A 57,671-nucleotide genomic window follows, 5' to 3' on the forward strand; every position below is an offset into this window, starting at 1 on the left:
CGTCAGGGTCCCGGCGTAAACTGAGTTGCCGGGATTAAGTCTTAAATGCTGTCCCAACCGTACCATAGCACCGGGTTTTACTGCCAAGGAAACGTGGTTCACAGGACCTGACGCCTGCAAAGTCTGCCAGTTAGTTCCGGTAAACCTGATGCCGCTGGTAGAGGTATTGACGGTGCTGCTGTTGTTGATCACCGAGGCCGCATCTACCAACAGGTTGCCCTTGAGGTCTACCGTGGAAACCACCGTGGCATTGGAAGTCTGGTTCAAGGTGAGGGCAGCACTTTGCAAAGCTAATTGCCCGGTAATATTCAAGGTACCCGTGCCGCTGCTCTGGTTTTGCATAAAGTAGGTGCCACCCGCCAAGGCAACATCCTGCCCAAACTGCAATGACAAGTTGGGAGCTCCTAAAAGGACCAGCGAAGAAGTTGCCGGGATAGAAGCATTGAAGGACTGGGCTGCCAAAGGAGTGTTTGTATCGGTTAGTTGCCACTGGGTACCGGTTTGGGTTGGGGCCACAGTTAACCGGCCGAACCAAAATCCGTGGGCCTGTGCTGCAAGCTGGCTGCCACTCAATAGCAGCGCATTGGCTGAGGCTGCTTCAATTCTTACCTCAGAGGTGGCATCAATTTCCTCTGTTCCGGCCCAGATAGGCGAAGTAGATTTATAGGCAGAAGACTTGATGGTTAATTTAGAGTTTGCCTTCAGTTGAAGAACTCCCCGGTTTTCTATTTCCCCTTCCTGCACCATTTCTGCCAAAGGTGCAATGGTAAGTCTGTTAGCAGCCACCAATTTAGCCCCAGCAGGCACAGTAAGAATCTTCTGAGTACCCAGGTAAACGTTGGCTAATTGAAGGGTGCCAGATACCTGCGCAGGATGTTCAATATATAAGGTAGCAGTAGAAGGCAAAGGATAAGTGGCAGGTACCCAAAAACCTTGGGCTGTAAACTGTTCCAGTAAACTGGTGCCTGCTGTTTGGCCCAGGCTCCCGGACGAGGCTGTCCGGTAATCTCCAGCCGTATAGGTAACAGAGGTTTGAGCAAAAGCCGGGATGTGCCCAAAGATGGAGAATGCCCAAATCAACATCCAAACTCTAAAACTTTTGTTGTCTTTTCTGGTGACGGAAAGCTCAGCCATTTCAATAAAGGATTAAATGTGTCTTATTTATTGTTTAATTATTTATATTATTGAACAGCCAACCAGAAATTAGGAACAGAAGTTCACCATATCCTGGGCGACGAGTCACTTACAACTACAATAATCCCTTATTTATAGAGGTTAAATACAATTTTTAATAATAATAGGGCTTTCTGTATTTATTTAAATTTAATTCCCACTGTTCATTATACAATTCGGTTATTTTTAAAAATTTTCTAAAACCTACATCATTGTAGTTGACTAAGAACAAATTTCCCTTTAATCAGGAAAAGAGTTGGGTGTGGTTTGAAGATGAAGTAGGGTTAGTACTAAAAGTCTTTAAAGGGAAATCTTTGTTTCCATAACTATGACTAATTAAAGCGGAAGCCGAAAACCATCTCGCTATCTATTTTGGGCATGATTTTACAAAACCCGGCACTAAACAGTTTTTGAACGCAGAAGTTTAAAAACTGAAAATTTAAAGTCTCTGCGCCTGTTTTAATTTGGGAATTAGATACATTTGCTCTGCCGGGAGTGTAAACTTTGCTGTTTTACTGTGGGTACGGGTCAATTTTGAAAGATTGGTTCCTAATCCGCATTGTCTTGCTGAGTTTACCTTTTGCCTTTATAAACCTAACCCCCATGGAAAAAAAGCAAGCCCCTATTCAGATTGCCCTTGAAAAAAATTATGACTCAGAGTTCTGCGGCAGTATCCCCCTGCACCTGGTCAATCTGATTCAGCCCCACGGGGTGCTTTTAACCCTGGATGCCACAGACCTGACACTGGTGCAGGTAAGTGAGAACGTAGAGCAGCTTCTGGGAACCCCGGCCTCAGAACTCCTGAACCAGCCCCTCTCCCGGTTTTTACCGGCCCACCAGTTTGCCGACATCCAGGCCAAAGTGCAGGGGCCTAGTGTTCAAGTTAAAATCCCTTTCAGCGTCACCTTTCTGGCCCCGGAAAAAGAGACCACCTGCACAGCGCTGGTCCATCCCAAGGAAGGGTATGTGTTGATTGAGCTGGAAGACAACCAGGATTCCTCCTCCAAGGATTCCTTCCTGGAGATGTACCAGCAGACCAAGTATTTCACCTCTCGTCTAAAGCAGGCCGGCAGCGTAGGCGAGATTGCCCAGTTAACAGTAGAAGCTATTAAATCGCTTACCGGCTTTGACCGGGTGCTGGCTTATCAGTTTGACCCGCAATGGAACGGGATAGTGATTGGGCAAGCGAAGGAAGAAGACATGGACGATTACCTGGACTTGCGGTTTCCGGCCTCAGATGTGCCCAAACAATCCAGGGATCTGTATTTCAGCAACCCTTACCGGCTTATTCCTACCAGGTCTTACACCCCGGTCCGTTTAACGCCGCTCATCAACCCCATTTCCCAACGGTTCACAGATCTGTCTGACTGTAACCTGAGGAGCGTGGCCACGGTGCATTTAGAGTACCTGGCCAACCTACAGATCACCGCCTCCATGTCTTTGCCGCTCATCATTGACAACAAACTATGGGGGCTCATTTCCTGCCACCACAAAACCGCCAAGAACCCCAGCTATGAACTTAGATCGGCGCTGGAGCTTTTGACCGGCATTGTATCTGCGCAGTTAGCGGCCAGGGAGCGGGAAAAGGCCATAGAATTACGGGCTAAGTTGCGGGGCATGCACGCCCAGCTTCTGGAACAGTTATATACTAAGGCCAACCTAACAGATGGTCTCCTGGCAGAAAACACAGGCATCAGGAACCTGCTGAATCTTTCTGGCGCGGCTGTGCTGTTTGAAGGCGGCGTCTGGACGAGTGGGGCCGTGCCCTCTGCCCAGGAAATGAAAGAACTTATTTACTGGCTCCGCCGGAACCAGACCGATAGACTGTTTGCCACCGATACCCTGCCTAGCCAGTACGTGCGGGCCCGTGACTACAAAGACGTGGCGAGCGGCCTTATTGCGCTGCCCATCAACGCAGACCAGGGGGAATACATTTTAGGGTTCCGGCCAGAGGTGCTGCATACCATCAGTTGGGGCGGAAACCCCAACCAGGCCATCCAGATGGAGCCGGATGGTAAATCCTACCATCCGCGCAATTCTTTTGCCATTTACCAGGAAACGGTGAAGCAGACTGCCTTACCTTGGCAGGCGGAGGAGATTGAGGCGGCGGAGAATTTGAGAAGTGCTGTCTTGGAGAAAATCATCAAAGAAAGATACTGAGGATTTTCCCATCCCAGTAAACTCCTTTAGACAGATAACCTAACTGATTGCCCATGGTAAGTTTGAAACAGCCAGAAATACTCCCCAAAACAGACCACTACCTCATTGGTATAGGGGCCTCTGCGGGCGGGTTGGAGGCTATTCATAAACTGTTTGACCACTTCCCCAATAACTCAAGCTTCTCGTTTGTCATTATCCAGCACCTGTCGCCAGACCACAAGAGCCTGATGGCGGAGCTGTTGTCAAAGCACACCCAAATGCGCGTGCAGGAGGCGGAAGACGACATGGTCACCAGGCCCAACTGCATTTACGTGCTGCCCAGCGGCAAGCAATTGACCCTGAAAAAAGGCCGGCTACACCTGGTGGACCAGATCAGGAACCGGGAACCCAATTTCGCCATTGACGTGTTTTTTGAGTCGCTGGCCAAAGATCGGGGGCGGTACGCCATTGGCCTGGTACTCTCCGGCACGGGTACAGACGGCACCAAAGGCGTAAAAATGATCAAGGCGGCGGGGGGCATGGTGATGGTACAGGACCCAGAAACGGCTAAGTTTGACGGCATGCCCCGCAGCGCCATAGAAACCGGATCGGTGGACTTTGTTTTCCCGCCAGACCGGATGCCCCATGAAATTCTGGAATACACCCGCCAAATCCCGCTGGTGAAGACCCTTATAGAGAAGAACAACGGCGTAGAGGAGGACGATGAGGTTTTGCAGGAAATCCTGGACCTGATCTGCACCCATACCCAGACCAACTTCAAGAGCTACAAACAAGGCACCATCTACCGCCGCATCAAAAAACGGATGGACTTACTCAAGGTGCAGACCTTGCCAAATTACCTCAGCTACATTCATGAGAACCCAGCAGAGATAAAACAGCTTTGCCAGGAGTTCCTCATCGGGGTGACCCGCTTCTTCCGGGACCCCGAGGCCTTTGAGGTACTGGAGCAGGAGATCATCCCGCAAATAATATCCGGCACCCCCGAGGGGGAAACCATCAAGGTATGGGTGACCGCCTGCAGCACCGGCGAGGAGGTGTTCTCCATTGCCATGCTGTTTCAGGAGCGTTTTGAGCGAATGGGCCGCGAACCGCTGGTGAAGCTGTTTGCCACCGATGTGGACCAGCGCGCCATCAGGCAGGCCTCCAAGGGCGTGTACCCCAACTCCATCAGCAAAGACGTGAGTGAGAAACGCCTGAAGCGGTTTTTCCACCATAAGAACAACCGCTACACCGTAAAGGAAGATACCCGCAAGCTGGTGGTCTTCGCACAGCATGACCTGCAGAAAGACCCGCCCTTCAGCCGGATAGACCTTATCACCTGCCGGAACATGCTCATCTACCTGAACCCTGACCTGCAGAAAAAGGTGATGGCGGTGTTCCCATATGCCCTTAAACTGCACGGCTACCTGTTCCTGGGGCCCAGTGAGCACATAGGGGATCTGAAATCACACTTCGCGGAGAAGAACCGCAAATGGAAGATTTTCCAGAAGGTGAAGGAAAGCAAAGGCACCCAGCAGACGTTTGGCGTGTCTCACCACACCCGCATAGCCTCTGAGGACAACCTGCCCACCTACCGCAACGCCCAGGCCCTGCGCTACAATGACGTGTTCATGGATGCCGTGGCCGAGGACCTGAAGCTGGCCGGGTTGTACATAGATGACAATTACCAGCTCCTGCATGGCATCGGGGATTTCAACCGTTTCCTGCGGCTCCCAGAAAAGCGTTTACAGCTCAATTTGTTGAAAATGGTCTCAAAAGAGCTGGCCGTGACCTTGAGCGTAGACATCCGGAAGGTGCTGAAAATCCATAAAACCGTGACCCGGCAAGTGATGGTGCCGCTGGATTCTAAAAACCAGTTAGTGAACCTCACGGTCAAGCCTATCTCAGTTGAGAAGGATATGCCCAAGGTGTTGCTGGTGCTGCTGCAGGAAATTGGCAGAGCAAACCCCACCCTCAAGAACCTGGAGCCCGCCCTGGTGTCTGAAGCTGATACCGAGTATTACCAGCAGTTGTCTGCTTTGGAGGCCGAGTTGAAAGACGCCCGTGAGAGCCTGCACCTGACCGTACAGGACCTGAGCACCTCCAACGAGGAACTGCAGTCCACCAATGAAGAGCTCATGTCTTCCAACGAGGAACTGCAGAGCTCCAATGAGGAGATGCAGTCTTTGAACGAGGAGCTGCACACCGTGAACTCAGAGCACCAGCTCAAGATCAAGGAGCTGCAGGAACTCAACGAAGACCTTGACAACTACATCCGGAGCTCCAACATAGGGCAGCTTTTCCTGGACCATCATTTGATCATCCGTAAGTTCACGCCCACGGTCAAGGACCTGATCAACATCATTGACATTGATTTAGGCCGGCCCATCCACCACCTGTCGCATAACCTAAGGTACTCCCGCTGGCTGGAAGACATCCAGAAAGTGAACAATACCTCTACCGAGGTGGAACAGGAAGTGGAGACCACAGACGGGAGATATTTCCTGATGCGCATCATCCCCTACCTCAAACATGACGGGAACAAAGACGGGGTGGTGCTCAGCTTTGTGGACGTGACCACCTTGAAAACCCTCAGCAACGTAGTGCAGGGCGTGCTCAACAGCTCGCTAAGCAGCATCATGGCCTTCAATGCGGTGCGCAACCAGGCCCAGGTGATCGTTGATTTCAAATGGACGCTCCTGAACAAAAAAGCCGAACAGCTCCTTGGCAAACCCCAGGCCGAGCTGCTTGGCCAGAGCATCATGCCTGAAATGGCTTTCCTGAAGAAAACCGGCTTGCTCAAAAAACTGGAGCAACTGGTGGAAACCGGACAGCCCCTGCACATAGAACAGAACCTGGAAATCAGCGGGCAAAGGAGCTGGTACGAGATTGCCGCCGCCAAAATGGGCGATGGCCTCACCATTACCATGGCCGATATCACGGAGAAACGTTTTGCCGAGGAGAAAACCCTGCTAGCCTACGAAGACCTGAAAATAGCCGAGGAAGGCCTGATCAAACTGAACACCCAGCTAGAGGTACGGGTAGCCGAAAGAACCCAGGAGCTCTCTGATAGCCAGGAGCGTTTCCGGTTGGTTTCCATGGCCACCAATGATGTCATCTGGGACTGGAACCTTATCTCCAATGAAGTATGGTGGAGCGATACCCTTAAACCCATTCTGGGCTATGAGCAGGAAGAAATGAACTATGGCATCCATGCCTGGTTTGACAAGATCCACCCCGAGGACAGGGAACGCATTACCAAAGGAATAAACGACGCCATCAACACCGGCCAGGACCAGTGGGTGGAAGAGTTCAAGTTGGTCCGTCCGGATGGCTCCTACGCCTCGGTGTACAACCGGGCGTACATCCTGCACAATGAATACGGGGTGCCGCACCGCGTGCTGGGTTCCTTCATTGATCTGAGTGACCTTAAAGACACCCAACAAAAGCTGAAAGACACGAATGCGCATCTGCTAAGAGTGATTGATGACCTGGACAATTTCATTTACACCGCCTCGCATGACCTCAAAGCACCTATCCATAACATAGAGGCGCTGTTGCGCGAGTTGCAGGTAGAACTGCTGGAACAGGACGCTGAGATGGTGGACGTAGAGCAGATCATGAGAATGATGCAAGGAGCCGTGGAGCGGTTCAAGAAAACCATTGACAACCTCACGGAAATCACCAAGCTGCAGAACGACCATAGCACTGATGTAACCACCGTTGACCTGACCAGCCTAGTAAAGGACGTGGCCCTGGATCTGGAGCCCATGGTAAAAAAAACAAATGCCCAGTTGCAGATTGACGTAAACCAGTGCCCGCACGTCTCTTTCTCTGAGAAGAACCTGCGCAGCATTGTCTACAACCTGGTCTCCAACGCTATCAAATACAGCTCCCCTGCCCGCCTCCCAAAAATTTATTTAAACTGTACGCAGCAGGATGATTTCATTTTGCTAACCGTACGCGACAACGGCCTTGGCCTTACGCCTGAGCAGCAGGAGAACCTGTTTGCCATGTTCCAGCGCTTCCATGACCACGTAGAAGGATCTGGCGTGGGCTTGTACATGGTGAAGAAAATCCTGAACAACGCCGGCGGTAAAATAGAAGTGGAAAGCCAGGTAGATGAAGGCACCGTTTTCAAAGTGTTTTTGAAAAAATAGCCGCTAAAATCTCCGTACGCTACTCCCCCTCATTCCCTGTTTAGGACCTGTTTTACAAAAACGGCCCCTAAACCGGGAATTCTGCTTTTAAGGTTTTAACACCAAAGCCGCCGGGCTGAGATTGGTTTGGAAATAAAACTGTTCCTCCCTTTTATAAGCAGTATCAGGGGAAAGTTGCAGTTTTAATCTAAGACGCCATCTGAAGAAATGCACATGATTTCTGGTGAAATACCAGTTCAGGAAATGGCGGAGACAAGGCGTGCCTTGTCTCCGCCATTTCAACTCATATTACCTATCTGGTCCTATTTGCCGTTACGGTAGATCCTGACGGGGAAAAGGCGGTAATCATTCAGGTTGATGGCGTACAGGTAACCTTCCCAATGGATCACGGGCACGATGCCGGTGGGCGTGATGCCGTTGTTGTTGGGGATAGTGACCAGGGCATTGCCTACGAAGGACACGTCTTTGAGGCCCAACCGGGCGGTCAGGTGGTTCTGAAAGGCTTCCTTCTGGTCTTTGGAGGAAGTGAAACCAACTTCGCGGGGTACCAGCTCCTCAGACTTGCCATCGGTGTAATAGGTGACCTTTTCTACGGTGTTGATGGAGATATCCGGCAGGTAAAGCCGGGGCACGGCGGCTTTGGCCTCGCCGGCATTGTAAAACTTCACCGGGTTGGAGATGGGTTTCACTTGGTCTGGCAGATTAGCCATTTTCTCCAGCCGCTTCATCCGGTCGGCCCGGCTGTTCTGCACCATTTCCTCTACCTTGTTCCCGGACGCCGAGGCCGCCTGCGAGAGTTGGTCATGTTTCTGGTGCACATCCAGGATGGCGGTGAAGGTATTGATGAAATGGTCGGTGTTCTTGAGGTGGAACATCTCCAGTTCGTGCACTTTTTTGCGAGCCACCAGGTACGTATGAATGTTACGGGTCTTCTCGTACACGGCCTTCATTTTAGCGGCCTGCGGCGTGGCTTTGTAGCGGGAACTGAGTTCCTGCAGCAAGGTGAGCCGCCGGTTAGACTCTTTGATATACGTAATCTCCTCCATCCCGAAATCTGCCGTAGCGCCCGCCACCGCCCTCCGGCCTTCTTCCTTCATCCCGAAAAGGGAGCGCACGAAATCCATCATTCAGTCAGTATCTTTTTAAGGTGCAGGGTTTCAATCTCAACCTGTATTTTCTCGGCGTTTTTCTGATTCTCGAAGAAATTGTCCAGGTTGTTGAGGTACAAGTCAAGAAGGGCATCCTGCTCCTGCGTCAGGACTCCTTCTAAAGACTCGTTGGGGGAATTATTGGTCATTATTCAATCTCAATTTTTTTGGATTTACCCAGCGTACCCAGGATTTTGCTGTTGAGCTCTTCCTGCACCAGGGCGAGCTCTTTTACGGCCTCGGCGCGTTTGCGGCTGCCCTCCTCCGATATCTTGATCACGGCATCCAGGGTCTCCACCATGTCTTTGTTCACCTTCTTAAGGGTATCCACGTCCACAATGCCCCGCTCGTTTTCCGTAGCGGCGGTGACCACGTTGGTTTTGAGCAACTGCGAGTTCTTCAACAGCATCTCGTTGGTGGTATCAGTGACCTTCTTCTGGATTTCCAGGGCTTTGCGCTGTTTCTCCAGGCCCAGGGCAATGGCCACCTGCTGGCGCCACACCGGAATCACGGTTACAATGGAGTTCTGGATTTTCTGGGCCAACACCTCATTGGTGGTCTGGATCATCCGGATCTGCGGCATAGACTGCGTGGCAATGGTATGCGACAAGGTGAAATCATGCACCTTTTTCTCTAAACGGTCTTTAAACGCCACCATGTCCGCCAGGCGCTGCACCACCAGTTCATCCTGGCCGCTGCTCTCCACCTCAGACTGTAACTGCGGAATAAGCGTGGTCTCAATCTCCTCAATCTTCATCTTGCCGGCGGCAATAAGCGAGCGCACCTCATGGATGTACTCCACCACCTGCTTGAACATGACCTCCAAACCAGTAGAATCTTTCAAAACGCTCTGGCGGGTTTTTTCCAGCTTCACCACCACATCATCCACGTTCTCAGACACCGAGTTGTACTGGCTGGCCAGTTTCTGGGTCTTGTCTTTAATCTTGCCCACAAACGGCAGGCGCGAGAAGAAACCGGGTTTCTCGGTCTCGTCTACCTTGATCATGTTGATCTGGGCCAGCAGCTCATTGATGGCCTCCCCGGCCTCGCCTGAGTCCTTGGCTTTCACCTTGGTCAGGAGTTCATTGGAATAGTACCCCAACTTGCGCTGCGTCTCTACCCCAAAGGAGCTGAGGCTTTCGGGTTTGGTGGGATCTATGGTCTTGGAGATTTCCAACGCTTTCTGCTGGATCAGTTCCTTATTCTCAGACAGGGTGATTTCCTTATTTTCCATGGTGTTTATTTTCTAGCGGTATGGGGGTTTTCTATGGTCTCTAACTCTTTGACAAACTCTTTGATGGCGGCATGGCGGCCGTTGACCTCATACCATTCAATCTCCTGTTTGGGCAGATAGTCTCCTAACAGGCCTTGTACCTCCTGCAGCAGCTCAGGGCCTTTGCGGGTCCTGAAAGCCGGGTTCTTGTAATAAGCGCCCAGGTACTGCACCTTCACCTGTCCGGCCTGCGTCACTGCCAGCTCCTTCACCTCCACCACCAGCTCAGAAGACTTCTGGTTCTCCGTCACAATGGTTTTGTACACCCCCTTCTTCTCGTCCTCCAACACGGCGCTGCACTTCTCCTTCAGCTCACGCAAGGTTTTCTGCAGCCGTTTGTTTGGTCTTATGCGGTGGCCGTAAATATATCCTAAAATCGCGGCCAGAATGAATGCGAAAAAAATTGCCATACCTTTTCTGTTTAGTCCAAAAACGCAGCAACTGCTTAATTCTGTACGCAGGTCCGGATTTAAATGCCGGAATTCATCCGGCCAGGTTTCAAAACTTTTCCATTCCTTCCTCCTGACCTGACCTTATGCCCTATAAGTCGGTGGGCCACACCAAATATTACTAATCGCTCTTAGTTTTTGTGGATAAGGTTATGATTTGGTTTAAGCCTATTTTCCGGGAAATGGCTCTGAAACGGTTCCTTACTTGTTGCCTGGCACCCTGACGTAGGATAGCCAGGGTGCGTATTACCTCAGGCTCACCTTTGCCTGAGATATAATTGTCTACCTTTACGGGATAAACCACACCCACCATGCTTCAAAAAATCCTGGATACCCTGAAGATACCCGCCCTGAACCAAATGCAGGAGGAGACTCTGGCCGCGGCGCAGAAAAGCGATGTCATCCTGCTTTCGCCTACCGGATCGGGGAAAACCCTGGGATATCTGCTGTCTGTTCTGCCGCGCCTGAAACCCGAGGTACAGGAGGTGCAGGCGCTTATTTTGGCGCCCTCTCGGGAACTGGCCATGCAGATTGAAGGGGTTTTCAGAAGCATGGCCACCGGCCTGAAGGTAGACAGCCTTTACGGCGGGCACGCCACCAACCCCGAGAAACGCAGCCTGTCTTATCCGCCGGCCCTGCTGATCGGGACACCCGGCCGGATCGCGTACCACCTGCGGGAAGCAAACTTCTCTACAGACGCTATCCAGACGCTGGTGCTGGATGAATTTGACAAATCTCTGGAGTACGGTTTCCAGGAAGACATGGCCTACATCATCGGGCAGCTGAAGAAGGTGAATAAGCGGCTCTTGGTATCGGCCACGGCTATGGACAAAGTGCCTTCCTTTACCGGGCTAAAAAACCCAGTGACGGTTAATTTCCTGCAGGAGGCCAACAATGCCCCAGATCTGCAGGTGAAGACCGTGGAAGTGCAGAAAGGAAACAAACTGCAGGCCTTGCTTGACGTGCTGTGCACCATAGGCACCGCCTCCAGCATTGTGTTCTGCAACCAGCGCGAGACGGTGGAGAGCGTAAGCGATTTCCTGCGAAGCAAAGGTTTACCCCACGGCGTCTTCCACGGCGGCCTGGAGCAACCCGACCGTGAGCGCACCCTCATGAAGTTCCGGAACGGCACCTACCGTACCCTGGTGAGCACCGATCTGGCGGCGCGCGGCCTGGACATCCCCGAGGTGGAGTTTGTGGTGCATTTCCAGGTTCCGGACCAGGATAACTTTACCCACCGCAATGGCCGCACGGCCCGCATGCAAGCCAAAGGCACCAGCTATCTGCTTCTGCAACCAGACGAAAAACCATCTTACCTGTCCCAAATTCCGCCGGTAGAGAAACTGCCGGCCAAACAAGCTCTGCCCCCGGCCTCGCCCTGGGAAACCATTTACATCAGCGCCGGCAAGAAAGACAAGGTGAACAAAGTAGACATTGTAGGCTGGATGTTGCAGAAAGGTGACCTGGACAAAACCGACCTAGGCAGGATTGAGCTCCAGGACAACGCTGCCTACGTAGCTGTGGCCAAAAAGAAGCTGGAAAAAGCCGTAAAGCTCCTGCAGCAGGAAAAACTGAAAGGCAAGAAAGTGAAAATTGAAAAAGCTATGTAGGGATTTAGCTGGGTGGTTTGCTCTGATTCAACTTCTGTAAAAGCAAGCCTCCTCCCTTTTGATCCTGAACCAGGCAAAAGCTACGGAACCTGTTTTAAGCCTTCTTTTGAAAAATCAGCCGGTAAACACCTCGCTTCTCTTTACTTCTTTTTGCTTTAATTGAAGAGCTTTTTGCAAATCACTGGTTCTGGCAAGAAGGCTGATCCAATAACCGGCTAAAAACGGTGCCAGCAGAAAACAGGGATACAGATACCTCACGTGCTGGGCCGGAATGGTGAGGAACACGCCAAATGCCAGGCTCAGGATGGGCAAGGCCAATAATAACACCTCTTTCCAACGAAGATACCTGCTGATCAAAAGTAGCAATAGGATGTTGAGGTACAGGTACGTGGCAGGCCTTAGCAGCAGGGTTCTATAATAATAGTTTCTATTGGCGTTATGGATTTCACGAGTGAGGAAGCTTTGCAAACCCGGCAAAACGGGCTGCAACTGTAGACCCATCTCATTGGTGTCAATCACCGGGTGAACGGCGTAATTATAGCTTCCAGGCTGTAGCCCGATATTCCAGACCAGATCGGTTACCTGCGCCTGGTGCCGCAGCAAAGCGGGAACATTCCTTCTGATGATCCCAAACCAGACCGCTCTGTACTCCCTCCTAGCCCATTCCTGCATTAGGAAAGGATAGTTGAAATGCCCGTTGAATACCAGGCTGTCCACCTCAAACGGATTATAGTGCTGCTGCCAGGTAGATTGCGGCAAAACGGTATGGAGGAATCGCTGTTCATTCTGGGTGAGGGCTGCCCCAGCATTGATGGCCGCAGCAATCTGGTGCGTCATCAACATCTCCACCCCAAAAAAACGGCCCTGTACCTGTATGGCTTTGTAAAGAGGTCCCTTCACCAGAAACACCGTGCTAACCACTAAGACAATGAGTAACGCTGTTCTTCTTTTCAAAGCCCAGTAGCCCGCTAACAGAGTACCAGCAATAGTTACCACGGTCATGATGCCGTTGTGCCTGATCACACAGATAAACCCAAGCGTGAGGGCGAAAGCCAGGATATTTCTTTTGTAGTTAAGCCAAAGGCCTTTTGACTCCACAATTTGCAGCAAATAAATAAAGGCCAGCAGAAAAGCGATACTGAAAGGCACATCCTTGAACAAGGTATTGACATAGAAACCGTTCAACGGAAAAAGGCAGAAAAACAAAGTCAGCAGCCCCAGCCCCCACCACGGCAACCCGAATTTTTCCAGCTGCACCATTCCGTAAGCAAACACCCACGCCAGCGCCAATATCTGCGTAACACACACCACTCCCGGCGAAAGCCAGAGGCGCGACAAAAGCCAATAGAGATAGGATAGAAAGGCCGGGTGCCAGTCATCGAAGTCAAACGTGGAGACTTGCCGCCATTGATCCAGCGAGTCCTGTGACATCATGCCCGGGTGATAAGCCAGAAAGTAAACGCTCCAGCACAGCAAACACGGCAGTGCGTACACCACAAAATGACGGAGAAGCGTACCTGATGCTAAAAAACTTCTAAGCGGTCTGTCCATCATCTCCCAGAGATAGAGGTGTCCTAATTAAAAGTAATTGGCACGTAAGGGAGGTTACTTCTATTAAGTGAAGGGGGAGTAACCACGAACGGAGAGTCCGGACTATGAAAAGGCCTGAACCAGTCTATCAGGCAGGAAAAGGTTTAGTTAAGCTTGGGTTGGTGTGAAGGTACTACCGCTCTGTTTCCCTTTTCCGGCTAGTTTTACCAAAACGAGCGAGAAACCGACAGGCACTTAGAAACAATTCAGGAGAAGAAAACCTACCGCAGCAGCTTCTCTTCTTTGAGCCAGTCAAAGATAATCTGGTCTACCGGCGATACCTTTTCCCTATCGGCGTAGCCTAGCCAGACTACCTCCTCTATCTCGGCGGCGGGTTGGATGGTGCCCGTGTAGGAACCGGTATAGCAGGTCATTTTCACCTGCACGCCCTCGGGGTGGTGATCGGCCTGGGCCTGGAACGTCCCGAAGTAGTTGACCGTTTTCTCAATCAAATCCACGGTGAGTTCTTCCTTTATTTCCCGGGCCAGGGCGGTGAAGTCGTTTTCATCGGCCTCCCGCTTGCCGCCCGGAAAATAGAATTTGGTTCGACCTTTGGTTCTAGTACTCAGGATGAGGCCATCCTTGATTTCAATCCAGGCCAGTTTATCTATTGTTTCCATTTCTATCCGGTTGCGTGAAGCGTAGGTTGAATATACTCAAACATATTCTTCCTGCTTCTCTCCGGCTGTAATTTTTGCTTGAAAATTCGGCATGTAAAGAAAGCGTTACCTGGAGTAGGTTTCCGGCCTGTTTTTACAAAAGCTTGCTCAAAACATGGGCTGGTTTCTCCCGGTTTTCCCTGAGATCAGGCAAAAGGAAGTGATTCCTGATTCTATGCTTTTGTGCCAGCGATTGGATCAACTAACCTTTTGGCAAATGAGCATAAAAAGAGAATGGGTGTCTGGAAATTTTTGCCCTCGTCTGGGAAACGAGGGTTTGAAAGTGGAACCTTATGTAAGCAGAAGAAAAGGCTATTCTTTCTTCTTTTCAGGAGGCGTGGAGGAGAAGTTTCCGTGCTCGTCTACGTACATGATCATGTCCTCTAACTTGCCGCCCACGGAGTTCTCATGACGTTCCTGCTTGCGTTCCTCTTTGTCTTTTTTCTTCTTCAGTTTTTTCTGCTCTAATTGTTTCTTCATGAAACTGTTCTGTGATCTTGCCATAGTCAACGTTTAAATAAAACATAATACCCTGTGCGCCTTGCTCTGCTCCTCTTGCAAAGTTCAAGGCACCTTTAGTATTTATACTCTTTATAGAAAGCCCAGTTGCCTAGCTAGCCTAAAGCCGGCGTATATTTCACCTGTCTCCAGAGAGTACCTGAAAGCAGACCGCCTGGCAGAAACCAGAAATAAGTAAACCTTCACACGTGGTAAAGGAACAAATGAAGCTAAGGGTTGGGAAAACCTGATGGGCAGGCTTCAAGGATTATCAGAGAAACTTAGAGCCAGCCTGAGAAGCGGCGGCGTAAGAGAGGAGATAATGATTGCTTTCCGGGTGTAAAGGTACGAAAACAGGCGGTAAGAACCTATGCCTCCCAGAAACAGAATTGAACCTAATTAAAATAAAATTTACCTTTTTCTAGGAACCCTTGAACTATTGTCTACCTTTGAGAGTAGTAGATGTATAATTAAACATTATTATGAATCAAGGAACAGTAAAATTCTTCAACGACTCTAAAGGGTTCGGTTTTATCAAAGACAACAATTCAAATCAGGAGTACTTCGTACACGTTTCTGGCTTGGTAGATGAAATCAGAGAAAACGACGAGGTAGTCTATGATCTTCAAGAAGGAAGAAAAGGACTAAACGCCATCAACGTTAAACGCGCTTAGTCTTTAGTTATAAAGATATAATACAGAAAAGCCTCTCCGTTTGGGAGAGGCTTTTTTTATGCTGGTACTTTTCGTTTTAAGGCCGATTTTCTAAAATGTGCCACTAAACGGCGCTTGACTTTAAAAGTTCAGGAGGCAGGGTATATGTACTTTTGCAGGAACTCGTTCCTGAATTTTCCCCCAGGATCATGCTGGTGCAGCAGTTGCCTGAAATCCTCCAGCCCCTCATACCTTGCCTGCACCACCTCCGGCGCCATGGTGAACAACTTACCCCAGTGTGGAATCGGGTTGAATGGCGCCAACTGGGCTTCCATCAAAGGCAGCAACTCCATCACCACTTCTATGTCCTGTTTCCAGGTGGTATGAAAGGCCACGGTAGTTTTATTGTACTGCGGGCTCATCCAGAGGTCATCGGCTTTGATGGTCCTGATCTCCGAGATAAAGATGTGCGGCGAGATCTTGTCCTGGATCTGTTCTAATGCCATCATGGCCTCATAAGCGTGTTCCACCGGCACGAAGTACTCGCTTTGCAGCTCTTTCCCGGCGCTGGGCTTGAAACCCATCTTGAAGTGCGGAAGCCGGTCATACCAAGGACCGGGCACTCCCAACTGCTCCGTGGTATTCACCGCAGATTCGCTTTCAATGGGGTGCATGTTCTCCGTAGCCAGCGTTGCCCCGAAGAGTTCCGGTTCAATCGTGGAAACACCATCCTCTACCCTGCTCTTGATCCAAACCTCGTTGATGTTCTGGTTTCGCCAATCGGTGAACAGACTCACGCTGTAGCCTTTTGCCTGTATTTCCAGAAAATGGTCTTTTAACGCCGACATAGGCAAATTGCGGTACACCACCTGCTGCATGTCAAAGGCAGGCTGCAAGTCCAGGGTGATCTTGGTAACCACACCCAAACCGCCTAATCCTACCACTGCCCCCTTGAACGCCTCTCCGTCCTTCTCCCTGGAAAGCGTTACCACCTCGCCTTCGGCATTCACAAATTCAACCGCAGATACCGTTGTGGATAGGTTGCCATTCTGGATGCCTGACCCATGCGTAGCAGTAGCACATGCACCCACCACCGTAATGTGCGGTAAGGAAGCCAGATTAGGCAAGGCGTAGCCGTTCTCCTGCAGAAAAGGAGCCAGTTCCCCGTAGCGCATGCCCCCTTCTACAGTCACGGTATGGACACCCTTTTCCAAAGAAACAACCGAGGCCATCAACTGAAGCGAAATGAGATTCTCCCCGCTATCCGCGATCTGGTTAAATGAGTGCCGCGATCCCAAGGCCCTTACCTTGTGGCAATTTTTAACAATAGCTTGCACCTCTTCCACGGAGGCTGGGTAATGAACCTGGTTTGTGCTATAGGTGAGGTTGCCAGCCCAGTTTTTTAACCCGGCATCTTGTCCCGTAGATTTTGCCTTGCGTTTGGTTCGGAGGATCTTGGACAAAACCACGCCACCGGCCAGTCCCAGCGAGAGGGAGAAAATGACTCTTTTAACCATGTTTTAAGAAAAGTAAAGAGATCAAAAGGGGTTAGCAGCAACTGAATTAAAGTTTATTTACCCTCCGGCCACCTTCAAATTGTAATTATAAACTGAGAACCCAAACTAGTAAAAAACCAGATTAGCAGGTATTTTTAACTCCTTCCTATTGTTTACGCCGCCAACCGTTGCAGGATCACCTTGCAAGGCACTTGGGAAGTAACTTTTACCTGATGCTTTTTGTGCAGCGGGATCCCAAAGAAATCGCCGGGCTTTAAATGGTTGACTTCTCCATCTACGGTGATGTCGCAGGTGCCTTCCACAATCAGGAAGCGCTCCAGTTCATCATGGTGCACTTCTTCCGGGGCAACGTCTGTGAGCCAGGCAATGGCGGTGGTGGCACTGGGCGTATAGCCGATGATCTTCACGTAAATGTCCTCCAGCTGAGCAGGCGTCTGCAGATCCGGGCGGTTAAGCCAGGCGGCGTAGTCTTCCACCTTGGAGGCTGGGGAAAGGTTGGGCGGAGAAGAAACCGGCTCGCCGTTCTTCATGCGCTCCATATAGTCAATGATGGCCAGCACCAGGGGCTTCACCGTGGGGCTGGGCTCCGCAGCGTGGGCCAGGGCGTAAGCTTCTATGCTTTGCCGGATGGTTTCAATCTCTTCGCGGATTTCTGGGTGGGCGGCGGCCATTTGCTCTACTTCCTGGGTTTCATCAGGGGTAGTCAAGTCCATTACGTACAGCTCTAAAATCCCGGATTCTATAAAGTCAGTGATGGGGTTCATGCTGTTTTCTCCGCTCCTAAATGTTTGAAAGCCAGTTTCAGGTGGCTTTTAAGTTGTTCTTGTGAGATTCCCAAAGCTTCGGCGGCTTGTGAGCAGCTGTAGCCTTTGAGGTAAATTAAATCAATGACGGCTTTTTCCTGAGGTTCCAGTTGGCAGAAGGCTTCCTGCGTTCGGGCATCCTCCAACAGGTTAGGGCTTATTTTGGCTTCTTTGTCAGAAACCGGCTCTTGGGGGGAAGTTTGGGTAAGATGAAGGTACTTGCCGGTTTTCTGCGCTTCCAGGGCTATTCCCCGGGCCATAGCCAAGGCCCAGGACAGGAACCCAGACTTGGAGGGATCATAGATATGGATGCGGGACCAGATAGAAAGGAAGGTTTCTTTCAACACCTCTTCGGCTACCTCGGTGTGCTGCACCATCCGGCAGATCATACCCATGAGGGCGGGGGCATACGCATCGTACAGAAGACTAAACGCGTCTTGCCTTCCTTGCCGGATTGCCTCTACCAGGCGCTGTTCCTTTTCTGGTCCTATCCTACTTTCCACCATAGAAGCTCTTTTCTTAGTCCCATCTCCTACCCAAAAACCAATTCAAGGGCAAGCAGCCCCTAAGATACGCCAAGACCGTGGTTATCCCAAATAGAGCTGCCTTGCAACAACTCTTTACCTTTTTAGGCAATAAGTGAGTATTACCGTAGGCATCAAAGGAAATAACTGCCTGCTGATGCGAAACCTGCCGGAATAGCTTACTTAGGGAGTTCCAGCACAAACTCCTTCCCGGGAGGCACGGTCAGTTTGAAGCTCTTGATCCAGGGATTGTAAAGGCGCAGGGTTTTGTAGTTGGTGCCTTGGTCCAGCGCGAATTGGGCCAGGTCCGGGATGGAGGAAGTAACCGTCAAAGAGCGGGTGGGTAGTGCCTCATAGCCCTGCTCTTTGGGCAAGTCAAAACCATATTTTGCAGGGTTGCCCAAAACCTCTTTTAAAGCCAGAATCCGGAACATGTACCTGGACGTTTCATCGTTCAGGTACAAATCATAATAAGAGTCTACTTTCTGTTGTTCCAGGGCGCGGTCAATGCCTCCTACCCCTCGGTTATAGGCAGCGGCGGCATTCGTCCAGGAGCCAAACTTCTTCTTTGCTGATTTCAGGTACCGGCAAGCTGCCAAAGTAGATTTCCTTACGTGGAAACGCTCATCAACCTCGGCGTTCACCAGCAGGCCATAACCCCGGGCAGTATCGGGCATGAGTTGCCAGAACCCCGAGGCCCCGGCGGGCGAGGTCACGTGGCTGAACAGACTCTCGGCCAGAGAAAGATACACGAAATCCTCGGGGATGTCATTCTCGCGGAGCATGCGCTCGATCTCGGGCCGGTAGCGCTGCATCCGCTTCAGGCCCAGCAAAGTAGTGGCCTGCAGGTAGGAATTCACCAGCAGCTCCCGGTCCAGGCGCTCGGCCACATCCGGCACTTCCAGCGGTACGGGTTCTCCAGCAAAGGAAAGCGAAGAAGGCAGGCCTGGGGCTTTGATCACCTCACCCCGGGTAAAACGGACCTCGGCGTCTCCGCCGGCCGGCGAATCTCCCGTGAAAGACTGCTGACTGCATAGGTTAAGGGTTATGGCAATAAACCCTAATCCGCCCAGATATTTCCAAATGTTGTCTGTCATGATCGTGCTCCTTTCCTGCTGAATTCCTATGCTACCATAACCCTGCCAAAGCTGCTTTTAGTTTACCACCAGCAAAATGTTGTTCTTAATTACCGACCTTTTTTACCTAAAAAGTACAAGATACGTTCCAAAAAACAGGAAATTAGTCTTTCCCCGATGGCAGAAAAGAAACTTCTCTTCCCTTAATTGTTTCCTTGCCATAATCAGAAAAATAACCGCAAAACAGCCCAGGGCCTTCCCTGCCATCACAGCCAGCCATTATAACATATTGGTAATGTTGCTTTTACCTTAAAGTAACAGAAAAGGGTCTTCTTTACAACATGGAAAAGCTAATTATTCTTTACTGTCTTTTGATTGTGGCTCTTCTGGGCGTGCTTCTGGTTTTACCCCTTTTCATGACGGTCAAAAAACCAGATGACGCGCATTCCAGGCATGAAAAAGTCCTTTTTGCCTGCGGTGGTATGATCGGGTTGATCATTCTTCACTTGAATTGGCTTCTGTTGCCTTGGAGCAGAGAACAGAAAGGAGACGCGGTAGCATTCAGCACGATCATCCTTTTAACATTTTTGCTTCTGGTACCAATTTTTTTCCTGGTCCTGCAAAGACAAAAAAACACACAACCTCTAACCCCCTGAAAAATCAGCACCTTAGGCACGGGATCCGCAGGAGAAACCACAAAAAGAAAGGTGAAAGGCCATGTATGAATTAATGGAGGAGGAGTTAAATCTTCCAATCTTTTTTAACCCTCTTCTTACCCCCTCGTATAGTTGTTGTAAATACTAACCAACAGAACTTATAACACTATGGCTAAGTTAAAAACCTTGGAAGATTTGTTTGAGCACCAGCTCAAGGACCTATATAGCGCTGAAAAACAAGGCGTTGCTGCGTTGACCAAAATGATCAAAGCCACTGAAGACGAAAAACTGAAGCAGGCGATCACCACCCACCTGGAAGAAACCAAAGCCCAGAAAGACCGCCTGGAGAAAGTGTGCGAACTGGTAGGCACCAGCCCCGGACGCATGAAGTGCAAAGCCATGGAAGGCCTGGTAGAAGAAGGTGAGGAAACCATTGAGGAAGACGCTACCCCAGAGGTAAAAGACGCCGGCCTCATTGCCTCTATCCAGCGCATGGAGCATTATGAAATTGCCGGTTACGGAACTGCCGCTCACTTCGCAGAGCGCCTGGGCCACGCCGAGGCTGCCCAACTCCTGAGACAAACTTTGGAGGAAGAGCAAAAAACAGATACGCTGCTGAACGAGCTGGCGAAAAGCTACATCAACGAGAAAGCCGAATAGCTGCAAGTTGAAGAAAGACAGGAAAGCCTGTTCCTCTAGGGGAGCAGGCTTTCCTGTTTATAGGCCGTTTCTGTAAAACCAAGCTAAAAATATTTACCTACGAAGGCGAGTTTAAAGGATGATTCCCGAAATTTGACCTAACATGTCATCTACTACTTCCCTTTCCTTTTTACCCGATTTACCGGTCAAAGAAGCCTTGCCGCGCCTGCTCACCACCCTGGCAACCAACTCCCGTGCCGTGCTGGAGGCGCCGCCCGGCGCCGGTAAAACCACCCTTGTTCCCCTGGCTTTACTCAACGCCGATTGGCGCGACGATGGCAAAATCCTCATGCTGGAACCCCGTCGGCTCGCCGCCCGCGCCGCCGCCCAACGCATGTCTGACCTGCTGGGCGAGGAAGTGGGCCAGACCGTGGGGTATTGGGTACGGATGGAGCACATAGTGTCACAGCACACCCGCATTGAGGTAGTCACCGAAGGCATTCTCACGCGTCTGCTCCAGAGCGATCCGGCCCTGGAAGGAGTAGCGGCTATCATCTTTGATGAATTCCATGAGCGTAGCCTCCAGGCCGATGTAGGGCTGGCCCTGGCCCTGGATGCCCAGGCCGTGCTCCGGCCCGATCTGCGGATCCTGGTCATGAGTGCCACCCTGGATGCCACCACCGTGGCCAATTGGTTGGAAGCGCCCGTGGTCAAAAGCGAAGGCCGCCAGTTCCCCGTGGAGACGCACTACCTCTCCCCCGCTGAGATGGCTTCTGCCGGACAAAGACCCGCTGAGCGTTTAGCGAACCTTTTACCCAAATCCATCAGAAAAGCCCTGAACCAGGAACCGGAGGGCGATGTGCTGGTTTTCCTGCCCGGTATGGGCGAAATGCGGCGCGTGGCCCAGGCCCTGGAAGGAAAACTGGCCTCCACCATTGACCTGCACCTGCTGCACGGTGACTTGAACCTTACCCAGCAATTGGCCGCTATCCGGCCGGCTCCGGCTGGCAGGAGAAAGATCGTGCTGGCCACCAGCATCGCGGAGACCAGTTTGACCATTGAGGGCGTGAAGGTGGTGATTGACGGCGGATTTGCGCGCGTTCCCAAGTTCGTGCCGCGCATTGGGCTTACCACGCTGGCCACCATTCCGATCTCCCGGGCCGCCGCCGATCAGCGCCGCGGACGGGCCGGCCGTCTGGGGCCGGGCGTCTGCTATCGCATGTGGTCCTCCGCCGACCAGCTCCAACTGGCCGACCGGCAGACTCCCGAAATCTGTGAGGCAGACTTGACGGGTTTGGCCCTGGAACTGTCCATTTGGGGTGCTCAAGAAGCTACCGACCTGAAGTGGCTGGACACCCCACCCGCCGCCGCGCTTTCCCTCGCCCGCGACCTGCTGGTACGCCTGGAAGCCCTGGATAAATCTGGCAAAGCCTCGGCCCACGGGAAAGCCCTGGCGGCCTTGGGACTTTCCCCGCGGTTGGGCCATCTGGTGGTGCGCGGCCAGGCCCTGGGTTTGGGTGCCACCGCCTGTGATCTGGCCGCCCTGCTCTCGGACCGCGACATCCTCAAACCCATGCAGATTTCCTACTCAGATCCGCTGCCGGACCTTACCCTGCGCCTGGAACTGCTAGACGGTCAGTTGCCACCTACGCCGGGTTATACGGTAGATGTCAACACCGTGCGCAAAATACGGGAACAGGCCCAGAACCTCCGGCAGCGCATTAAAACCAAAAGAACGCCGCCTGATTACGGCGCCATTGGGCTTCTGACTGCCCTTGCTTACCCAGACCGTTTGGCCCAGCGGGAAACCTCCGGACGCATCAGGCTCATCTCAGGTCAGCGCGCTTCCTTGCAGACTGAGCTGTTCGGCGAGGCCGAGTTCTACGCCATCGCGCACCTGGAACTGGGCACCCGGCCCCGGGTTTTGTCGGCAGCTACCGTAACAAAAGAAGAGTTGCTCACCCATTTCTCAGGCCAGTTGGAGCGGGTGGAGGAAGTACGCTGGGACGCGGCAACGGAGAAAGTTATTGCCCGGCAGATCACGCGCATGGGCGCCTTGACTCTGGAAGAATCGACAGTTCAGAACCCAAACCAGGAACTGGTGGCGCAGGCGCTGTTGCAGGCCCTGAGAGAAAAAGGGATTGAGCGGATGCCGTGGTCTGAGGAAGCGCAGAAAACCCGCCAGCGGCTGGCATTTCTGCACCAGCTTTTGCCAGACCAGTGGCCGGATGTCTCGGAAGAAGTTCTGGAGGCGACGATGGAGGAATGGCTGTTGCCGCACCTGTTGGGTTTACGCACCCTGGAGCAAGTGGCCAAATTAGATTTCAAGGAGATTCTGCTCGCAGACCTTTCCTGGGACCAGCGCCAGGAGATGGATCGCTTGGCGCCGTCACACCTGGAGGTGCCTAGTGGCTCCCGCATCGGGGTGAATTACGAAAATCCCACTACTCCGGTGCTGGCCGTGCGGCTGCAGGAGGTTTTCGGCATGCTGGACACCCCACTGATTGGCGGCGGCAAGGTGCCGGTACTCATCCACCTGCTTTCGCCGGCCTCGCGCCCGGTGCAGGTCACGCGGGACCTGAGAAGCTTCTGGACTACCGGCTACTTCGATGTCAGGAAAGATCTGAGAGGTCGTTATCCCAAACACTTCTGGCCAGATGACCCACTTTCGGCGGTACCCACCAGGGGCACGAAGAAACGCCCTCATCCTTAATTTTTAAGGCTATAGGAAAGGAGTAGGTTTAAATTAATAGCAGGCATTTTAGTCCTATTTTTATCAAAACAGCCTTAAAAAGAAAAGGGGAAACCGAAGCTTCCCCTTTTCTTTTTTGAAATCTACCGGAAATTAGTGTCCGGCGTTTCTGATCTCGGCGTTAGCACCTGCCGGACGGTTAGGACCGTCTTTCTCGCCGTCAGAGCCTTTTACTTTTACAAGTTTGTTGTAAAGACCCAACAGCAGGAATGGCGCAGGCCATTGACCCACAAACAGTGCTTCGTCATCTTTTTTCATCACTTTGAGGGTAGCCGATACGGCCATAGACCCAAGGGCAGCCCACAAAAACAGATCTGAAGGCAACTTGGCAGTATACTCTTCAATGGTACGAGCTACTGGTCCTTCTTTATGGTCTGGGTTAAAGTTGTCGGCTTTTTCTTTCAAGTTTGATACGTCCATAGTAGTATTTTGATTATAATATGTGGTACATGGATATCAAAACGTAGGAAGTATTTCTAGGGTTGGCAAAAATACGCAAGAAGTGAAATAGCCTACCATGGAATGGTTTACTTTTCGCTTGTAATTCACCCAACCAGAGGCGCAATTATCAGGCGCTAAGTACAACACGGAAGCAGAAATTATGAGAAGGAAGTCTGCTTAAGAGAGCAAGACATAAAGCCTTTTTTCAGGCTGTTCAAACGGGGATGATGTCTGGTTTTGCCGCGCTTCCTGGGCATGATTCAGAAAGACCAACCGCAGCTTTTACCTATCTTTGAATTTACCAGAACAAACGCACCCCCCTTTTACAGGCTGTTTTCCTGAAATCAGCTTAAAAACAGTTTGACAGCCTTTGGCTAAAACAATTCTAGCGACAGTTGCTGGACTTTCTTTTTGGTTTGCATGGGTGATGCCACCGGTGCCGGGCTGTAAACAATAGGGGCGCCATCAATGACATAAACGGGCGTTTCCTCATAGCGCGAGGCCACCACCACCTGGGTGCCATCGGCGTGGGTGGTGAATAGTTCCTTTACCAGGTTGGGGCAGTTGTTGTCTTTGGAAAGGTGGCCCAGCAGCACGTGGCTCATGAACTGAGGTTTGTAGCCGGTGAACAGGTTCAGCGCCTGCCGATTAGAAAGGTGTCCGTGGTTACCCTTGATCCTGGCCTTGAGGTAATACGGGTAACGGCCGCGCTCCAGCATGTCCTCGTCATAATTGGTCTCCAGGAAAGCCGCGTGGCAAACCTGAAATTGCTTAATGACATGGTCACAGGGAGAACCGATGTCAGTGAAGACGCCCACGTTGATGCCGTTGCCGGAGACGATGAAACTATGCGGATCAGCGGCATCGTGGAACTTGGGGAACCCGGTGACGGTAAGGTCCCCTATCTGCACTCCCTCGTAGGCTTGGAAAGACCTCACTAACCGGTAATCCAGCCCGAAGCGCAGGTTCTGCAGGGTGGCCGGCGTAATGTAGACGGGAATCTGATATTTCTTCGCCAGCACCGGCAAACCTTTGATATGGTCTGAATGCTCGTGCGAAATAAAGATGGCTTTTACTTTCTCCATGGACAAACCCAGCCGCCGCATGCGTCCCTCGGTTTCGCGGCAAGAAATGCCCGCATCCACCAATACTGCCTCCTGCTCGTTACCAATGTAATAGCAGTTCCCGTTACTCCCCGATGCCAACGACGTAATGTACAAACCCATAGAGCTACAAAATTACGGTAAGTTTTGCTTAATCTCCACCCTGCCTGCTCAAACTGATAATCTAACCCAAACAGAAGAGGTTTATACTTAACATAAATACTAAGCTAAGAACAAGGCTTCTTACGCCAATCAATCCTTTTCAGAGATTATCACAGTTTAGGAAAGCGCTTCATCTAAGCCTCAGGATGTATGGAGCTGCTTTTATTAAAGTAATCACTACCGTTGAGAACAGGCAAAAGGAACCTGCAAAAGCCATGCGGCTGACCAGCTAAAAACAGGAAATCCGTTTCAAGCCGCTTTTCATAAAAACAGCCAGAAAACAATTGAGAGATTTTGCCGATCTACTCAGGCTGGGAAGAACGGCGGGGAAGCAGAATCGGGTCCAGCACAATGCGTTCTGGGGTGGTGCCGTAGAAATCTTTGTTCCCGATGAGCTTCAGAAACAGATGCGCGGTCTCCTCCCCCATTCTAATGGTCTGCTGGTCTACGGTAGAGAGCGATGGTGTCACAAACGCCCCGAAGGCCTCGTTCGCGAAGCCCATGACGCCCATCTGCTGAGGCACTTTGATGCCTCTTTCCAGCAGCACCTGCAAAGCGCCCATTGCCGTGTAATCCTCGGCGGCGAAAACGGCGTCAAAGTCTTTTTCCTTCTCGAGCAGGCGCGTAACAGATTCTTTTCCGAACTCCAGGGAAAGCCTGCCTTTGCAGATCATCTCCTCATTCATGGACAAGCCATACTTCTCTAAGGCATCGCGGTAGCCCCGGAAACGCTCCTTGAAAATGGTGAGGCTCTGGTCTGAGGTGAAATGCGCAATGTGCTTGTACCCCTCCTTGATGAGGTGCTCGGTTGCCACAAAACCGGCCTGGTAGTCGTTGATGGTCACGGAGGGCACCGGCAGCTCGTTTATGGCGCGGTCAAAAAACAACAGGGGCACCTGGCGCTTGCTGATCTGCTCGTAGAACTCGCGGCCCTCCATTTCCCCGGATACCGAGGAGATGATACCATCTACCCGGGCCTGCAGAAAGGTCTCAATCCCCTTCTGCTCCTGCTTCAATGACTCACCGGTCTGGTACAGCAGCATGCTGTAGCCGTTCTCATTCATGACCTTCTCAATGCCGTGCACCACCGAGCTGAAGAAACTGGTATCCAAACTGGGCACAATGATCCCGATGACGTTGGTGCGCCCCGAGCGCAGGGAAGAAGCGAGTTTGTTCTGCTGGTAGTTCAGGCGTTTGGCAGTTTCCAGCACCGCTGCTTTGGTGGCGGCACTGATGGCCGGATGGTCATTGAGGGCTCGCGCCACCGTGGAGAACGTTACGTCCAGCTCCCGCGCAATGTCATGTATGGTTGTTTTCTTCAATGTTTCAGCTGTGTGAACCCAAAATTACTGAGTTGGCGGTAAAGTCCTTAAAGCTATCCTATTTTCTTTTCATTTTTAGCACGTTTTAGCTTAAACAGGCTCAAAATAGCCAAGCTTAAAAGTCTCTCTTTGTCATAAACCTAATTAGCCTGAAACTAAATAGTTAAAGGTAAGAAGGTTACCAGTTTTCATTTTCTCATTTTACTTGAGCTAAGACAAGGTTTTTTTCACAAAATTTAAAGGTTTCTGCCTCTCATATTTCCTATTCTCAGTTTTTTCGCTTAAAATTATGCCAACGTTGGCATTTATAGACAGAAGAGGAATTCTGAACAGCTTTCCCCCTTGCCCTCGTATAGAACAGATATTATTGAAATAAAGCCCTTTATGCTCCTATTAGGTATAGACGTAGGTACCTCCTCCATTAAAGTATCAGTGGTGGACGCGGCCACCCAGAAGTGTCTGGCTTCGGCGCAGTTTCCAGAAACTGAGTCCAAAATCAACTCCCTGCAACCGGGCTGGGCTGAGCAGGCCCCCGAGATGTGGTGGGAGCATACCCAGGCCGCCATCCAGAAAGCCAACGCCTCCGGCGCCTACAATCCCGAGGACATAGGAGCCATTGGTATTGCTTACCAGATGCACGGTTTGGTGGTAGTGGACGAGAACCAGGAGGTATTGCGCCAGTCCATTATCTGGTGCGACAGCCGCGCGGTTCCCTACGGACAGAAAGCCCTGGAGCACATTGGGCAGGAACAGAGCCTGGCGCACCTGCTTAACTCACCGGGTAACTTCACCGCCGCCAAATTGGCTTGGGTAAAGGAAAACGAGCCCGAAACGTTCAGCAGAATCCACAAGATCATGCTGCCCGGCGACTACATCGCCATGAAGCTGACCGGCGAGATCACTACCAGCGTATCTGCCTTGTCTGAGGGTATTTTCTGGGACTTCCAGAAAGATGAGGTGTCTGCCGATGTCATGAACTTCTTTGGGTTCAGCCCCGAGATCATCCCGGCGGTGAAGCCTTTGTTTTCTTCGCACGGCGAGGTGAAACCCGAGGTTGCTTCTTCCCTGTCTTTGAAAGCCGGTATTCCGGTGGCCTATAAATCTGGTGACCAGCCCAATAACGCGCTTTCTCTGAACGTGCTCAACCCCGGCGAGGTGGCGGCCACGGCTGGCACCTCGGGCGTGATCTACGGCGTGAGCGACCAGTTGGTGTATGACCCGCAGTCCCGCGTGAACACCTTTGCGCACGTGAACTACACGCCGCAATCAAAGCGCGTGGGCGTGCTCATGAACATCAACGGCACCGGCATCATGAACAGCTGGGTAAAGGAAAACATGGGCCACGGCCTCTCCTACCCCCAGATGAACGAAGAAGCCCTGAAAACACCGGTTGGGAGCAACGGCCTGCGTATCTTCCCTTTTGGGAACGGGGCCGAGCGCGTGTTCAACAACCGCATCATAGGCGCGCAGTTCCATAATCTTGATTTAAACCTGCATTCCAAAGGACATGTGTTCCGGGCGGTGCAGGAAGGCATTGCTTTCACGTTCCGCTACGGGCTGGACATCATGCGCGAGAACGGCATGAATCCGCAGGTCATCAGGGCGGGTAACGCTAACATGTTCCTGAGCCCGCTTTTTGCCGAGGCTTTCGTGAACGCCACGCACGTACCGGTGGAGCTTTACCAGAACGACGGCAGCGTAGGTGCGGCCTTAGGCGCCGGCATCGGGGCCCAGGTGTTCTCCTCGGCGGAGGAAGCCTTCAGCCGCTTTGAGCGCCTGAAAGTGATTGAGCCTACCCAGACCGATGCCTATGAAAACGCGTACCAGGACTGGAAAGCTTTATTACAGAAACAATTAAGAGACTAATTTATTTACCCTTATACATTCACAACCATGGCAAATCACACCCTAGTAGACACAGAATACTTTAAAGGAGTAGGACAGATAAAATTTGAAGGTCCTGAGTCTGACAACCCGTTGGCGTACCGCTGGTATGACGAAAACCGTGTAGTGGCAGGCAAAACCCTGAAAGAGCATCTTAAGTTTTCAGTGGCCTATTGGCACTCATTCAACGCGAACGGCTCTGATCCATTCGGGGGCCCAACGTTGAACTTCGCCTGGGACCAGAGTTCAGATGTGATTGAGCGCGCCAAGGCCAAAATGGATGCCGCGTTTGAGTTCATCACTAAATTGGGTATGCCTTACTACTGCTTCCATGATGTAGATGTGGTAGATTTTGGCAATAACGTAGTGGAGAACGAGCGCCGTCTGCAGACCATGGTAGAATACGCAAAGCAGAAACAAGCCGAAACCGGCGTAAAACTGCTGTGGGGAACTGCCAACGTGTTCTCACATGAGCGTTACATGAACGGTGCCTCTACGAACCCAGATTTCCATGTGCTGGCCCATGCAGCGGCGCAGGTGAAAGGTGCTTTGGATGCCACTATTGCCTTAGGTGGTGAAAACTACGTATTCTGGGGAGGCCGTGAAGGTTATATGACCCTTCTGAACACCAACATGAAACGCGAGCAGGAGCACCTGGCCCGATTCCTGCACTCAGCCAAAGACTACGCCCGTGCGCAAGGCTTCAAAGGGACGTTCTTCATTGAGCCTAAGCCGATGGAACCAACCAAGCACCAGTATGACTACGACTGCGCAACCGTGATCGGGTTCCTGCGTCAGCACGATTTATTGGGTGATTTTAAAATCAACATCGAGGTAAACCACGCTACCCTGGCGGGCCATACCTTCCAGCACGAGCTGCAGGTTGCCGCCGATGCTGGTGTACTAGGCTCTGTGGATGCCAACCGCGGTGACTACCAGAACGGCTGGGATACCGACCAATTCCCTAATAACCTAAACGAACTGACCGAGGCCATGCTGATCTTCTTAGAAGCCGGTGGCCTGCAAGGAGGTGGCGTAAACTTCGATGCCAAAATCAGAAGAAACTCCACTGATCCAGCAGACCTGTTCTACGCCCACATTGGTGGTGCCGATACTTTTGCCCGCGCCCTGATCACCGCTGACAACATCCTGCAGAACTCTGACTACCTCAAAATCCGCAAGGAGCGTTACGCTTCTTTTGACAGCGGCAAAGGCAAAGAGTTTGAGCAAGGCAAACTGTCTCTGGAAGACCTGCGCGACTACGCCATTGAGCAAGGAGAGCCAACACTGCAAAGCGGCCGTCAGGAGTACCTGGAGAACCTGATCAACAGATTCATCTAATCTGGTTAGATTTTGATGCTTGCCGCCCACGCGGCAAAGAAACAAGTGCTGTCCCCTGATTAAACTAGAAGGAAAGATAACCCTGCTGCCCAGGTAGTCAGATTTAATCTTCCCGGTTAGAGTTGTCTTGTCAACACTCCTTTGTTTTTTCATGTAATGCATACTAAGAAAGGCTGTCTCCAATGGAGGCAGCCTTTTTTTTTCATTGCAGTTTAGGAGGAAATGCTGATTGGGCAGTATGTGGTAGGCTTTTGTAATTGGATGATAAGGAATTGGCACATTGTTACTGAATCGGCCCAACCCACCCCTACCCCTCCCTGTAGGGGAATTTTCTTTCTGGTAAATCTCTTTGTAGATCTCTTTTTTTTAAGTTCTCTGGTTCAAGTTTTCAACTTGGACCTAAAATGACCTGAAGTTTGCAACTTCAGTGAGGCTGAAAGCCTCAAACCAGCAGTTTCTTAAGAGCCACTGTAAAGAACTAAACCCATCGCTTCCCGCAGCTGGAATTCACATAATACAGCCTGTAGCCATATTATTTTGCCTTCATTAAAATCTCCAAAGGCCTCGCTTAAAGGTTTCCTTTTTCAGCCCTGCTTTTCAAAAAACAAGCGAAAAATGATTTCCCAAAGCACAAAAAAATCGGGCCCTGCTAGAGCCCGATTTCAGTATCATCTAACTAAGATCATTTACCTTTTGTCCTGTGAACTGAAGAAATACTTTCGTTCTGAAACAGGATCATCAGAATAAACTACGCTTGTTCCTGCATGATCTCTTTCATCTTCTCAGCATCGGCCACGAACTTGGCCAAGCCGCTGGCGGTGAGCGGATGGTTCAGAAGACCCAGGATTGGCTCCAACGGACAGGTGCACACGTGCGCGCCGGCCTCGGCACACTTCACAATGTGCAGGGAGCTGCGGATAGAAGCCGCCAGGATCTGTGTTTCATAGCCTTGGATGGCATAGATGTTGGCGATTTGGGTGATCAGTTCCACACCGTCCCAACCGATGTCATCCACGCGACCCAGGAAGGGCGACACGTAAGTAGCACCGGCTTTGGCGGCCAGAATTGCCTGTCCGGCCGAGAACACCAGCGTACAGTTGGTTTTAATGCCTTTGTCAGAGAAATATTTTATGGCTTTCAGGCCGTCTTTTATCATAGGTACTTTCACCACAATGTTGGGGTGAAGCGCCGCCAAGGTCTCGCCCTCCTCTACCATTGAGTCAAAATCAGTGGAAAGTACCTCGGCGCTGATATCACCGTCCACAATCTCGCAGATTGCTTTGTAATGGTCCAGGGTAGCTTGCTCCCCTTTGATGCCTTCTTTGGCCATTAGGGATGGGTTGGTGGTTACTCCGTCCAGGATACCCAAGTCGTGGGCTTCTTTGATGTGGGCCAAATTAGCCGTGTCAATGAAAAACTTCATAGCAAATGGTTTTAGGTTTCTTTCTTTAAATCTGGCTGAAAACAGCAGGTCTGGTACTGTGATGGGGAACTGCCTCTTGCTAAAAAACAGTATAATTGTATTTATGACAATTATACAAGTATTCTGCCACACCTCCAACAAAACAGAGACCTATTTCCCTCTAATACGGCGTTTTACACAAGGAAGGTATTCCAAAGCTGGCATCTTTGCCTTCGGAGCCGGGATGGTAAAAGAAAGCCTTATCTACAGACTGTTCCCTTGACATAATTAGCTCATATGTCCATAGTAAAGCGATAAAACTCGGTGCCTCCTGAATGACTAATTACTTTTCTGTACTGTCTGCCTCTGCTGAGCCACCAAGGGTAAAATGCTTACAAAGCATAGAGACCCTACTAGTGTACTATAGTCTGTTAGAATGAGACGCAACTATGCTTTTTATGCACATCTATTTAACATACTTTTTAATCTGATGACATTCTCCAATCTGGTTCAGACTTGGTTTTAGAAAAGGAGCCTTAAAACAGGAAGTAAAGGCGGTGCGGGCTGAAGTCAGGTACATTGTACCGATGTTGATTTCACAGTTATTGGCCCGGACGCTCGCAGGACCTCTGGATGCTGCGAGGTCTTTTTAGCTAACTGTAACATGGTAGCCAGCAGTAACTCCCCTCCTATCTTCCGAGGGTGCCCGAAGGGCGGGGTGGTATAGGCGGTCCTGAAAACTTCAGCCGATATTGTAGCCAGACTCAACAAACAACAGATTACCATTACCAAAACTGTTTCGGGCCTGTTTTGCAGAAAACAGGCCCGAAACAGTTTTACTTCACTTGCTTGGCTGATAAGTTGGCGCTTTCCGGCGGACCCAGGTAGCTTGGCTTCAGGCCACCGGCATCAATCACCAGTTTCTGTAGCACCACACCTGAATCCACCATCCAGAATTTGAGCACGTGCTCGCCGGATTGTTTCAACTGGTGCTTGGAGATGGTCAGGTTGATGTTGTTGGCCACGTTCCTGTTCCAGTCACGCTCAGACTTATCGGCGTGGATGTTGATGATCTGCGGGGCTTCATCGTCAAAGGAAATGGCGTAACGCAAGCCTTGGGTGTTGTGGAAGTTGAGGGTGGGCGATACCATCACCTGCACGGTCACCTCCCCGCCTTTTTGCAGGTGTACTTTGTACTGCAGGTGCGGACTGTTTCCGGCTGGGGTTTGGCTTGGGGCGGTAACCGGCATGGTGGTCACCGCCGAGGCAGTACGGCCCAGGTCCGGGATCAGCTGCCACTGCACACCGTTGCCGTTCACGGCATGGGTGTAATGTTCTGCGTTTATGGAGATGTAGCCGTTGCTCTCCACAAAGCCTTCTGAGGCGTTGAGGGCGGTCAACGCTGGTTCTACGGTTGCCTGTACCGTCACAGTTTTACCTTTCGGGCCAGTGATGGTCAGGGAGGCACGTTGCGAACCCGCCGGAACATTGGCCCAGTCTACGCTCACCCACAGACGCTGCTCTTTGGCTACGGTTCCTTTCTCCTGCGATACTTTCAGCCACGGGGCACTGGATTTGATGGTGTAATCAAAGGGCTGCAGTCCGCGGTTGAAGATCTCCAGGTAATGGCCCTGTTTCTGATACGGCGAGAAGGCCGGCAGTACGGGAGCTTCTTTCTCCTGCGGCCACCACGCCTTGGAGCCTTCTACGGTCACGCCCATGTCCGCGGCGGTGGGTACCGAGAGTTGCTTTACCTCCGGCATCACGTCTTTTTCGGGTTGTTGCCAGTAGGTATAGCTGATGTGCGTCTGCGACATCATGTGGTTCCACTTCCCGCCTGAAATGTTCTTGTGGTAATACTGCGTAAGCTCGGCATCTTTCTCGAACAGGCGCTTCACTTTGGCTGCGAGGTCATTGGTGGTGTTGCGGCCCTGCGCGGCATACAGGCGGTTAAGACCGGTAGTCACGTGCAACTCGTTCAGATTCGCGCAGGCTTTGATGGGGAATAAGATCAATTGGTAGTAAGCATCGCGGTATTCGGCGGGCAGCAGGCCATTGATGCGCTCGGCCTCCTGGGCCAGACGGTTGTAATCGGCTACCACCCTTTCGGCTTCCTGGTAATTGGTGAGGCTGTAGGTGTCAGGGGCCAATAGCTCGGGTTTGCGGCGGCTGTTGTACTTGGCGTATCTGGAGAGCAGTTGCGCAATGGCCGGGGCATGTTCTGGTCCAAACTGGCGCTCGGTCCAAAGCCGGGTGTATTCCTCCAGGCGCTCAGCGGGCCATTTTTCCGGGTTCCAGGCATAGTCCAGGAAGAACTCGGTGGGGAATTCCATGGGTTTGATGTCGCCCACGTTCACGATCCAGATGCGGTCGGCTTTGTGCTGGTAGGCCAGGTGCATCTGCTCCCAGATCCGGGGAATGGGGTTCGTGTTGAGCCATTTATAGTTTCTAGGGCCTCCTACGTAGTCAAAGTGGTAGTAGATGCCGTAGCCGCCGGAGTGCTGTTTTTCGCCTGGTTTGGGCAATTTGCGGATGTTTCCCCAGTTGTCATCGGCCAACAATAACGTCACGTCATCGGGTACGCGCATGCCTTTGTCATAGTAGTCCTGCACCTCTTTGTACAGCGCCCACAGCTGAGGCGTTTGGGAGGCGTCTTTGCCGGTCACTTCAGAAATGATTTTCCGCTGATCGGCCACAATTTTTTCCAACAACCCGATGTTGCTTTCCTCGCTCATGGGCTCGTCGCCGTCGCCGCGCATGCCCACGGTCACGATGTTCTCAAAGCCGTTCATGCGTTTGATGCCGCCGGTCCAGAACTCGCCCAGTTTCTCGGGGTTGGTGTTGTAGTTCCAGGGACCGCCCCCGTTGCGGCGCCACTCATCGTGGGCGCGGGCGAGCGGCTCGTGGTGCGAGGTGCCCATCACCACGCCGTACAAATCAGCGGTTTGCGGGTTGATCTTGTCGTCGTCGCTGAAGGCGCTGCCCCACATGGCAGGCCACAGGTAATTGCCTTTCATGCGCAGAATCAGCTCAAACACCTTCTCGTAGAATTTGTGATTGAACCCACCGAACTGCTCTTTCGCCCAGTTGGACAGCGCCGGAGCCTCATCGTTGATGAAGATGCCGCGGTACTTCACGGCGGGGGTGCCTTTGGTGTGGCGGCCCTCCTGCACGTACAGGTTCTCCTGTTGCTTCACCGGCACATCGGCCCACCAGTACCAGGGTGTCACGCCAATCTGCTGTGACACGTCGTAGATGCCGTAGATGGTGCCGCGCTTGTCGCTGCCCACAATCACCAGGGCCTCGTCAACGCCTTTCATGGGTTTCTGCACGGTCTGCACCACAAAGGTTTCCCACTTGCCGGCCAGGTCTTTCACGTCAAGCTTCTTGCTTTTCACCAGCTGGTCAATGAGCGGACTTTTACCCAGCGTGCCCACCAAAACCATGGTCTTCGACTTCGGAGCTTTTTTGCCAATGGTCAATGCAGGCTCGGCCTTGGTCACGCGCTGCACATCGGCCTGGAGGTCTTTCAGGGCCCTGATCACCCCCGGAAAATCAGCCTCGCTCACAAAGAAAGGCGCAGGTTTCCCGGCCTGGGCCAGCGGAAAAGCATTGCCCTTCTTCTGCCCCGAGATATACGAGACATCATCCAGGGCGAAGGCTGCCGGCACAAGGCTAAAGGTGATCAGAAACAGGAACAGCATCCGCAGACCGGTCTTCTTCCTAATCCGCGTTTCTGAGGTGTTTTTGGTAAAAGAGAGGTGATTCATGCGGGGATCATTCATTTATGAGGGAAAGTAATTCTTGGCGTTGTAGTAGCAGATGTCTTGCACCATCTTCCCGATCCAGGGAAGGTCATTGGGCAGCAGGCCGCGCTCCATTTCCTCGCCCAGCAGGTTACACAGTAGTCGTCGGAAATACTCATGCCGGGAATAGCTCAGGAAACTGCGCGAGTCGGTGAGCATGCCCACGAAACAGCTAAGGAGACCCATGTTGGAGAGCGCATCCAGCTGCTGGGTCATGCCGTCCAGGTTGTCCAGGAACCACCACGCCGAGCCGAACTGCATCTTTCCTTTAATGCCGCCGCCCTGGAAGTTCCCGATTATGGTGGCGAAGGCCGCGTTATCGGCCGGGTTGAGGTTGTAGATGATGGTTTTGGTGAGGCAGTTCTCCTTTTCCAGCTGGTTGAAAAAGGCAGACATGTTCTGGATCTGCCCATAATCCCCAATGGAGTCATACCCGGTATCGGGACCGTTCACCTGCAGCATGCGGCTGTTGTTGTTCCTGATGGCACCCACGTGGAATTGCTGCACCCAACCTTTGCGGTAGTACATGCGGCAGAGCTCCAGAAGCAGAAAGGCGGTGAACGCCTCCTGATGCTGCGCCGCCTCCCCGTCTTTCCCCGCCAGCACATCCAGAAAAGCATCCTCTAAATAGGCAGTTGACGCCGGAAGGGACGGCAGGCAAACCAGGCCGTGGTCCGAGATGCGGCAGCCGTGCTCATGGAAATACTGCACCCGTTTCTCCAGCACCTCCAGCAGCGTATCCAGGTTGAAAATCTCCGTGCCCGTGACGTTGGCCAGTAACCGGATGTAGTCTCTGAAGGCATCACCGCCCGAGAGGTTGAACACCTTGTCTGGCCGGAAAGATGGCAGCACTTTCGTTTTGAAGCCGTTTTCTGCTAATTGCCGGTGAAACGCCAGGTCATCCGTGGGGTCATCGGTGGTGCCCACCATCTCCACGTTGAAGTGCGTGAGCAGGCCCTGCGGCGTGAACTCCGGCTTCTGGAGCAACGCGTTGCAGTGCGCGTACACCTCGCCCGCGTTCCGCTCAGAAAGTAGCTCGTTCACCCCGAATGGGTTCTTCAGCTCCATTTGCGTCCAGTGGAAGAGCGGGTTGCGCAGCGTGTAAGGTACGGCCTCGGCCCATTTCAGGAACTTCTCCTCGTCTGTGGCATCGCCGGTAATATATCTTTCCTCAATGCCCAGGGTGCGCAGGGCCCGCCACTTGTAGTGGTCCCCGGCCAGCCAGATGCTGGTGAGGTTGGGGTAGTTCTGGTTCAGGGCAATGGCCTCCGGCGAAAGATGGCAATGGTAATCAATGATGGGCAGGCCTTTGGCGTACCCGTGGTACAATTCCCTGGCCGAGCGGGTCTGCAACAGAAAATCCTCCTGCAGGAAAGGTCCGGCAGAAGGTGAAACATTGCGGGAAGAATCTATAGATGACTGGATTGCGCTCTCCTGCATGGTAAGTTAAATTAGGATGCTCCGTAGATGGTTCTCTCAATGCCCATTTCCAGGCCGCGCAGCTCGGCTAACCCGCGCAACCGGCCAATGGCCGAGTAACCGGGGTTGGTGACTTTGTGCAGGTCATCCAGCATCTGGTGCCCGTGGTCCGGGCGGAACGGGATAGGCTCCTGCCGGGTGCGGTTAATGGCTACCAGCTCTTTCATGACGCCGTACATGTCCACGTCTCCGGCCAGGTGGTCAGACTCGTAGAAATTGCCGTCCTGGTCTTTCTTCACGTTGCGCAGGTGCGCGAAGTACACGCGGCTGCCTACGGATTTCAGAATCTCCACCGGGTTGTTGTGCCTGCCTGCGCCCAGGGAACCCGTGCAGAAACAGATGCCGTTGGGCGCCCGGTCTACCCGGTTCAAAATGAACTCCAGGTCCTCTTTGTTCGAGGCGATGCGCGGCAAGCCCAGAATAGGATAAGGCGGATCATCAGGGTGGATGGTCATTTTGAGGCCGTTTTCCTCACAAACGTCCATAATCGACTCCAGGAAATACGCCAGGTTCTCGCGCAGTCCGGCGTGGCCGATGTTCTTGTAAATGCCAATGCTCTCGGTGAGGTGCTCCAGCGAGATGTAGCCTTCCATGGGCACGCCCATCCGGATGATCTCGCTCAGTTCCTCCAGTTTTTCTTTGGAGTAAGTCGCATGTCGGTCCTTGGCTTGCTGCACCACCGCTTCTGAATAGTCCTGCTCAGCTCCTTCGCGTTTTAAGATAAATAGGTCAAAAACGGCTAGGTCGGCCCAGTCAAAGTAGAGGGCTTTCGCGCCGTTCCAGAGTTCCAGCGCCAGGTTGGTTCTGGTCCAGTCCAGCACGGGCATGAAGTTGTAGCAGATGATTTTAAGGCCGGCCGCGGCCAGGTTGCGGAGCGATTGGCGGTAGTTCTCCAGGTACTGCTCATAATCGCCGGTTCTGGTTTTGATGGATTCATGCACCGGCACGCTTTCCACCACAGCCCAGGTCAGGCCGCTTTCCTCAATGATGCGCTTGCGTTCCTGGATTTCCTCCAGCGGCCACACCGCGCCGTGTGGCACATGGTGTAAGGCACTTACAACGCCGGTGGCGCCGGCTTGTTTCACATCCTGCAGGGTCACGGGGTCATTGGGTCCGTACCATCTCCAGCTTTGTAATAGTGACATAAAATGATTCTTTAAATATGACGTATCCTTACCTGTACCTGGTAAGCCTATGGGGTTTGAGCAATTTCTATTTTGCCTGGGTTTTTAGGAAAATAGCCTTAAAACCCAGGCATTCTATTATTTGGCTTTCACTGTAGCCGAGGTTTCGTAGATCGGGTCTTTGCCTTCGTAATGGAACCAATCAAAGGTGGCTTTTCCGGTGGAAGGTTTCCCCTGGGAGGTGGCGTACATGCCCAGCGTTACGCCCACAAAACCACCAGCCGTACGCGTGCTTAGGAAAGTCGCGTCCACGTTGTCTTGCAGCAGCTTCCACTCCCCTTCTTTGGTGCCGTAGTAGAAAGCGTACTTACTGCCTTTGAACTCCACTTTCAGGTAGAGCGGCTTTTTCTGGTCATTTGGGTTCAAAGGAGCCTCGGCCAAAACGGTGGTCTCCGGGGTGCCGGGCTTGGTCGCGTCCTGCGACTTGCGCAGCTGCACTACTTCTTTGCCGTTGGCGATGGTTTTGCCCACTGCGTAATAATGCTTCTCACTTTGCAAAGCCACCACGCCGGCGAACTCATTTGAGGAGGAGGGTTTGAACTCCAATTTGATGCTAGCATTGCCGTGGTTGTGCTGTTGTCTTCTGGCGATGAACGAAGGGTTATCTGCGCCGGAAACCGTCTCCGGTCTCACATCCAGCGTCAAACTCCCGGCAGGTTTGCTCAGGCTGTACCACTGCGTACCCGGTGCCCTAAGCGTCAACCAATACAAAGGCAGTTTACTCTCCTTGAAATCTTCCCGATAGGTGAAGTTTCCGTTTACCGGAAGCTTTGGTTTCTTCCCTAAAGGTAATTTTGGCCGTGGGTACGAATACTGCACCTCCTCATGGCCGGGATTGATGATAGGCCAGCCGTCTTTCCACTCCACGGGGGCCAGGAAGGTTTCGCGGCCTATGTTGTAATGATCCTCCGCATCGTACGGACGGGTAGCCAGGAAAACGGACCACCACTCTCCGTTCTGCGTCTGCACCAAATCGGCGTGGCCGGTGGCAGAGACAGGGTTTTTCCGGTTGGCCGGTAGGTGGCGCTGCGTCAGGATGGGGTTGTTGGGGTTGGGCACATAGTCTCCGTCCACTTTCTTGCTTCTCAGGATCACCTCAGAGTGGTTCACGCTGGTTCCGCCTTCGGCCGCCATCAGGTAATAGTAACCGTCCTTTTTGTAGATATGCGGTCCTTCAATCCAGACCGGTTTTTTAGAGAAATCCACGCCGCCGTTTACCAGAATGATGGGCGCGCTGGTGGTTTTCAGGTTCTTATAGTCAAACTCCTGCATTCTTAAGGTGCGGTGGCCATCATATTGCGGCTTGTTGTCCGGCGCATCGCTGTTGTAGATGATGTAGGCTTTGCCGTTATCGTCAAAAAACAACGAAGGATCAATGCCCTGCACATCTTTGAGCCAAACCGGGTTTGACCAGGGACCTGCCGGGTTGGTAGCCGTTACCACAAAATTCCCGCCTGTGTCTATCAGGGTGGTGACCATGTAGAAGACGCCATTATGGTAAGAAAGCGTGGGGGCAAAGATGCCTCTGGTGATCCGGTGCTTCGTTAAGTTCAGCTGCTCGGGCCGGTCCAGGATATTCCCGATCTGGTTCCAGTTCACCAGGTCCTTGCTGTGGAAGATAGGTACCCCAGGGAAATAGGCGAATGTGGAGAGAATAAGGTAATAGTCTTCCCCTACCCGGCAGATAGCAGGGTCTGGGTAAAAGCCTGCCAGAATGGGGTTGTTAAACTTCTGATTGTCCTGTGCAAAGCTGGTCTGCTGCAAAAGGCCGAAGCAACAGGTAAGCACTAAGATTGCCTTTTTAAGAAGAAGACTTTTCCTTTTCATGTGTGTTTTTATAGAAATGAGCCAAAAATAGCCTATTGGTTTTCCTTTGCTGAAGGTACTTTACTCTCTTTACTGATCTGATTGGAGATGTGGAAATAATCAAAATCCACGTAACCGCCTGAGGCTTTAGTGGCATAGTTGAACAGCCCGAAACGGTATCCCATAAAGTGCGGAATGGTGTAGGCCATTTTCAACTCCTGGCCAAGCTTGGTCCAGGTTTTCCCATTGAGGCTGTAATAAAAGCTGGCTACGTCGCGGCGGTTGTTGAAATCACATTCTGCTTTCAGGTACACTGTTTTCCCGGTCAGGGGCACCCTGGCCTCCTCCACCGGACTCCCCGACTGGGCATTCACCATCACGAGATACTTACCGCCTTTCTCAGATTTAACCCCAATCAATCCATACCGCTGCTGCAAAAGGGCCAGACCGGCGAAATCCCCCTCCTTCATGTTGGTTACGTCCAGGACGGTTGCCCCCGTGCTTTCCGGCCCGATGGTGCGTTGGGTGAGGGTATTACGGGCCAGCAAAAAGTCATTGCCTACAGCACCGGTGGTCAGCCTGAGGTACCCTTTCCGCTGCGAAACCGACCAAAGCTGGTTGTCTGGGTTGTGGTTCCACTGCCAGACCAGGGGCAAGGCTGGATCAGTTTTCCCGCGGGTGAATTCATCAGAGGCTACAATCCCGGGGATCAGGCCTTTGCTGGCCGGCAGGTTCAGTTCATCCGGCACTTTGCCATCTGTTCCTAACACTGGCCAACCGTTTTCCCACTTCACCGGCACCAGATACGGAATCCGGCCTACGGCGCCATAATCCCGGAACAGGTAAGCAAACCATTCGCCGGTTGGCGTGTCAATCAGGCCGCCTTGGGCTACGCCTTTGTCCTGCAGCACTACCTTCCCTTCATAAGGTCCGGTAATCTTATCTGCCCGGTGAACAATTACGGTCCGCATGCCTTCTTTGGGCCAGGCGATGTTGAACAGATAATACTTCCCGTTCACTTTGAAAAGCTGCGATCCTTCAGCCGGGAGCCCTACATTGGGTCCGGCCGGGGCACTCGCGTTATCAATCAACACCCGGTCCGTTCCTTCCTTCGCACCGGACAGGTCTTCCTTGAGCTCCACCAACCTTAGTTTCCCGCCGCCATACACCAGATAGATGCGCCCGTCATCATCAAAGAACAAAGAATGGTCATGGTAAGACGGTTTAAAGGAAGACACTTTCCAGGGTCCTTTCTCCAGGTTTTTGGTCGTGTAGATGTAGGTTTTGCCCGTGGTCTGGGCGAAGGTGGTGACGTAGTAAGTACCGTTATGGAACCGCAGGCTGCTGGCCCAGGAACCTCTGCCGTAGGTGCTTTTCCCGTTTCTCAGGTTCAGTTCATCCACATTGGCCAGGGTGTCATAGGCGTAATTTACCAGTTGCCAGTTCACAAGGTCTTCTGACTTCATAATGGGCAAGCCCGGACTCATGTGCATGGTGGTACTGCTCATGTAATAGGTATCCCCTACCCGTATCACCGCAATGTCTGGCACATCGGCGTACACAATGGGGTTGGTCGCCTTCTGGCCTTTTGAGGGCAAGGCCATGAAGAGGTAAACCAAGACAAGAGAAACTATCTGCAGGAAGTGACTTTTCATTTTTAAGATGTTTTCTTAAAAATAGGGTTAAAGGCGAATATTACTTTATCTAAAATCTTCAGGCGAGGGAAGCAGGGTAGCTTCCTCACATTTCCCCTTTGGGATACCAAATACAGGAAGCTTTAGCGCACAACTTAAGGGATTGTTTTACAGCTTGTTTGAAGAAAAAACTTCCTAAACGTGTTTTGAGTAACGCAATAAAACGATTGGCTGCTCTTACTGGGCAGCCAATCGTTTTCAAATGATTTTTCAAGATTATAAATAACCAGGGTTTTGATAAGCTGCCTTTTCAGCGGCGCTCATGGCCATGGCATCCAATTGACCTTGCGGAATGGGGCGCAGGTAATGATGCGGTTGGATAGAGCGCGTTACCCTAACCGGGTTATGGTCTCCGTAGGCGTTACCGGCAATTTCATAAGTTGAGGCAAACTCTTCCCATTTCTGGGTTCTTACCAGGTCAAACCAACGGTACCCTTCACCATAATACTCACGTGACCGCTCGGCCAGGATATAGTTGATATCAATGGTGGTTGGGGTGGCCGCAACCATGGCTGCACTGTTGTCTACCACCTTGGCGGTATTGCCGTTGTTGTCCCAGCGCCACTTACCTGCCCGGGCCCGGATCACATTGATCAGATCATAGGCGGTTTTGCCAGGCTGAGGGGCGGCACCCTTCACAGCAGCTTCCGCGGCTATAAAGTACAGCTCAGAGAATTTAGCGATGTTGAACGGACGGGTGCTCCCGGCATTCGGCTGTCCTAGACCAGTACCATTATCAGTGCGGTAGGTGCCAAGTTTCCAAAGCTTAGGATATACTATGCGGCTGATGCCCCGTGGTGAGATCACAAAATCGGCTCTGCCGGGCAACTCACCGGCCCCTACATTGCTTCTGCCGGCTCCGGTTGGGTAAGCAATTGGCGTAGCTGGCTCTTCATCCAGGAAGGTCAGGATAGGCTCACCAGGTCTTACCTGCAGGCTGTTGGCGTTGTATACCACTGGTGCCGCAATACCGCCTTTTGGCCAGTTGCCTCGGTATACGGTGGTGAAGGTACCATCGTAACGCGAATCATTTGTTTTGTCAGCAAAGGTATTGGTAATCACACCAATAGTGGGCGCCATACGGGTCCAGGGACGTCCGTAATGCTGGGCCGCCTCCCGCTGAACAGAACTGATAACTTCGGTCCAATCCGGTTTGGTGGCGCTTCTGATGTTGGTATAGTTCCAGGTCATCATCCAACCGGCAAAGTTATCAGGGGCACCACCGCTCCCAAAGGTAAGGCTACCAGCATTATAGAACTCACTCTTCTCGGTGTGGTCGGCGTACAGCAGCATCTCACTGTTGCGGTCGTTAGAACCCACGTTCACGTCATAGTAAGTGGGCTGCAAACCAAACGGACCCGGATTGTCAATGGCGGCGGTGGCCACGTCATAGGCTTGCTGGAAATACCATTGAGCATTATGACCATCTGGATCGGTTCTGTTGGCCTCCGGGTAGGTAGGGATGTTCCTTGGGTTCTCCAGCCACCAGGCATACGTTAGATAGGCTTTAGCCAGATACAGACGGGCCAGCGTTTTGGTGGCACCACCGGTCACCCGGCCTCTCTCTGGTAAATCATTGATGGCCGTAAGCAGATCCGGGAAGATGGCTTTGGTGTAAACCTCAGGCACGGTGTTACGCACCGAGGTTCTGCCGGCATTGGTGTTGAACTTCAGTTCCCCGGCCCCTAAATCCAAAGGCACCCCTCCAAACGTCTGCACCAATTGAAAGTAGTCAAACGCCCGGAAAAACCTGGCCTCAGCTATCAGGGCCTGCGAGATGGTTCCAACGGCGCCGGCATTCTCAATAATACCGTTGGCCGTGTTGATATTGGAGAAGGCGGCTCCCCACAGCACGTCGGCCCGGCTGTTAGACGCAGTGATAATCCCCTGGTCAGACATGTCCATCACCTTGAAGTTCTCGTCCGCATCACGGCCGTAGGTAACTTCATCGGTACCGGTAAGGGTGGCGTTGTAGTAGTAGGCCTGCCCGTAGATATAGCGCAGGTGGGCGTACATGGACGTTAATCCGCCGTTTACACCTCTCTCTGTTTGGAAAAACTCGGGTGTATAAGTGCTGCGTGGCTCTTCTTCTAAAATATCAGAGCATCCCGCCAGAAACAGCGTCACTACGGCGGTTCCTATTAAAGTCTTTATTCTAAAACGTTTCATTCTTCTCTTTTTTAGAAAGTGAGATTTAAACCAACCAGATAGGTGCGCGTGGCAGGTGCATTTGTACCTATGGTGAGCAAACGAGGCTGGTAAGCACTGGTTACTGCCGCATTTTCGTTTCCGTAGGAGTTGGTTTCAGGGTCCATACCAGATTCTTTATGGTAAGGTGAGAACATTACAAATGGGTTCTGGGCGGTAGCGTAAAGCCGCAGTCTGCTTACCCCCACGCCTTTCAGCCAGGCGTTGTTGTCAAAGTTATAGCCCAGGGAGATGGTGCGTACTTTCAGGTAAGAGGCATCAAAGTAGCCCAGGGTGGTACCGTATTTAGGGTTGTCACCGCTCATCACCCCGCCTGGTTTGGGGTAGTCCGCATCCCTGTTCTCCGGGGTCCAGTAGTCTACTTTCACGTTACCCCGGCGTCCGCTCATCATATTGAGGTAACCAGAAGATCCGTAAAGCGTGCTGATCAGGATTCCGCCACTTTGGAAAGCACCTACTGCGCTCAGGTCAAATCCTTTGTAGGCCACGCGGGTATTGAAACCTCCCTGGAAATCTGGGTTCACATCCAGGATCTGGCGGTCCTGAGGTCCGATTGCTCTGGTTGGGGTACCATCCGGGTTGTATTCGCCGGTATATCTTACTTTGATCATCCCCGCGTTTCCTCCTGGCTCCAGAATGTTCCGGTAAGGATCCTCTTCCTGCCAAAGACCTATTTTCTCGTAGTCGTAGATCACGTTGATGGGCTCCCCTACAAACCACCAGTTAGCTTCGTCCCTGGTTGAACCGGAGGCCAGCGATACGATCTTGTTGCGGTTGCCGTACATATTGACTCCCGCCTCCCAGGTCCAGCCGTTAAGGTTGTCCAGGATCACGCCGTTTAATGAAAGCTCCACCCCTTTGTTCTGGGTAGCCCCAATGTTCTGCACCACGGTGTTCACCCCAGAGGTGCTGGGCAGGTTAACTCTCAGCAGGATGTCTTCTGTGTTGGTGACATAGTACTCAACCGTACCAGACAGGCGGTGATTAAATAAGCCGAAGTCCAGACCGAAGTTCCAGGTCTTGGAGAACTCCCACCCTAAGTTAGGGTTAGGCACCTCCGTTACGTACAGACCGGTTTCATAGTCATCCGGACCGAAGTTGTAAGGTCTAGTACCCAAACGACCAAGGGTGGCATAGGGGCTTACCGCCTGGTTAGAGGTTCTTCCGTAACCCACCCTTAGTTTGAGCATGTCAATCAACTTCACATCCTGCATAAAGGCTTCTCTGGCAATGTTCCAGCCAACGGATACGGCAGGATACGTGTGCCATTTATAGCCAGGGGCCAGCCTTGAGGAACCATCTGAGCGCACGGTGGCGGTTAACATGTACCGGTCATCATAAGAATACATGGCACGTCCCATCCAGGACATTAAACCACTCTTAAAGTAGTCACCAGGATTGGAGATCACGTTGATTTCACCGGCAGACTGGCCCAGGTTGTAGAACTGGAAAGCATCTGACGGAATATCCCTGGCAGTGATGGTGGCTCTGTTGAATTTGGTATCTGAAGCCGAGTACAACCCTACAACGTTGATCATATGCTTCTCAGCAAAAGTGCGGTCATAGGTTACCAGGTTCTCAATGGTCCAGTCAGTGGTGGTGGAGTTGCTGACAGAAGCCGTGGAAGGTGTGGTGGCAGTGGCGCTACCAATACCCATGGCGGTATAGGCGCCGTTATTACTCTGGCGATAGTTCAAGCCCAGGTTCACCCGGTACTTCAAGCCCTGGATCCCAGGAATCTGCACCTCACCGTACAGCGTATTGTAGGTACCAAAAGCTCTGGTTTCATTCAGCCAGCTATCGCTTAAATCCTCCACTACATCCCTGGTATAAGCCCACTGCTCATCCAAAGGCATTCTGATGGTTCTTTTCAAGGTTCCATCTGGGTTATAAGGGTTGGCAATAGGCGACATGCTCAACACCCCGTACAAGCCCACGTTAGATCCTTCGGTCACGTTGTAGTTATTGTAGGTAGTGAACCCGAAGCGGAGATGTTTTCCCACTCCCTGATCCAGGGCACCACGTACTGAGTACCGGGTAAATTGCTGGGATGGAATCACCCCTTCTTCTTTATAATAACCCGCGTTGAAGTTGTAACTTCCCTGCTCTGTACCCCCTGAAACCCCTAAGTCATGGTTCATCTGGATACCGGTTCTGTATAACAGGTCCTGCCAGTCGGTGTTCACTTCATCAGACTCATCCAGGGCATTGTTGTAGATTCCGGCTGTCTTGCGGAGCGCGGCAAACTCAGGACCGCTCATCATAGGATACTTGGCGAATAGTGTTTTAGCTCCCACAAAAGTGTTGTAGCTCACCTGGGCTTTCTGGCCTTGTTTTCCGCGGTGGGTGGTCACCAGGATTACCCCGTTGGCTCCACGTGAACCGTAGATGGCAGTAGCAGAGGCATCTTTCAGAATGTCCACACTGGCGATGTCATTGGGGTTGATATCCCCTATTGAACCGGCAAACGGAATCCCGTCCAATACTACCAGTGGCTCGTTGCCGGCCGTAAGGGAACGCGTACCCCTGATTCTGATCTGGGTGGTGGCACCTGGCTGGGAAGAGGATTGGGCAAACTCCACACCGGGCAAACGGCCCTGCAAAGCCTGCGAGATGTTGGCCGAGGGCACTTCGCGCAGAGCCTCTCCTTTGATGGAAGCCACTGAACCGGTCACCGCTTCTTCTCTTTGCACACCGTATCCCACTACCACCACTTCATCAATGGTCTGCTGGTCGGTGGGCAAGGTCACGTTGATGGAGGTTCTGTTGTTGATGGCTACTTCCTGGGTAACGTACCCAATGAAAGAGTACACCAGGGTTCCGGTTCCATTGGGCACTGAGATGGTGTAGTTCCCTTCTACATCGGTAGGAGCAGCGGTGGTGGATCCTTTCAGCAGGACTGTCACGCCCGGCAGACCACCTCCGGCATTGTCAGTTACCCGGCCTTTTACCGTTAAGCCGCCTTGGGCGAAGGAGGGCAAACTTGCCATGAGGGCCACCACCAGCAGGAACGCCAGTTTAAGGATTTCCAATTTCCGAAGGCGCAAAATGGAAGATCTGGGGTTTTGGGTAATATTACCTTTCATACATAAGATTGTTAGGTTGAATGTGCAGTTAAGGGTAAGGGAAAGTATATGTTCAAGTAAGAATTGGGTATTCACTATGCTGCAAGGCGGGTCAGGTTTACCTGGCACCACCCCTCTCTTTCCGGGCCTGAGCACATCCACTTGGATTTTTAGGCTTTCTTGTTGGCTTAAGCCATGTTTTACTGCTTACTGCCGTCACCTTTGGGGATCTGAAATCCCCATCCTCTCCTATGCTCTTCACAAACTTGAATATAATTTTCTAAGATTGCAACCGATTTCATAATTTTTTTCAAAACTCCTTTCATGATTTAGCCCTTGATTTTAAAAATATGGAAACAAAAGACTTATTGTTTCTTTTTTACCCGCGCCATTAACCCTTCAAAATAGTTTACAGCCGCATTATTCTTCTTCATAAGCCAACTTTCCACCCTTACCTACCTCGTAATAGAGGTTTTAAAGCTACTTTTCAGGCTTTGGCCTAAAAGAGGCAACCCCAATTCAGGCGTAAATCCCTATATTAAAATCTGATACTTTTAAATAATTGAAACCGATTTCATATATTTGTTATCGAACGAAGAGAATAACATGGAGAAGGAAATCACCATTTATGATATAGCGCGGGAATTAGACCTTTCTCCCACCACGGTAAGCAGGGCTTTGAATGACCATCCGGCGGTCAATCATAAGACCAAGCAGCGCATCTCAGAGGCGGCCACTCAGATGGGCTATCGTTCAAATATGTTCGCCAGCAACCTCCGGAAGCAGCGCACCAACACCATCGGCTTGATTGTCCCTAGACTGGATAGTCCTTTTCACTCTTCGGTGATTGCGGGGATGGAGAAAGTAGCCAACGAGGAAGGTTATAACCTCATTATCAGCCAGTCACTGGAGACCATGCAGAAAGAGAAGGCCAACGCCAATGCCATGTTCAACAGCCGCGTTGACGGACTACTGGTGTCCCTGTCTTTTGAGACCGAGAACCTGGACCATTTTGAGAGCTTTATCTCCAAAGGCATTCCGGTGATCTTCTATGACCGCGTGGCCGACCATAAAGACTGCACCAGCATTGTGATAGACAACCTGCAGGCTGCCTACAAAGCCACCTCGCACCTCATTGAGCAGGGCTGCACCAACATTGTGCACATCACGGGTAATCTTAAACGGAACGTGTACGCAGACCGCCTCAAAGGCTACAAATACGCGCTGGTGGACCATGACCTGCCCTTTACAGACAGCAACGTGATCATCAGCCAGATGACGGAAGAAGCAGGGAAAGAAGCGGCCCAGCAGATTCTCCGCATGGACCCGCTCCCCGATGGCATCTTCGTCTCCAACGATCTCTGTGCAGTGAGCTGCATCAAGGCCCTGAAGAAAGCCGGGGTTTCTATCCCCAAGGACATCGCGGTGATCGGGTTTAACAATGACGCCATCTCGCGGGTGATTGAGCCCAACCTGACCACCGTCAATTACCCAAGCCAGGAAATGGGCGAAGTGGCCTTGAAGGTGCTGCTGGTACAGATGAACGGCACCGGCGAGCGGATTCCCGGCAACACCATCCACCTGCGGTCTGAACTGATCATCCGGGAATCATCCCTGAGGAGCAAAGCCAGTACCAAGAAAAAAGCGGTCATCTTGTAAGCCTCCGGCGCCACCTCCTTCAAAACAGTGGTTTGCAAAGGAACGGCGCCGGATTCTTTTCAATAGATAATGCTCTTACAAGCTGTTTTAAGCCCGATTTTCTTTAAACAGCCCAGAAACACCCCCTAAGCCAACCTAACAAACGCCCCCTTTGCCTATGAACCTAAGCAAGAAGTTTTTCAGTCTCGCCCTGCTGGTGGTCCTCTTTCTTTGCCAACTTCCCTCCCGAGCCGAGGATGGTTACCGCCTATGGCAACGCTATGACCTGGTGCAGAACAAAGGCCTCCTGAAACAGTACCGCAAAAGCTTAGGCGAAGTGGTGGTGCAGGGTGCCTCCCCTACCCTGACGGTGGTGAAAGACGAACTGGAGATGGGTCTGGGCGGACTTCTGGGTTCAAAGGTGACCGTCTCTGACCAGGCCTCTAAAAAAGGAGGATTGGTAGTCGGCACACCCGCTACCTCTTCCCTCATCAAAGAACTGGGGCTGGACCAGAGATTGAAGGAAGTGGGCCAGGAAGGTTTTCTGCTGCTTTCACAGAAACACAAAGGAAACAACTACACCGTCATCGCGGCCAACTCTGAGAAAGGGGTTCTGTACGGCACTTTCCACCTGCTGCGCTTGCTGCAGACCCAGCAGAGCCTTGGGGCCCTAAACGTAAGCAGCAGCCCCAAGACCAAACTGCGCATCTTAAACCATTGGGACAACCTGGACCGCACCGTGGAGCGCGGCTACGCCGGATTCTCCATCTGGGACTGGCACAAACTCCCTGACTATATTGACCAGCGCTACATTGACTACGCCCGCGCCAATGCCTCCATCGGGATCAACGGCACCGTGCTCACCAACGTGAACGCCAACTCGCTGGTGCTTACCCCGGAGTACCTGGTCAAAGTAAAAGCCCTCGCCGATACTTTCCGGCCGTACGGCATCAAAGTGTACCTGACCGCCCGCTTCAGCTCGCCCATTGAAATAGGAAAGCTCAAAACTGCCGATCCGCTGGACCCGGCGGTTAGAGCCTGGTGGAAAAGCAAAGTGGACGAGATCTATACCTACATCCCAGATTTCGGGGGATTCACGGTGAAGGCCAACTCAGAAGGGCAGCCCGGCCCGCAGAACTACAAGCGCTCCCACGCCGACGGCGCCAACATGCTGGCCGAGGTACTCGCGCCCAGAGGCGGAATTATGATGTGGCGCGCCTTTGTGTATGACAACAACGTACCCGATGACCGCCACAAACAAGCCTACACCGAGTTCAAGCCGCTGGACGGCACTTTCCAGGGCAACGTGCTGGTGCAGGTGAAGAACGGTGCCATTGATTTTCAGCCGCGTGAGCCGTTTCACCCGTTGTTCGGGGCCATGCCCAAAACGCCGCTCATGATGGAGTTCCAGATCACGCAGGAATACCTGGGCCAGGGCACGCACCTGGCCTACCTGGCACCTATGTTCAAGGAAACGCTGGCTACTGACACCTACGCCAAAGGCAAAGGCTCCACGGTGGGCAAGATAGTGGACGGCTCTCTGGACAACCACCCCATCTCGGGCATGGCGGGCGTTTCCAACATCGGGAACGACAGGAACTGGACGAGCCATCCTTTTGGGCAAGCCAATTGGTACGCCTTCGGCCGCCTGGCCTGGGACCATGAACTGACCTCTGAGGGCATTGCCGAGGAATGGATCAAAATGACTTTCTCCAACGCCCCGGCCCAAATTAACCCTATCAAGCAGATGATGATGGGTTCGCGCGAGGCGGTGGTGAACTACATGACACCCATGGGCCTGCACCACCTCATGGGCTGGAGCCACCACTACGGACCCGGTCCCTGGATCAAAGACAAACCCCGCGCCGACTGGACCTCGGTGTACTACCACCGCGCCGATGAGAAAGGCATAGGCTTTGACCGCACCAAAACCGGCAGCAACGCTTTGTCACAGTATGCCCCTGAGGTACAGGCCCAGTGGGGAAATCCCGCCAACTGCCCAGAAGAAGTGTTGCTGTGGTTCCACCACGTAGCCTGGGACGCGAAAACTAAATCCGGACGGACGCTGTGGGATGAGTTGTGCTACCGCTACTCTGGGGGTGTGGACTCCGTAAGAGCCATGCAGAAAACCTGGAACTCTCTGGCCGGACAAGTAGATAAGGAAAGGTTTGAGCAGGTGAAACAATACCTGGCCATCCAGGAGAAAGACGCCCGCTGGTGGCGCGATGCCTGCCTTTTGTACTTCCAAACGTTCTCCAAAAGGCCTATTCCGCAGGAGCTTGAGAAACCGCAGGGTACTTTAGAGGAGTTTATGAAAATAGAGCCCAAATTCGCTCCGGGCATCTGATAAAGAACTTAACACAAGAAAACATGTACCACCACAACACCCCCCCCACCAAAACAGCCATTGTCACGGGCGGCGGCTCAGGCATTGGCCTGGCCATTGTAGAGAAATTCATTCAGGAGAACATCAAAACCATTGTCATTGGCCGCGATGAGCAGAAACTGGCCAGCGCCAGAGAGGCCTTCGGGGAACTGTGCGTGACCATTTCCCATGACCTGAGCGACCTGGCCGGCATCCCGGCCCTGGTGGAGCAGATCAGTAGCGAGCACGGCAGGATAGACATCCTGGTGAACAACGCGGGCATCAACCTGAAGAAGAACTTTGAGGAGGTAACCGATGAGGAGTTCCAGCGCATCCTGCTCACGAACGTGACGGCGGTGTTCGCCCTGAGCCGCGAGGTGGTGAAAACCATGTTGCCGCTGGGCGCCGGCGCCATCGTGAACATCAGTTCCATGGCCTCGCAGTACGGTTTACCCAAAGTGATTGCCTACACCGCCTCCAAATCGGCGATTGAAGGCATGACGCGGGCCATGGCGACCGAGTTGTCACCCAACGGCATCCGGGTGAACTGCGTGGCCCCTGGGTTCATCGCCACCGCCATGTCGGCCAAAGCCCTGAACAACGATCCTGAGCGCAAGAACAAGGTCATGGGCCGCACGCCCATGGGCAAACTGGGCACTCCCGCCGATGTAGCAGATGCCGTGTACTTCCTCTCCACCGATGGCGCCAAATATGTAACGGGCACCGTACTTCCGGTGGATGGCGGCAATTCCATCGGGTTCTAAACCACAACTTCTTTAAAGCGAAACCTTCTACCCGTTTCAGACCTGATTATTCAGAATCGGGCCTGAAACGGGTGAGAATCACCTTCCTTTTAAAGAATGTTCGTTATTAATTTGCTTATGCCAACGTTGGCATTTATTATTACAGAATATATAAGCTGATTGAATTCTAAGTCCATGAGAAAGAACAGAATCATGTTTGCGGCCGGAGTTGCCTTTGCAGCCCTGGGCTGTGTGGCCGGTACGGTTAACCAGGGAGAGCCTTCCCTCAAAGAAGTGTTCAAGGATGACTTCTACGTGGGCGCGGCCCTGAACTACCAGCAGGCAAGCGGCAAAGACCCTAAAGCCGAGGCTATCATTGCAAAGCACTTCAGCACCATCACCCCCGAGAACCTGCTCAAGTGGGGAAGCGTGCATCCGCAACCAGATAAGTATAACTTCAAACCCGCCGATGACTACGTGGCACTGGGCAAGAAGCATAAGATGTTTATCGTGGGGCACACCCTCACCTGGCACCAGCAAACCCCAAACTGGGTTTTTGAAGCAGAGCCCGGCAAGCCCGCCACCAAAGAGCAGCTCCTAAAGCGCCAGACTGAGCACATCATGACCGTGGCCGGCCGCTACAAAGGTCAGATCAACGGCTGGGATGTGGTGAACGAGGCCCTGAACGATGACGGTACCATGCGGCAAAGCAAGTGGTACCAGATCGCAGGGGAGGATTTCCTGTCCAATGCCTTTGCCACCGCCCAAAAAGCAGACCCCAAAGCCGAGCTTTACTACAATGACTACAGCCTCTGGAAGCCTGCCAAAGCCGATGGCGCTGTGAAACTGGTGAAAAGCCTGCAGGCGAAAGGCCTGAAAGTAACCGGGATTGGCATGCAGGGTCATTACGGCCTGGAACACCCTTCCATCCAGCAGATTGAGGAAAGCATCATCAAGTTCTCCAAAGTTGGGAAAGTGATGTTCACCGAGCTGGACATTGACGTGCTTCCTAACCCTTCTAACCGCCAGGGTGCTGATATTGATGCCACCTTTGAGTTTGACCAGAAATACAACATTTACACCAAGGGCCTGCCTGAGGAGGTACAGCAGAAACTGGCCAAACGCTACGCCGACCTCTTTGCGCTTTTCCACAAGCATAGAGACAAAATCACCCGCGTGACCTTCTGGGGCGTCACCGATACGGATTCCTGGCTTAACGATTGGCCCATCAAAGGCCGCACCAGCTACCCGCTCATCTTCGACCGCAACTACCAACCCAAGCCAGCCTTCCAAGCCATTGTCAACACAGTGAAGAAATCGTAAGGGAAGAAGTCAGGCTAGCATTTTAGCTTTATATATGAAACCCCTCTGTTTAGGGACTGTTTTAAGAGAAACAGCCCCTAAACAGAGGGGTTTTCTTTTGGAAGCGGCAATGTGGGTAGCGAGCTACATAACTTATAAATGCGTCTCTTCAACTATATGACTCCCTTCAACGCGGATTCTCCCCTTGAGGGGAGATAAAGAGGGGTGGTTACACGGAGAGCACGCATTTCAGAGTTAATCGCAAATGGCATCTTTTTACTACAGAAGCAAAGCATTATCAGCAATGCGTAAACCGGCAGATGTAAACACCCTTATTCGCTCCCCTCAAGGGGAGAATATGCGTTAATTGGCCACAATTGGAGTTACTGCAGCGTCCGCACTTTTAAAAAAAGTTTTCAACTTCCTAGGTTAAACTCAAGCTACAAGGCCCCTACTCACGACTTGTCTGTGCCTCTTCCAATTGAATCAAGTCCCGCAGTAATTCCAGAGACACTTCACCAGGCTTACCGTTTCCTACGGGTTTGCCGTCTACTTCCACAATGGGCAAGATGCGTTTGGTGGTGCTGGTCATGAAAGCCTCCTTTGCTTGGGCGATATTCTCCAGCGTCACAGTGCCCTCCTCCACTCGGTATTTCTTACTGGCCAGTTCCAGAACATTTTTGCGGGTGATGCCTTTGAGAATTTCTTTAGCGGGGGTCACGAGGGTATTGTCCGCCCGCACGATGAAGAAGTTGCTGCGCGGGAATTCTGATACTACGCCCTGCTGGTGGTAGAGCACGTCATCGGCGCCCAGGGCTTTTACTTTCTGGATGAGCCGGATGCCCACTGTGTAGTTGATGGTTTTGGCTTCGGCCAGTTCCCGCACGTATTCGTGGGTGATGATCTTGATGCCGGCGGCCTGTTGCGCTTCTGAAGGCAAGGTGAGCGGCTGCTCAATCATGATCAGGTTGGGCGGGCCGGGGTTATAGCCGTTCTCTGAGTAGCCACCGGTCAGAATCATTTTCACGCCCGAGTCTCCCAGTCCGTTCATCTGGATCAGGCGGGTAATGGAGGCTTTCAGGTCCTCGGCGGGCAGCGGTACTTCCAGGCCCATGAGTTGGGCAGAGTTGAAGAAGCGGCCCAGGTAACCGTCCAGGAAAAGCGGGTGGCCGTTCTGGGTTTTGAAGAAATCGAAAATGCCGTATCCGCGCTGGATGGCCAGGTCGCTTACGTGCAGGTACGTGCTATCCAGCGGCAGGAATTCCTCGTTGAGGTAGGCGTACAATCTATGGTCTGATGACATGGTGTTTCTTTAGGATATCAAGGGTTTTATCTACCGGCAAGGCCTCTACTTTGGTTTTGTCTTTGCCTAGGGTGGTCTCGGCTTTGAAAAGGGAGTTGAGGATGGCTTCCTCGGTGGCTTCAATAGTGGCCATGAACAGCGGCGACATCTCATCGTTGCGCAGCAGTGTCACAGTCTGGGTTTTCTCTTTCGCCACGTGCGGTATGCGCAACGATGGGTTAGCTGAAAAAGCCACCACGTAATCGCCGCTGCCGTTGGAGGCGATGCCGCCGGTCTTGCCCAGGCCTAGCATGGCGCGTTTGGCCATCCGCTCCAGGTTACGGGCATCCACGGGCGCATCAGTAGCCACGATGATCATGCAGGAACCGTCGGCTTTCTCCAGGATCTGCTGCCGGAAAGAGAACTTCTCCAGTTCCTCTCCTACCGGTGCGCCGGCCACCTGCAGCACACCCCCGAAATTGGTTTGCACCAGCACGCCCACGGTGTAACCGCCCAAACTGGCCGGCAGCTTGCGGGAGGAAGTCCCGATGCCGCCTTTGAACCCGAAGCAGATGGTGCCGGTGCCCGCGCCTACGTTCCCCTCCTCCACCGCGCCGCCTTTGGCTTTCTGGATGGCTTCCAGCACGTGCTTCTCGGTGACGTGCCGCCCCCGGATGTCATTCAGGCCACCATCGTTCGTCTCGCCCACTACCGCATTTACTGACTGCACCTTCTCGTTGCCCGACTGTTGCAGGGTGTGCGTAATGACACCGTTTATGGCAGTGGCTACACTCAGAGTATTGGTCAGGATGATGGGACTTTCCAGGTTGCCTAGTTCCATCACCTGTGTGGTGCCCGCCAGTTTCCCGAATCCATTGCCCACGAATACTGCCGCCGGCACTTTCTCCTGGAACAGGTTGCCGGTGTGCGGCAGAATGGCGGTGACACCCGTCCGGATGTCGTTGCCCTTGTTCAGGGTAACCTGTCCCACCTGTACGCCAGCCACATCGGTAATGGCGTTCTCTTGTCCGGTGGGCAGTACACCGATTTTTATCCCGTATTCCCGGACCCGTTTGCGTTCCTGGCCCCAGGTTGAACTCGTGATTACCATCATTAGAAGCAATAGCAGAACAGGTTTCATTTGCAGAAGAGAGTTGCCGGGGTAAATCTATCGGTTCTGCTGGAATAATACCTTCCTCTCCTTCAAATCAATCCCTGTTTAGGGTCCGATTTCCGGAAAAAGGCCCGAAAGAAGCTTTTCATTTTCCCGCCAGATGAAGTATCTTTCTACAAAATCCAAACGAATGAACAGACGAAATTTCCTAAGAACCGGTTCTTTGGCCGGGATCACTTTATCGGCTTTTGGGCTGGGCGCCTGCGCGGCTACCCCCTCGGCTACTGCTACCGCCACCACTGGCAACGAAACTCCAACAGATGCAACCAAAAGCGAAGCCGCTGCGGCCAATACTGACCCTGCCGATTTCCAACTGAACGAGGTGACCGTCCAGGAACTGCAGCGCAAAATGCAATCGGGTGAGCTTACCTCCAAAGCCATTACCCAGTTGTACCTGGACCGCATTCAGGCCGTGGACAAGAGCGGACCTAAAATCAATTCGGTCATAGAGGTCAACCCAGACGCCATTCAGATTGCCGAAGCCATGGACCAGGAGCGCAAGGCGGGCAAAGTACGCGGACCGCTGCACGGCATTCCGGTGATGGTTAAAGACAATGTGGACACCCATGATAAAATGTCTACCTCGGCCGGTACCCTGGCCCTCGCCGATAACAAAGCCAGCAAAGACGCTTTCATCGTGAGCCAGTTGCGGGCAGCGGGCGCGGTGATCATCGGGAAAACCAACCTGAGCGAGTGGGCCAATTTCCGTTCTACCAACTCTTCCAGCGGCTGGAGCGGGCGCGGCGGTCAAACCAAAAACGCATATGTCCTGGATCGCACGCCCTGTGGTTCCAGCTCCGGATCTGGGGTGGCCGTGTCGGCTAACCTGTGCGCCGTAACCGTAGGCACCGAGACCAACGGCTCCATCGTCTGCCCGGCAGCCGTGAGCGGCGTGGTAGGCTTCAAGCCGACCGTGGGCTTGGTGAGCCGCTCGGGTATTATCCCTATTTCGCACACCCAGGACACCGCCGGCCCAATTGCCAGAACGGTGACTGATGCCGCTATTCTAATGGGCGTGCTGGCCGGGGTTGATCCTAATGATGCGGTCACCAAAGAAAGCACCGGTAAAGCCTTTACTGATTACACCCAATTTCTGGACGTGAACGCCCTGCAAGGAAAGCGCATCGGGGTGGAGAAATCTTTCCTGGAAGGCCACGTGGCCATTGATGCGTTGCTGCGCCAGGCCCTGGAACAACTCAAAAGCAAAGGTGCCACCATTGTGGAAGTGGAAGCCATGAAGAGCATCAGGGATGTTTCCAGAGACAGCTTCAAGATTCTGCAGTACGAGTTCAAGGATGGCGTGAACAAGTACCTGGCCACCGCCAATGCCCAGGTGAAAACCCTCAAAGACGTTATTGAATACAACAAGCGGAACGAGAAAACCTCCATGCCTTTCTTCAAGCAGGAGATCCTGGAGATGTCTGATAAACTGGGCGACCTGAACACGAAGGAGTACAAAGACGCCGTGAAGAAACAGGTGTCCGGCTCCCGGGCAGCCATTGACAAGCTTATGAAGGACAACAAGCTGGATGCCATCGCCGGCCCTACCTACGGCCCAAGCTGGTGTATTGATCTGGTGAACGGTGACTCTTTCACCGGTTACGGCATGTCTACGCCGGCGGCCATCTCGGGGTACCCACACGTTACGGTGCCTTTGGGCCAGGTACAGGGTCTGCCGGTAGGTATTTCCTTCTTTGGGGGTGCCTACTCAGAGCCTAAACTGTTCGGGATTGCCTATGCCTACGAGCAAATCTCCAAACACCGGACCGCGCCTAAATTCCTGAAGACCACTAATCCGTCATAAGGCGTTTCAGGGTTGATTTGATTAAGAGCTGGATTTAGCGCAGTTTGGTTTAAGGCTTGTGTTTAAGACACTGGCCTTAAACCAAACTGCGCTTTTTTCTTGAAAACCGACCAGGTACTTTTCCCTAACTAAATATCGCTACCCTCCTGTATACCTCATCCATTTGTCATCTTGGAAAGATCTTGTGAGCGTACTAATAAGGCTTATAGTAAGCATAATTACCGTTCGCCCACAAGATCCTTTTAGGATGACAGAGAAGGGTGGGTCAGGATGAAAATGGAGGGTGGGTTAGGACGGAAAGGGAGGGCTGGTCAGGATAGTAATGGAGAGTTGTTCAGGATGGTAATGGAGAGTTGGTCAGGATGAAAATAAAGGGTCAACAAGGTTTCCCAGGAAATGCAGTCCTATTAACATGACTTTGGTGAAAAAAACAAAACGGGCCTGAACATCATGTTCAAGCCCGTTTGCATTTGACGCTAAAACTAAACTTATCTTAAGAGGCACAAGACCTAATCTGACTGAATCTATTTTGAAGCTCTTTTAAAAAAATCAGCACCAAAACAAGGCAGAAGCATTATGCTCTAGTCACCGCCGCTCTGGGGGCTACCTGGCTGCCTTTGGATTTCTTCTTCAGTTTGTTCCACCAGATGAGCGTGCCGGTGATAGGCAAACTGGTAGCGATGAGGCAGACGATGAAATAGATGATCTTGGAGAACGTCCCGAAAATCTCGCCTACGTGCAGACCTTTCACAGAGGCCGCGATTTTCTCGTTGAACTTCTTGTCAGCAAATTTCTCCACTTTCAGGGCCTTGCCGGTGTACTGGTCCAGCTGCACTTTATCGGAAGCCGAGAGGGTGAAGAAGCCGCTTTTTGATTTGTTCACTACCACGGCACCGGTAGAATCAGCAGGCAAAGAGATGCGGTAATTCCCTTCGTAAGGCAGAATGCCGTTGGTGATATTCAAAATATCTGAAATAGAAGGTTGCTGGGCTGTCTTACTGGCCAGGTCAGAGGTCATGGGTTTTTCTGTGCGCTGCTTGAAGATCTGGTCACCAATGACGGCACTTGCGCCTGCGCGGTACCAGTCAAAAGACCAGCAAAGGCCGGTGAGGGCCATGATGAGCAAGAAGAACGAGGAATAGAATCC

General features: G+C 52.2%; 40 protein-coding genes (2 of these 40 running past the window's edge). 14 read left to right on the forward strand and 26 right to left on the reverse strand.

Annotated elements, in window-relative coordinates; all coding sequences use genetic code 11:
* Positions 1-1,134 carry the start of a T9SS type A sorting domain-containing protein gene (locus J3P35_RS14695; RefSeq protein WP_210465326.1) on the reverse strand. 2,400 nt of this gene lie to the left of the window's left edge, so only the first 1,134 of its 3,534 coding nucleotides appear in the window; its start codon is at positions 1,132-1,134; the stop codon falls past the left edge of the window.
* Positions 1,135-1,776: 642 nt separating this feature from the next.
* Between J3P35_RS14695 and J3P35_RS14700 the strand changes: the two genes are divergently transcribed.
* Both J3P35_RS14700 and J3P35_RS14705 read left to right on the forward strand, forming a co-directional pair.
* Positions 1,777-3,333 (forward strand): GAF domain-containing protein, encoded by a 1,557-nt coding sequence (locus J3P35_RS14700; RefSeq protein ID WP_210465327.1) that lies wholly within the window; start codon positions 1,777-1,779, stop codon positions 3,331-3,333.
* 53 nt (positions 3,334-3,386) lie between these two features.
* Positions 3,387-7,472, forward strand: a complete 4,086-nt coding sequence (locus J3P35_RS14705; protein ID WP_210465328.1) for a chemotaxis protein CheB — start codon at positions 3,387-3,389, stop codon at positions 7,470-7,472.
* A 302-nt stretch (positions 7,473-7,774) separates the two neighbouring features.
* On the opposite strand, the gene J3P35_RS14710 is transcribed toward J3P35_RS14705, so the two are convergent.
* The 4 genes from J3P35_RS14710 to J3P35_RS14725 are packed head-to-tail and all read right to left on the reverse strand — an operon-like array spanning position 7,775 to position 10,303.
* Positions 7,775-8,599 (reverse strand): hypothetical protein, encoded by an 825-nt coding sequence (locus J3P35_RS14710; RefSeq protein WP_210465329.1) that lies wholly within the window; start codon positions 8,597-8,599, stop codon positions 7,775-7,777.
* Positions 8,596-8,769: a hypothetical protein gene (locus J3P35_RS14715; RefSeq protein WP_210465330.1), complete on the reverse strand. Its 174-nt coding sequence runs from the start codon at positions 8,767-8,769 to the stop codon at positions 8,596-8,598. The genes J3P35_RS14710 and J3P35_RS14715 overlap by 4 nt, the downstream gene beginning before the upstream one ends.
* The gene (locus J3P35_RS14720; RefSeq protein WP_210465331.1) at positions 8,769-9,854 is read right to left on the reverse strand and encodes a toxic anion resistance protein; all 1,086 of its coding nucleotides are present in this window, start codon (positions 9,852-9,854) and stop codon (positions 8,769-8,771) included. Before J3P35_RS14720 ends, J3P35_RS14715 begins: the two co-directional genes overlap by 1 nt.
* 5 nt (positions 9,855-9,859) lie before the next feature.
* Entirely contained in the window at positions 9,860-10,303 is a 444-nt protein-coding gene (locus J3P35_RS14725; protein ID WP_210465332.1) for a hypothetical protein, read from the reverse strand.
* Positions 10,304-10,653: 350 nt separating this feature from the next.
* On the opposite strand from J3P35_RS14725, the gene J3P35_RS14730 reads away from it, so the two are divergent.
* On the forward strand, positions 10,654-11,952 hold the full coding sequence (locus J3P35_RS14730) for a DEAD/DEAH box helicase (RefSeq protein ID WP_210465333.1): 1,299 nt from the start codon (positions 10,654-10,656) through the stop codon (positions 11,950-11,952).
* 114 nt (positions 11,953-12,066) lie between these two features.
* Here the strand turns inward: J3P35_RS14730 and J3P35_RS14735 are convergent, their stop codons facing one another.
* The 3 genes from J3P35_RS14735 to J3P35_RS14745 form a co-directional block, all read right to left on the reverse strand.
* The gene (locus J3P35_RS14735; RefSeq protein ID WP_210465334.1) at positions 12,067-13,506 is read right to left on the reverse strand and encodes a DUF6020 family protein; all 1,440 of its coding nucleotides are present in this window, start codon (positions 13,504-13,506) and stop codon (positions 12,067-12,069) included.
* A 257-nt stretch (positions 13,507-13,763) separates the two neighbouring features.
* Positions 13,764-14,162 carry an NUDIX hydrolase gene (locus tag J3P35_RS14740; protein ID WP_210465335.1) on the reverse strand — a complete coding sequence of 133 codons (399 nt, stop codon included), beginning with the start codon at positions 14,160-14,162 and terminating at the stop codon, positions 13,764-13,766.
* A 351-nt stretch (positions 14,163-14,513) separates the two neighbouring features.
* A complete protein-coding gene (locus tag J3P35_RS14745) occupies positions 14,514-14,705 on the reverse strand; it encodes a cold-shock protein (RefSeq protein ID WP_210465336.1) in 192 nt (63 codons plus the stop codon).
* Positions 14,706-15,181: 476 nt separating this feature from the next.
* On the opposite strand from J3P35_RS14745, the gene J3P35_RS14750 reads away from it, so the two are divergent.
* On the forward strand, positions 15,182-15,373 hold the full coding sequence (locus tag J3P35_RS14750) for a cold-shock protein (protein WP_062542011.1): 192 nt from the start codon (positions 15,182-15,184) through the stop codon (positions 15,371-15,373).
* Between the two features lie 128 nt (positions 15,374-15,501).
* Here the strand turns inward: J3P35_RS14750 and J3P35_RS14755 are convergent, their stop codons facing one another.
* From J3P35_RS14755 to J3P35_RS14770, 4 genes are all read right to left on the reverse strand, one after another.
* Positions 15,502-16,869 carry an FAD-binding protein gene (locus J3P35_RS14755; RefSeq protein WP_210465337.1) on the reverse strand — a complete coding sequence of 456 codons (1,368 nt, stop codon included), beginning with the start codon at positions 16,867-16,869 and terminating at the stop codon, positions 15,502-15,504.
* A gap of 152 nt (positions 16,870-17,021) precedes the next feature.
* Positions 17,022-17,633 carry a cupin domain-containing protein gene (locus J3P35_RS14760; protein ID WP_210465338.1) on the reverse strand — a complete coding sequence of 204 codons (612 nt, stop codon included), beginning with the start codon at positions 17,631-17,633 and terminating at the stop codon, positions 17,022-17,024.
* Positions 17,630-18,178 carry an RNA polymerase sigma factor gene (locus J3P35_RS14765; RefSeq protein ID WP_210465339.1) on the reverse strand — a complete coding sequence of 183 codons (549 nt, stop codon included), beginning with the start codon at positions 18,176-18,178 and terminating at the stop codon, positions 17,630-17,632. The genes J3P35_RS14760 and J3P35_RS14765 overlap by 4 nt, the downstream gene beginning before the upstream one ends.
* A gap of 197 nt (positions 18,179-18,375) precedes the next feature.
* Positions 18,376-19,293 carry a lytic transglycosylase domain-containing protein gene (locus J3P35_RS14770; RefSeq protein ID WP_210465340.1) on the reverse strand — a complete coding sequence of 306 codons (918 nt, stop codon included), beginning with the start codon at positions 19,291-19,293 and terminating at the stop codon, positions 18,376-18,378.
* A 320-nt stretch (positions 19,294-19,613) separates the two neighbouring features.
* Between J3P35_RS14770 and J3P35_RS14775 the strand changes: the two genes are divergently transcribed.
* From J3P35_RS14775 to hrpB, 3 genes are all read left to right on the forward strand, one after another.
* Entirely contained in the window at positions 19,614-19,928 is a 315-nt protein-coding gene (locus J3P35_RS14775; protein WP_210465341.1) for a hypothetical protein, read from the forward strand.
* A gap of 168 nt (positions 19,929-20,096) precedes the next feature.
* Positions 20,097-20,588 (forward strand): YciE/YciF ferroxidase family protein, encoded by a 492-nt coding sequence (locus J3P35_RS14780; RefSeq protein ID WP_210465342.1) that lies wholly within the window; start codon positions 20,097-20,099, stop codon positions 20,586-20,588.
* Between the two features lie 142 nt (positions 20,589-20,730).
* Positions 20,731-23,280, forward strand: a complete 2,550-nt coding sequence (gene hrpB / locus J3P35_RS14785) for an ATP-dependent helicase HrpB (protein ID WP_210465343.1) — start codon at positions 20,731-20,733, stop codon at positions 23,278-23,280.
* Between the two features lie 132 nt (positions 23,281-23,412).
* Here the strand turns inward: hrpB and J3P35_RS14790 are convergent, their stop codons facing one another.
* The 3 genes from J3P35_RS14790 to J3P35_RS14800 form a co-directional block, all read right to left on the reverse strand.
* On the reverse strand, positions 23,413-23,739 hold the full coding sequence (locus J3P35_RS14790; protein WP_210465344.1) for a hypothetical protein: 327 nt from the start codon (positions 23,737-23,739) through the stop codon (positions 23,413-23,415).
* A gap of 395 nt (positions 23,740-24,134) precedes the next feature.
* Positions 24,135-24,986 (reverse strand): MBL fold metallo-hydrolase, encoded by an 852-nt coding sequence (locus J3P35_RS14795; RefSeq protein ID WP_210465345.1) that lies wholly within the window; start codon positions 24,984-24,986, stop codon positions 24,135-24,137.
* 341 nt (positions 24,987-25,327) lie between these two features.
* Entirely contained in the window at positions 25,328-26,347 is a 1,020-nt protein-coding gene (locus J3P35_RS14800) for a LacI family DNA-binding transcriptional regulator (RefSeq protein WP_210465346.1), read from the reverse strand.
* A 384-nt stretch (positions 26,348-26,731) separates the two neighbouring features.
* Between J3P35_RS14800 and J3P35_RS14805 the strand changes: the two genes are divergently transcribed.
* Together J3P35_RS14805 and xylA are read left to right on the forward strand one after the other, a co-directional pair.
* On the forward strand, positions 26,732-28,213 hold the full coding sequence (locus J3P35_RS14805) for a xylulokinase (RefSeq protein WP_210465347.1): 1,482 nt from the start codon (positions 26,732-26,734) through the stop codon (positions 28,211-28,213).
* A 27-nt stretch (positions 28,214-28,240) separates the two neighbouring features.
* Positions 28,241-29,572, forward strand: coding sequence for a xylose isomerase (gene xylA / locus J3P35_RS14810; RefSeq protein WP_210465348.1), 1,332 nt, complete (start codon positions 28,241-28,243; stop codon positions 29,570-29,572).
* Positions 29,573-30,320: 748 nt separating this feature from the next.
* Here xylA and fsa read toward each other — a convergent pair.
* The 8 genes from fsa to J3P35_RS14850 form a co-directional block, all read right to left on the reverse strand.
* Complete coding sequence (gene fsa, locus J3P35_RS14815; protein WP_210465349.1) at positions 30,321-30,995, reverse strand: fructose-6-phosphate aldolase; 675 nt, start codon at positions 30,993-30,995, stop codon at positions 30,321-30,323.
* 815 nt (positions 30,996-31,810) lie between these two features.
* Positions 31,811-34,744, reverse strand: a complete 2,934-nt coding sequence (locus J3P35_RS14820; protein WP_246850228.1) for a glycosyl hydrolase 115 family protein — start codon at positions 34,742-34,744, stop codon at positions 31,811-31,813.
* Between the two features lie 15 nt (positions 34,745-34,759).
* Positions 34,760-36,220: a glucuronate isomerase gene (gene uxaC, locus J3P35_RS14825; protein WP_210465350.1), complete on the reverse strand. Its 1,461-nt coding sequence runs from the start codon at positions 36,218-36,220 to the stop codon at positions 34,760-34,762.
* Positions 36,221-36,231: 11 nt separating this feature from the next.
* Complete coding sequence (gene uxuA / locus J3P35_RS14830) at positions 36,232-37,404, reverse strand: mannonate dehydratase (protein WP_210465351.1); 1,173 nt, start codon at positions 37,402-37,404, stop codon at positions 36,232-36,234.
* A gap of 117 nt (positions 37,405-37,521) precedes the next feature.
* Positions 37,522-39,207 (reverse strand): glycoside hydrolase family 43 protein, encoded by a 1,686-nt coding sequence (locus tag J3P35_RS14835; protein ID WP_246850229.1) that lies wholly within the window; start codon positions 39,205-39,207, stop codon positions 37,522-37,524.
* Positions 39,208-39,302: 95 nt separating this feature from the next.
* Positions 39,303-40,853 (reverse strand): glycoside hydrolase family 43 protein, encoded by a 1,551-nt coding sequence (locus J3P35_RS14840; RefSeq protein ID WP_394371293.1) that lies wholly within the window; start codon positions 40,851-40,853, stop codon positions 39,303-39,305.
* A gap of 306 nt (positions 40,854-41,159) precedes the next feature.
* On the reverse strand, positions 41,160-43,112 hold the full coding sequence (locus J3P35_RS14845; protein ID WP_210465354.1) for a RagB/SusD family nutrient uptake outer membrane protein: 1,953 nt from the start codon (positions 43,110-43,112) through the stop codon (positions 41,160-41,162).
* A gap of 11 nt (positions 43,113-43,123) precedes the next feature.
* Positions 43,124-46,237 carry a SusC/RagA family TonB-linked outer membrane protein gene (locus J3P35_RS14850; RefSeq protein ID WP_210465355.1) on the reverse strand — a complete coding sequence of 1,038 codons (3,114 nt, stop codon included), beginning with the start codon at positions 46,235-46,237 and terminating at the stop codon, positions 43,124-43,126.
* Positions 46,238-46,822: 585 nt separating this feature from the next.
* Between J3P35_RS14850 and J3P35_RS14855 the strand changes: the two genes are divergently transcribed.
* From J3P35_RS14855 to J3P35_RS14870, 4 genes are all read left to right on the forward strand, one after another.
* Positions 46,823-47,875 (forward strand): LacI family DNA-binding transcriptional regulator, encoded by a 1,053-nt coding sequence (locus J3P35_RS14855; protein WP_210465356.1) that lies wholly within the window; start codon positions 46,823-46,825, stop codon positions 47,873-47,875.
* Positions 47,876-48,032: 157 nt separating this feature from the next.
* Positions 48,033-50,201, forward strand: coding sequence for an alpha-glucuronidase family glycosyl hydrolase (locus J3P35_RS14860; RefSeq protein ID WP_210465357.1), 2,169 nt, complete (start codon positions 48,033-48,035; stop codon positions 50,199-50,201).
* Between the two features lie 23 nt (positions 50,202-50,224).
* Complete coding sequence (locus J3P35_RS14865) at positions 50,225-50,983, forward strand: SDR family NAD(P)-dependent oxidoreductase (RefSeq protein WP_210465358.1); 759 nt, start codon at positions 50,225-50,227, stop codon at positions 50,981-50,983.
* A 174-nt stretch (positions 50,984-51,157) separates the two neighbouring features.
* The gene (locus tag J3P35_RS14870; protein ID WP_210465359.1) at positions 51,158-52,285 is read left to right on the forward strand and encodes an endo-1,4-beta-xylanase; all 1,128 of its coding nucleotides are present in this window, start codon (positions 51,158-51,160) and stop codon (positions 52,283-52,285) included.
* 430 nt (positions 52,286-52,715) lie between these two features.
* Here the strand turns inward: J3P35_RS14870 and J3P35_RS14875 are convergent, their stop codons facing one another.
* Positions 52,716-53,567: an aminotransferase class IV gene (locus J3P35_RS14875; RefSeq protein ID WP_210465360.1), complete on the reverse strand. Its 852-nt coding sequence runs from the start codon at positions 53,565-53,567 to the stop codon at positions 52,716-52,718.
* Positions 53,551-54,660: a DmpA family aminopeptidase gene (locus J3P35_RS14880; RefSeq protein ID WP_246850230.1), complete on the reverse strand. Its 1,110-nt coding sequence runs from the start codon at positions 54,658-54,660 to the stop codon at positions 53,551-53,553. The genes J3P35_RS14875 and J3P35_RS14880 overlap by 17 nt, the downstream gene beginning before the upstream one ends.
* A 190-nt stretch (positions 54,661-54,850) precedes the next feature.
* Between J3P35_RS14880 and J3P35_RS14885 the strand changes: the two genes are divergently transcribed.
* Positions 54,851-56,524 (forward strand): amidase, encoded by a 1,674-nt coding sequence (locus J3P35_RS14885; RefSeq protein ID WP_210465362.1) that lies wholly within the window; start codon positions 54,851-54,853, stop codon positions 56,522-56,524.
* 574 nt (positions 56,525-57,098) lie between these two features.
* Here the strand turns inward: J3P35_RS14885 and J3P35_RS14890 are convergent.
* Positions 57,099-57,671 carry the final stretch of a PepSY-associated TM helix domain-containing protein gene (locus J3P35_RS14890; RefSeq protein ID WP_210465363.1) on the reverse strand. The gene runs 744 nt beyond the window's last position, so the window shows 573 of its 1,317 coding nt (coding positions 745-1,317); the start codon falls outside the window, past its right edge — the gene reads right to left on this strand; it ends in the stop codon at positions 57,099-57,101.

Source organism: Rufibacter roseolus (genome assembly GCF_017916365.1).
GTDB classification, from domain to species: domain Bacteria; phylum Bacteroidota; class Bacteroidia; order Cytophagales; family Hymenobacteraceae; genus Nibribacter; species Nibribacter roseolus.

What these genes read in the sequence shown, in the direction of transcription:
- J3P35_RS14700 (WP_210465327.1), top strand. Translation starts at nt 1,777, where the DNA reads ATGGAAAAAAAGCAAGCCCCTATTCAGATTGCCCTTGAAAAAAATTAT.
- J3P35_RS14705 (WP_210465328.1), top strand. Translation starts at nt 3,387, where the DNA reads ATGGTAAGTTTGAAACAGCCAGAAATACTCCCCAAAACAGACCACTAC.
- J3P35_RS14710 (WP_210465329.1), bottom strand. Translation starts at nt 8,599, where the DNA reads ATGATGGATTTCGTGCGCTCCCTTTTCGGGATGAAGGAAGAAGGCCGG.
- J3P35_RS14715 (WP_210465330.1), bottom strand. Translation starts at nt 8,769, where the DNA reads ATGACCAATAATTCCCCCAACGAGTCTTTAGAAGGAGTCCTGACGCAG.
- J3P35_RS14720 (WP_210465331.1), bottom strand. Translation starts at nt 9,854, where the DNA reads ATGGAAAATAAGGAAATCACCCTGTCTGAGAATAAGGAACTGATCCAG.
- J3P35_RS14725 (WP_210465332.1), bottom strand. Translation starts at nt 10,303, where the DNA reads ATGGCAATTTTTTTCGCATTCATTCTGGCCGCGATTTTAGGATATATT.
- J3P35_RS14730 (WP_210465333.1), top strand. Translation starts at nt 10,654, where the DNA reads ATGCTTCAAAAAATCCTGGATACCCTGAAGATACCCGCCCTGAACCAA.
- J3P35_RS14735 (WP_210465334.1), bottom strand. Translation starts at nt 13,506, where the DNA reads ATGATGGACAGACCGCTTAGAAGTTTTTTAGCATCAGGTACGCTTCTC.
- J3P35_RS14740 (WP_210465335.1), bottom strand. Translation starts at nt 14,162, where the DNA reads ATGGAAACAATAGATAAACTGGCCTGGATTGAAATCAAGGATGGCCTC.
- J3P35_RS14745 (WP_210465336.1), bottom strand. Translation starts at nt 14,705, where the DNA reads ATGGCAAGATCACAGAACAGTTTCATGAAGAAACAATTAGAGCAGAAA.
- J3P35_RS14750 (WP_062542011.1), top strand. Translation starts at nt 15,182, where the DNA reads ATGAATCAAGGAACAGTAAAATTCTTCAACGACTCTAAAGGGTTCGGT.
- J3P35_RS14755 (WP_210465337.1), bottom strand. Translation starts at nt 16,869, where the DNA reads ATGGTTAAAAGAGTCATTTTCTCCCTCTCGCTGGGACTGGCCGGTGGC.
- J3P35_RS14760 (WP_210465338.1), bottom strand. Translation starts at nt 17,633, where the DNA reads ATGAACCCCATCACTGACTTTATAGAATCCGGGATTTTAGAGCTGTAC.
- J3P35_RS14765 (WP_210465339.1), bottom strand. Translation starts at nt 18,178, where the DNA reads ATGGTGGAAAGTAGGATAGGACCAGAAAAGGAACAGCGCCTGGTAGAG.
- J3P35_RS14770 (WP_210465340.1), bottom strand. Translation starts at nt 19,293, where the DNA reads ATGACAGACAACATTTGGAAATATCTGGGCGGATTAGGGTTTATTGCC.
- J3P35_RS14775 (WP_210465341.1), top strand. Translation starts at nt 19,614, where the DNA reads ATGGAAAAGCTAATTATTCTTTACTGTCTTTTGATTGTGGCTCTTCTG.
- J3P35_RS14780 (WP_210465342.1), top strand. Translation starts at nt 20,097, where the DNA reads ATGGCTAAGTTAAAAACCTTGGAAGATTTGTTTGAGCACCAGCTCAAG.
- hrpB (WP_210465343.1), top strand. Translation starts at nt 20,731, where the DNA reads ATGTCATCTACTACTTCCCTTTCCTTTTTACCCGATTTACCGGTCAAA.
- J3P35_RS14790 (WP_210465344.1), bottom strand. Translation starts at nt 23,739, where the DNA reads ATGGACGTATCAAACTTGAAAGAAAAAGCCGACAACTTTAACCCAGAC.
- J3P35_RS14795 (WP_210465345.1), bottom strand. Translation starts at nt 24,986, where the DNA reads ATGGGTTTGTACATTACGTCGTTGGCATCGGGGAGTAACGGGAACTGC.
- J3P35_RS14805 (WP_210465347.1), top strand. Translation starts at nt 26,732, where the DNA reads ATGCTCCTATTAGGTATAGACGTAGGTACCTCCTCCATTAAAGTATCA.
- xylA (WP_210465348.1), top strand. Translation starts at nt 28,241, where the DNA reads ATGGCAAATCACACCCTAGTAGACACAGAATACTTTAAAGGAGTAGGA.
- fsa (WP_210465349.1), bottom strand. Translation starts at nt 30,995, where the DNA reads ATGAAGTTTTTCATTGACACGGCTAATTTGGCCCACATCAAAGAAGCC.
- J3P35_RS14820 (WP_246850228.1), bottom strand. Translation starts at nt 34,744, where the DNA reads ATGAATCACCTCTCTTTTACCAAAAACACCTCAGAAACGCGGATTAGG.
- uxaC (WP_210465350.1), bottom strand. Translation starts at nt 36,220, where the DNA reads ATGCAGGAGAGCGCAATCCAGTCATCTATAGATTCTTCCCGCAATGTT.
- uxuA (WP_210465351.1), bottom strand. Translation starts at nt 37,404, where the DNA reads ATGTCACTATTACAAAGCTGGAGATGGTACGGACCCAATGACCCCGTG.
- J3P35_RS14840 (WP_394371293.1), bottom strand. Translation starts at nt 40,853, where the DNA reads ATGGCCTTGCCCTCAAAAGGCCAGAAGGCGACCAACCCCATTGTGTAC.
- J3P35_RS14845 (WP_210465354.1), bottom strand. Translation starts at nt 43,112, where the DNA reads ATGAAACGTTTTAGAATAAAGACTTTAATAGGAACCGCCGTAGTGACG.
- J3P35_RS14850 (WP_210465355.1), bottom strand. Translation starts at nt 46,237, where the DNA reads ATGAAAGGTAATATTACCCAAAACCCCAGATCTTCCATTTTGCGCCTT.
- J3P35_RS14855 (WP_210465356.1), top strand. Translation starts at nt 46,823, where the DNA reads ATGGAGAAGGAAATCACCATTTATGATATAGCGCGGGAATTAGACCTT.
- J3P35_RS14860 (WP_210465357.1), top strand. Translation starts at nt 48,033, where the DNA reads ATGAACCTAAGCAAGAAGTTTTTCAGTCTCGCCCTGCTGGTGGTCCTC.
- J3P35_RS14865 (WP_210465358.1), top strand. Translation starts at nt 50,225, where the DNA reads ATGTACCACCACAACACCCCCCCCACCAAAACAGCCATTGTCACGGGC.
- J3P35_RS14870 (WP_210465359.1), top strand. Translation starts at nt 51,158, where the DNA reads ATGAGAAAGAACAGAATCATGTTTGCGGCCGGAGTTGCCTTTGCAGCC.
- J3P35_RS14875 (WP_210465360.1), bottom strand. Translation starts at nt 53,567, where the DNA reads ATGTCATCAGACCATAGATTGTACGCCTACCTCAACGAGGAATTCCTG.
- J3P35_RS14880 (WP_246850230.1), bottom strand. Translation starts at nt 54,660, where the DNA reads ATGATGGTAATCACGAGTTCAACCTGGGGCCAGGAACGCAAACGGGTC.
- J3P35_RS14885 (WP_210465362.1), top strand. Translation starts at nt 54,851, where the DNA reads ATGAACAGACGAAATTTCCTAAGAACCGGTTCTTTGGCCGGGATCACT.